We start from the raw sequence: 55,316 nt of genomic DNA, 5'->3' as shown, positions 1-55,316 counted from the left end.
GCGCCTCGACCACCTCCGGCAGCTCGGCCACCCGGCGCTCGAACTCGCTCACCGTGGCCCGGTCCTCGTGCCGCATCACCACCGTCACGAACGGCTGGAACCCCCGGCCCACCGCCGCCGGGTCCAGCCGGGCGCGGTAGCCGCGGATCACGCCCTGCTGCTCCAGGTGCCGCACCCGGCGCAGGCACGGCGACGGCGTCAGGCCGACCCGGTCGGCGAGGTCGGCGTTGCTGATCCGGCCGTCCTGCTGGAGCTCGTGGAGGATTCTGCGGTCGAGGCGGTCCATGGCGCAACATTCTGCCAGAGCACCGCCCTGACCAGCGAAAACCGGACATCGGCTGCCAACGGTGGACCGCTAGCGTCCAGCTGTCGGGATTTTCCGCCGTTCCGCCCGAACCGTCCCCCGAAGGTGTCATGGACCCGCACGCCCTGCTGCTCTTCCTCGGCGTCGACGTGCTGCTGGTCTGCACGCCCGGCCCCGACTGGCTGTACATCGTCGCCCGCGGCCTCGGCCAGGGCCGCCGCACCGCGCTCACCGCCGTCGCCGGCGTCTGCGCGGGCTACGCCGTGCACACCCTGCTCTCCGCCGCCGGCCTGGCCGCCGCGCTGCGCGCCGTCCCCGCCCTGCTGCCCGCGCTGCGCCTGGCCGGCGCCGGCTACCTGGCCCTCCTCGCCGCCGGCATGCTCCTCGCGCTCCGCCGCGGCGCCCCCGCCGACCCGGTCGCCGCCGCCGGTCCGCAGCCCGCCCGGACGGTCCTGCGGCAGTCCCTGCTCACCGCCCTGCTCAACCCGAAGGGCCTGCTGCTCTACCTCTCGCTCGTCCCGCAGTTCGTCACCCCGGACGGCACCCTCCCGGTCGGCGGCCAGGTCGCCGCCCTCGGTGCCGTCAACGTCCTGTGCTGCGCCGCCGTCTACTCGGCGGTCGCCCTCGGCGCGGCCCGCCTCGGCACCCGCCTCGGCGCCACCCCCACCGCGTCCCGCCGCCTCTCCGCCGTCTCGGCGGTCCTGCTGCTCGCGGTCGCGGGCGTCACCGCGGCGGCCTGAGCGTCCCGGGCCGGGGCCTGGGCCCGGGCTCCTGGCCGTTCAGTGCGGCGTGGCCGTGTCGCGGGCGGCCAGCGCGGCGCGCAGGGTGAGCAGGTCGGGGCCGCGGACGGCGTCGAGTCCGGTGAGGGCGGCGGTGCGCCGGAGGCGGTAGTCGACGGTGTTGGGGTGGACCTGGAGGTGCGCGGCGGTCCGGCGGCGGTCGAGGTCGTGGGCGAGGAACGACCGCAGGGTGGCCAGGAGTTCGGGGCGCGGGGCGAGCGGGGCGAGCAGCGCGGCGAGCGCGTCGCGGGCCGGGCCGGGGCGGCTGAGCTGGTACTCGACCAGGACGTCGGCGAGCAGGTGCGGGCCGGGACCGCGGCCGGTGGCCTCGGCGACCCGGCGCACGTCGGCGGCCAGCCGCGCGGCGTCGGCGACCTCCGCCGGGGCGGCCGTCGCGGCACCGGCGGTCAGTTCGGCGCCGCAGGCGCGGGCGAGGCGCTCCAGCAGGGCGGCCAGCGCGGCGCGGTCCGGGGCCGGGGAGGGGGCGGGGGAGTCGTCGGGGAGCAGCACCGGCCCGCCGTCGGCGGTCAGCGCGGCCAGCGGGACGCCGTCCGTGCGACGCTCCAACTCGGTGCGCAGGCGCCGGAGTTTGCGGCGGGCGACGACCGACCGGTTGACGCCGGGGCGGGCCTCGTCCGGGTGCGGGCCGATCGCCAGGGAGAGCACCAGGTAGCGGGCGGGCAGCCGGATGCCGGCCCGGTCGGCGGCGGCGCGCGGGTCGCCGCCCTCCAGCAGCCGGGAGAGCAGGGCCTGGCGGGAGACCTGCTCGTCGCCGAGCGCGGCCTGCCGCTCCTGCACGTACCCGGCGGCGACCGCGCAGCTGACCACCCGCAGGTAGCCGAGCAGCCGGTCCTGCGCGGTGGCGACGTCGGGCAGGTCGGCGGGGGCGGCCTCGGCCAGCACCCGGGCCGCGCACAGCTGGGCGCCCAGGTGGTACGCGCCGACCACCGACTCCAGCGGCACGCCCTCGTCGGCGCGGCGGGCCGAGGACTCGCGGATCCGGGCCAGTTCGGCCTCGCCCGGCAGCTCGCCGGTGCGCATCACCTCGACGAACGCCCGGATGCCGCGCTCGACCTGGCGGGTGATCTCGCCGCGCAACTGCTCGGGCGGCAGCGCGTGGTAGGCCGGGAGCCGGTCCAGCAGCCGGAGCATGACCTCGCCGGCGAGCGCGGGGGCCAGCGCGAGCAGCCGAAGGTGGACCGGGCGGCCGCCGAACCGGGGCCCGTCGGAGGGGAGTTCCGCAAGGGGCTCGGGGGGCCCGGCGTTGGGTGCGGTCACAAGTCACCTCGCGAATCTCTGGGCGGCGGCCCGGCGACGGGGCCGGGCGACGCGTTCATGATGGTTCCCCGGAGGTTACCTACCCGTAGGTAACTCCTGCGATCCCCCACCGTTGTTCAGGTCGCGCACCCCACCCCCACCCAGAGACGGGACCCGCCATGAACCGAGCCGCCCGGCTGATCGCCACCGCCCTCGCCGCCGCGGCGGTCGCCACCGCCGCCCCCGCGGTCACCGCCGGCACCGCCACCGCGGCGACCACCGCCACCGACCCGTTCTACGCGTACGACGGCGCCGCCCCGCTGTCCTCGTACGCGCCCGGCACCGTCCTGAAGACCCGCACCCTCTCGTACCACCTGCTCGGCCTGCCGACCCCCGTGCGCGCCGTCCAGCTGCTCTTCCGCACCACCGACGCGCAGGGGCGGCCCAGCGCGGGCGTCACCACGGTGGTGCGCGGGCTGGGCAGCGACGGCAGCCGGGCCGTCTCGTACCAGTCGTTCTACGACTCGCTGAACCCGGCCGACGGGCCGTCCCGGGCGGTCGCCGGGGACGTCAGCCTGGGCGGGGCGATCGCCAACGCGGAGTCGCTGTTCGTCGTCCCGTTCGTGCTGCAGGGCTACGACGTGGTGATCCCCGACACCGAGGGGCAGAGTGCCGACTTCGCCGCCGGGCCCGAGTACGGCACCACCACGCTCGACTCGATCCGGGCCGCCTCCGCCTCGCCCGCGACCGGGATGGGCGCGGGCACCCGGTTCGGCATGATCGGCTACTCCGGCGGCGCGATCGCCACCAACTGGGCCGCCGCGCTCGCCCCCTCCTACGCCCCCGACGTCAACCGGCGGCTGGTCGGCTTCGCCGAGGGCGGCCTGCTGGTCGCCCCCGCGCACAACCTCAAGTACGTGGCCGGGGGCGTGGTGTGGCCCGGCGTCATCCCGATGGCGATCACCGGCGTGGCCCGCGCCTACGGCTTCGACCTGGAGCCGTACCTGAGCGACTACGGCAAGCAGGTGTTCGCCAAGACCAAGGACGCCTCGATCGTCAACGCGCTCGGCCAGTACCCCGGCCTGACCTGGCAGAAGCTCGCCAAGCCCGCCTACGCCGACCCGAACTCGATCCCCGAGTACCTGGCCGCCGTCAACAAGGTCAACCTCGGCTCGGCCCCCACCCCCACCGTCCCCGGCTACATCGCGCAGGGCGACGGCGGGGTCCTGGAGGGCACGTTCAGCAACGTCCCCGGCATCGGCACCGGCGACGGCGTCATGGTCGCCGGGGACGTCCGCGCGCTGGCCCGGCAGTACTGCGCCACCGGCAACGGCAGCGTCAAGTACCAGCAGTACGACCTGCTCAGCCACCTCGGCGCGGCCGTCCCGTGGGCGCCCACCGCCGTGCTCTACCTGAACGACCGCTTCGCCGGGAAGGCCGCCCCGTCCGACTGCGGCCGGATCCCGGCCGGCAACTCGCTCGCCCCCGAGCGGCCCGCCCCGCTCGCCGGGTGAGCCGCCCGGACGTGACGGCCCGCCCGCCGGGCCGTCACGTCCAGGCGACGGCGACGACCACCTCGGCCGCCGTCAGCGAGGCCACCGCGAAGAACGGCCAGGCCTTCCGGTTGCGCACGCCGACCAGGGCCACCGCCGCCACCAGGACGTCCAGGGCCAGCTTCACGCCCATCTTCGGGTCCGACACCGGCAGGTCCAGGGCGTGCCGGACCGCGATCAGCCCGGCGCCGGTGACCAGCTGCACGACCGCGCTGGTCACCACGTAGCCGCCGGTCACCGGGTCCTTCCCGCGCAGCTGGTAGAAGATCCCGCCCAGGATCGCGGCGAAGCCGAACAGGTGGAAGACGAGGAGGACGTACCGCAGGATCTCCATGCCAGTGATCTCTCTCCAGAACAGGGGGACACGTGTCGGGGACAAGAGCGGACGGGGACCGGAATCCGTGACACGGGAGGCCCGCCCGGCGGGGAGACGTGCGTCACACCGGACGGTGTCACAGGCCCGGGGGCTGTCTCGTCCTGAGGGGTGGAGGCAGCGACCGAGCACGGAGGAACACACCATGGACGCGCGACTGAACTACCTCGCCGACCCGGCCGCGGGCAGGGTCCTCAAGCACGTCATGGCGGCGGGCCGCGAACTGAAGGCCCTGCCGCTGCCCGCGGCCACCCGGGAACTGGTCGCCCTGCGGGTCAGCCAGATCAACGGCTGCGCGGCCTGCATCGACATGCACACCAAGGACGCCGCCGCGGCCGGCGAGAGCCAGGTCCGGCTGCACCTGGTCGCCGCCTGGCGCGAGGCCACCGTCTTCACCGAGGCCGAACGCGCCGCGCTCGAACTCGCCGAGCACGGCACCCGGATCGCGGACGGCGCCACCGGCGTCGACGACCGGGTGTGGGAGGCCGCCGCCCGGCACCACGACCGGGAGCAGCTCGCCGCCCTCGTCATGCTCGTCTCGTTCATGAACCTGGCGAACCGGCTGAACGCCATCGCCCGGCAGCCCGCCGGCGACCACGTGGCGGGCGCGTTCCACTGAACGCCGGGACGGGGAGGGGAGCGGACGCCGTGGACGTGCGCCGGGCCGAGGAGTTCGAGGAGCTGCGACCGCTGCTGTTCTCGATCGCCTACCGCATCCTGGGCAGCGTGACCGAGGCCGAGGACGCGGTGCAGGAGAGCTGGCTGCGCTACGCCGCCTCGCCCGTCCGGCCGGACTCGGCCAGGGCCTACCTGTCGACCACCGTCACCCGGATCGCCATCGACGTGCTGCGCTCCGCCCGGGTCCGGCGCGAGGCCTACGTCGGGCCCTGGCTGCCTGAGCCGCTGCTCGACGACCCGTACCAGGACCCGGCCCGCGCCGCCGAGCTCGCCGACTCGGTGTCGACGGCGGCGCTGCTGCTGCTGGAGCGGCTCAGCCCGCTGGAGCGGTCGGTGTTCGTGCTGCGGGAGGTCTTCGCGTTCGGCTTCGACGAGGTCGCCGCCGCCGTCGGGCGCTCGGAGGCCGCCTGCCGGCAACTGCTCGTCCGGGCCCGCCGCCACATGGACGCGGGCCGCCCCCGGTACGAGGCCGACCGCCGGGAGCGCCGGGAACTCGCCGAACGCTTCTTCGCGGCGCTCACCCGGGGCGACGTCGACGGGCTGCGCGGCCTGCTCGCCGCCGACGTCCAGCTGGTCGGGGACGGCGGCGGCAGGACCCCGCAGCTGGCCCGGGCCGTCGCCGGGGCCGAGAACGTGGCCCGGCTGCTCGCCGCCGTCCTCCCGCTGATGCTCCGCACCGGCGTCAGCTGCGAACCCCGGCAGGTCAACGGGCAGCCCGGCGCGCTGTTCCGCGACCGCGACGGCCGGGTCCTGCACACCCTCGCCCTGGACGTGCTCGACGGGCGGATCCAGACCGTCCGCTCGGTCCTCAACCCCGACAAGCTCCGCCACCTCGGCCCGGTCGCCGACGCCTGGGCCGTCGACCGGGAGGTGCGGGAGGCCCGGCGGCGGGAGCGCGCCCGGTAGCCGCACGCGCGGAGGGGCCCGTCCGACGGCCGGACGGGCCCCTCCGGTCCCCCGGGAGCCGGGGACGGGCGTCAGAGGTCGCGCGGGTACCGCTTGGCGCCGCCGCGGATCCGCAGCGCCGCGACGATCTCGGTGACACCGATCACCAGCAGGCCGCAGGCCGCCAGGATCGCCAGCGCGGTGATCGAGTGCGCGGGCCACACCATCAGCACGATGCCCGCGAGCACGCTCAGGCCGCCCGCGAAACCCTGCCAACCGCGGGCCGGCATCATCGGGTCCGAGGCCACCGCCGCCAGCTGCGTGATGCCGCGGAACAGCCAGCCGATGCCGATCCACAGCGCCAGCAGCAGCACCGACTGCGCGGCCGACCGGAAGCACAGCAACCCCAGCAGCACGCAGAGCGCACCACTGACGAACGCCAGCACCCGCAGCGCCGTCGACGCGTGCGTGCCGAACGCCCCGACCAGCTGCACCACGCCGATCACCAGCAGGTACAGGCCGAACAGCACGCCGACCACCCACAGCGTCTGCTTCGGCCACACCAGCACGACCACCCCCAGCGCCAGCGAGACCAGCCCGCCCGCCAGCACCGCCTGCCAGGCGATCCGGGCCAGCTGCTGGAACGGCCCGGGCAGGTCGTCGCGCGAATCGATCCGGTACGGGGCACTCATGGCTCCTCCGAGGGGACTGGGCGGAACGGACACGTCACGCCTCCAGCCTCCGTGCCCCACCACCCCCGGGGCGCGGCGGGATCCGCCGGACGGACGAACCGGGCCGCCCGGTTCGCACCCGGATCCGCTACCGTCCGTTCACCCACCGGCCCCGGCGGGCGGTCTACCATCTGACGCTATGACGGACCAGGGGCGGGGGAGCCCGGAGGACGGGACGGACGTCGTCGAGCCGGAAGCGGTGGCGGAAGCCGGGCCGGAAGCGGGTGGCGGTGGTGCGGGCGGGGGCGGGGGGCACTACATCGTCTGCGGCGGCGACTCGCTCGCGCACCGGCTGATCCTGGAGCTCACCGAGCAGTACGAGGTGCCGGTGGTCGCCGTCGTCCCCGACCGGTCGCGCGAGCACGGGCCGGCGATCGCCCAGATACCCGGGGTCGGCGCCGTCCTGGAGTACTCGACGGTCACCGGTGAGGCGCTGGCGGCGGCGGACGTCGAGCACGCCCGCGGGATCGCGCTGATGGACGGCACCGACCAGGAGAACATCCACGCCGCGCTCGCCGCCGAGAACCGCAACCCCGGCGTCCGGATCGTGCTGCGGATCTTCAACCAGCGGCTCGGCGAGCACATCGAGAAGCTGCTCCCGAACTGCGCCGCGCTCTCCGGTTCGGCCACCGCCGCGCCCGCGTTCGCCAACGGCGCGCTCGGCCGCCCGCACACCGTCGAGGTCGGCGGCCGGCAGCTGTACGTCGCGTACGACGGGGAGATCCGGCCGAACCAGATCTGCCTGGTCGCCGACCGGATCGACCGGCAGGACCTGACCCGGCTCCGGCTGCTTCCGGAGACCGGCGGCCGGGCCGCCGACTTCATCCGGATCGCCGAACTGCTGGGCGGCGGCGAGGGGTTCGGCCCCGGAGGCCGTTCCGGACCGCTCGGCCGGCCGGACCCGGGGCCGCTCCGGGAGCCCGGCGGGCTGGCCGCGCTGCAGACCCTGGACACCGAGCCGCCGCTGCGCCAGCCCCTGCGCAAGCGGGTCAAGTGGTGGCTGCTGGACAGCCTCAAGCACTTCACCAACACCCGGCTGCGGATGATCCTGATCACCGCGTTCGCCGCGATCCTGCTCGGCGGCCTGGTGCTGGCCCGGCACAGCACCGGCTCGCACGGCTTCGGCTGGACGCTGTACTTCACGCTGCTGGACGCGGCCGGCGCCGTCCAGCCCGACGTGCCGGGCCAGCAGGTGCTGGGCGACTCCTGGGCCCGGGCCGCGCAGGTGCTGATCACCTTCTGCGGCATCACCTTCGTCCCGGTCGCCACCGCGATCGTGGTGGAGGCGCTGGCCAGCGGCCGCCGCGGCCTGCCCCGCCCGCCCGGCGCCCGGACCCGCGACCACGTCATCGTGGTCGGCCTGGGCAACGTCGGCACCCGGGTCGCCACCCTGGTGCACGCCACCGGGCTGCCGGTGGTCTGCCTGGAACGCGACCCGCAGGCCCGCGGCATCGCCGCCGCCCGCGCCCTCGGCATCCCGGTGCTGATCGGCGAGGGCCCGCTGGAGGCCCAGCTCCGGCAGGCCCGGGTCAAGCACGCCCGGGCCGTGGTCGCGGTCACCTCGGACGACGCCGCCAACCTGGAGGCCGCGCTGGAGGCCCGCGCGGTGCGGCCCGAAGTCCGGATCGTGGTGCGGCTGTTCGACGACGACTTCGCCCACCACGTGTACGCCACGCTCGGCAACGTGGCGTCCCGCTCGCTCTCCTACCTGGCCGCGCCCGCCTTCGCCGCCGCCCTGATGGGACGCGAAGTCCTCGGCACCCTCTCGGTGTTCCGGCACGTCCTGCTGGTCGCCGAACTCGCCGTCGAGGAGGGCACGGTGCTGGACGGGCAGAACGTCGGCGACCTGGAACGCCCCGGCGGCGTCCGGATCCTGGCGGTCCGGTTGCAGCGCCGGGGCCACGACTACCAGTGGAACTTCGCCGACCGCTCCCGGCGGCTCGCCCCCGGCGACCGGATCGTGATCGCCGCCACCCGGTCCGGACTTGCGCGCGTCATCCAATGACGGCAGGATCCGGCGGAACGGATCGTTCGGTGGCGGAGCGTCTGCTGACGTGGCGTCAAGTGGCGGGTGAGGGCGGCTGGTTCACCGAGCGGTGGGAAAGCTGCCGGTAGAACTCCCCGACGGAGCCACGATGATCAGCGCCATCCTGCACGGAAGCCCGGGGATGATCCCGGCCTTCGCCGTCCTCGCCCTCCTGCTCGGCGCGGCCGCCGGGTGGGCGGCCCACCGGTACGGGCGGCCCCGGGCGTCCACCGCGCTGCTCGGCGTCGCGCTGGCGGCGGAACTCACCGCCACCTTCTACCCGACCGGGCCGGGCGGCGGCACGGGGACCGTGTGCGCGGTCGGCTCCGACCCGGCCTTCGTGTTCGACACCGTGCAGGGGCGGATGAACGTGCTGATGTTCGTCCCGATCGGCCTGTTCGCGGTGCTGGCGCTCGGTCGCCCGCTGCTGGCGGCGGTCGGCACGGTCGGGCTGAGCGCGCTCACCGAGACCGGGCAGGGCCTGCTCTCCTGGGTCGGCCGGGCCTGCGACTCCAGCGACTTCGCGGCCAACACGGTCGGCGGCCTGGCCGGCGTGCTGGCCGGCTGCGCGGTCCGGCTGGCCCTGCGGCGGCGGGCCGGGGCGGCCGGAGCAGCCGGGGCGGGCGGAGCGGTCCGGGGGCTCGGGCCGGACCGGCGGGAGTGGAAGCTCGGCGGGGCGCTGGCGGCGGGGATCGCCGTGCCGGTCCTGCTGCTGCAGGCCTTCGTGTTCACCCCGACCACGATGACGGGGGCGCTCGAACCGACCGCCGAGCAGCGCGAGTTCGCCCTGCGCGAGGCCGGGGCGCTGTTCCCGCCGGGCGCCGAGGTGATCAAGGTGCAGCGGCTCGCCACCGAGGGCTACCCCGACGTGCTGGCGGTCACGGGCAGGGCCGACTCCTTCGACGTGCGGTGGCCGTCCGGCGAGCTGGTCGCCTACCACTCCGGCCGGGCCGGGGCGGACCCCGGACCGGGCGTGGTGCCGATCGGCCCGGCGGACGCCCGGGCCGCCGCCGACCGGTTCGCCGCGCGGTGGCTGGTCGGCCGCGGCGCGGGAACCGAGCCGCAGGTCTCCCCGCTGGACGGGAGGAACGGCCGCTACCGGTTCGTCTACACGGCCGGCGGGGTCCCGGCGACGGTGGACGTCGGCGACGACGGCACCGTGCTCTGGTTCGCGGGCAACTGACCGGCCGGCGTGTCGGCGCCGGGACGTAGGGTGCCGGTGACCGTGCCGAGGAACGACACCGGAGCGTACGCAGTGCCGCAGCAACCCACCGACCGGCTGGCCGTCGTCCGGCAGCTCGCCGCCGCCGAGGACGTCGGCGGGCTGGCCCGCAGGCTGTACGGGGAGAACGTCTCCTGCCGCGGCGACTGGACGGCGGACGGCGGCGGCCTGCTCCGGCTGCTGCGGGGCCTGCCGGTGGAGCGCCGGGTCCGGCTGCTGGTCCGGCTGAGCGAGGGGCTGGAGGAGGCGGCGGTGCACGCCCCGCCCGAGTGCCGGGGGCTGGCCGCGCTCAACGTGCTGTTGGCGCAAGGCCTTTCGGAGCAGCAGCTGGCACCCTGGCGGGAGCCGCTGCTGGCCGGGGCGGCCGGGCGGATGGCGGTCTGGGAGGGTTGGCGGCTGACCGCCCTGCTGGAGGCCGACCGGGAGGCCGGGCGGACGCCGCCCGTCCCGGTGCTGGCGACCGCCCGCCGCTCCGCGCTGATCGCCACCGTCCCGGCCGAACTCGCCGCCGTCACCGCCGGGTTCGACGGGCCGCCGGTCAACCCCGGTGAGCCGTGGGCCGACCGGGCGCTCGCCGACCTGTCCGAGGTCCGCGACGGCGCCGCCTGGCGGGCGCTGCTCGGCCACGCGCTGACCGCCACCGGCGCCAAGCCGACCGCGAAGTGGCTGCGGGCCGGCCGGCCGCTGCTGGACGAGGCCGGCCCGGCCCGGCTGGCCGGGTTCGCCGCCGACTGGTTCCCGCTGGCCGGGCGGCCGCGCCGGGACGCGGTGGCGTCCTTCCACCGTTCCGGCCCGGCGCTGTACGACCCCGACCCGTTCAACTGGCGCGTCCTACAAGGACTCGCCGCCCTGCTGGCGCTCGCCCCGGCCCGTCCGGAGAGCGCCCGGGCGCTGGGCGCGCTGGCCGAGGCCGCGCTGATCCGGGTCCGCGGCCTGGGCCCGCGCTCCCCGCTGACCGCCGCCGCCGCCGTCCGGGCCCTGACCGCCCTCGGCGGGCCGGACGCCCGGGACGAACTGGAGCGCCTGGCGGGGGTGCTGGCGTACAAGCCGACCCTGAAGGCGGTCGCCTCGGCGCTCGCCGACTGGGACGGCCGAGCGGGCCGAGTGGGCTGAGCGGGTCGAGCGGGCCGAGCGGGTCGGGCCGGTCGGGCCTACTCGTTGCGGAAGGCGGCCGGGCGCTTCTCGGCGAACGCCGCCATGCCCTCCTTCTGGTCGGCGGTGGCGAACGCGGCGTGGAACAGCCGGCGTTCGAACCGGACGCCCTCGGCCAGGGTGGTCTCGAAGGCGCGGTTGACCGACTCCTTCATCATCACGGCGGCGGGCAGCGACATCGCGGCGACGGTCTCGGCGACCGCCAGCGCCTCGGTGAGCAGCTGCTCGGCGGGGACGATCCGGGAGACCAGGCCGGCCCGTTCGGCCTCCTCGGCGCCCATCATCCGGCCGGTCAGGCAGAGGTCCATCGCCTTGGCCTTGCCGACGGCGCGGGTCAGCCGCTGCGAGCCGCCGATGCCGGGGATGACGCCCAGCTTGATCTCGGGCTGGCCGAACTTCGCGGTGTCGGCGGCGATCAGGACGTCGCAGAGCATCGCCAACTCACAGCCGCCGCCGAGCGCGTAGCCCGCGACCGCGGCGACGACCGGCTTGCGCAGCCGGCCCAGCTCGTCCCAGGGGCCGAGCCAGTCGTCCAGGTAGACGGCGGGGAAGCGGTTGTCCTGCATCTCCTTGATGTCGGCGCCCGCCGCGAACGCCTTCGCGGAGCCGGTGATGACCAGGGCGCCGATCTCCGGGTCGCGGTCGAAGGCCTTGGCGGCGGCCACCACCTCGTTCATCAGCCGGGTGTTGAGCGCGTTGAGCGCCTCGGGCCGGTTCAGGGTGATGATGCCGACCCGGTCCTTGCGGTCCACCAGGATCGTCTCGTACTCGGTCATCGCCGTCTCTTCCTCTCCACGCCGAGCGGAATCTCTGCCGCTGGATACGATCTCCGAACCGGGCCCCGGAAACCAGTCTCGACAGGCGAGACGAAGGTCACCAGGCGGTCACCGGGCGGTCATCCGGCCGGGGCCGGGGCCGGGGCCGGGGCCGGGCCGAGATCCAGGTCGCCGTCGGCCGGGGGTTCGAAGAAGCGGGCGACGTCGGCGGCGGATACCCCGGCCAGGGCGGCGGGGGACCAGTGCGGGTCGCGGTCCTTGTCGACGACCTGGGCGCGGATCCCCTCGACCAGGTCGTGGTGGGCCAGCGCGGCGCAGGAGACCCGGTACTCCTGCTCCAGGGTCGCCGCCAGCGAGGGCAGCGCCCGGGCCCGGCGCAGCGCGGCCAGGGTCACCTTCAGCATGGTGGGGGACTTGCCGAGCAGCTGCTCGACGGCGTCCTTCGCGGCGGGCAGGCCGGTGGCGCGCAGCCGCTCGACGATCTCCTCGACGCTGTCGGCGGCGTAGCAGGGGTCGATCCACTCGCGCTGCCCGGCGAGTTCGGACGGCGGGGCGGGCGCGGCGGACGCGGCCACGGCGGCGGCCGGGTCCTGGCCGCCGGCGAGCCGTGCGGTCAGCGCGGGCAGTGCGGCGGAGGGCACGAAGTGGTCGGCGAAGCCGCAGTACAGGGCGTCGCCGGCGGTCATGGTGGCGGCGGCCAGGCCGACGTGGGTGCCGAGTTCGCCGGGGGCGCGGGCGAGCAGGCGGCTGCCGCCGACGTCCGGGACGAGGCCGATCCGGGTCTCCGGCATGGCGACGGCCGAGCGCTCGGTGACGATCCGGACGGCGGCGTGCCCGGCGAGGCCGACGCCGCCGCCCATCGTGATGCCGTCCATCAGCGCGACGTACGGCTTCGGGTAGCGGGAGATCAGCTCGTTCAGCGGGTACTCGACCCGGAAGAACGCCCGCACGCCCGCGCCGCCGAGCCTGGCGTCGTCGTGCACGGCCCGGAGGTCGGCGCCCGCGCACAGGCCGCGTTCGCCCGCGCCGGTCAGCAGGACGGTGCGGACCCGGTCGTCGCCGGCCCAGTCGTCCAGCGCGGCGCGGACGGTCTCCAGCATGGCGCGGGTGAGCGAGTTGAGCGCCCGCGGCCGGTTGAGCACGATCCGGCCGAGCGGGCCGGTCCGCTCGATCAGCACGTCCGGCCCGGTCGCCTCCGAGGTCGCCATGGCTGTCGCTCCCGCCTGTCCTGTCGGTTGGTACGAAGATCCTTCCCCGGCACCGTAGCGGACGGGAGCGCGGCGGCGGTCCCGGCCGGGGACCTCGGGGGAGGACCGCTCAGCAGGGGCGCACCGGGGTCGCGAGCACGACCGGGGCGGCCGGGGCGAGCGGGCGGGGGGCGAAGCCGCAGAGCTGCACGGGGTGGGGGGTGAGCGGGAGGGCCTGGGCCTGCGGAACGGGGATCAGCAGGTTGGCGGCGGCGAGGGCGGCTCCGCAGACCAGGGTGCGCAGCTTCATCATCGGGGGTCCTCCGGGGAAGAGAGTTGTCCGCGAACGGGTGCGGCCGGTCCCCTTCGGCGCCGGGCGTGGGCGGCTCGGCTCGGGGGGTGGCCGCGGTTCTGTCGGGTCAACTTCTAGTGGCGGAGGGGTTCGCGGGTCCGGAACCTCACCCGTTCGGCGGCGTGCTGCGGACGCGCCGTTGACGTCGGGCGGGTGTCGTCCGGCGTGGGGCGGCGCGCCCGCGGCACGGGGCGGTGACCGGTCGGCTGTCAGGTCGGCCGGTCACCGCCCCGGCGGGTCAGCCGACGACCGTGCCGGTGACCTCGCCGAACCCGACCCGCAGGCCCCCCGGCCCGGGGGCGGTCGCGGTGATGGACACCTCGTCGCCGTCCTCCAGGAAGGTGCGGCTGGTGCCGTCGGGGAACGTGAGGGGGTGCTCGCCGTTCCAGGTGAGTTCGATCAGGGCGCCCCGGGTCTCCGGTTCGGGGCCGGAGACGGTGCCGGAGGCGTACAGGTCGCCGGTGCGCAGGCTGGCGCCGTTCGCGGTGAGGTGGGCGAGCTGCTGGGCGGCGGTCCAGTACATGCCGGCGAACGGCGGGCGCGAGATCGTGCGGCCGTTGAGCGACACCTCCAGGGCGAGGTCCAGGCCCCAGGGCTCGGCGTCCCGGTCGTCCAGGTAGGGCAGCGGTTCGACGTCGCGGGCCGGCGGGGCGACCCGGGCGTGCTCCAGCGCGTCCAGCGGCACCACCCAGGGGGAGAGCGAGGTGGCGAAGGACTTGCCGAGGAACGGGCCGAGCGGGACGTACTCCCAGGCCTGGATGTCGCGCGCGGACCAGTCGTTGAGCAGGCAGACGCCGAAGACGTGCTCGGCGAAGTCGGCGAGCGCGACCGGGTGGCCCATCGAGCTGGGCGTGCCGACCACGAAGGCGACCTCGGCCTCGATGTCGAGGCGGCGGGACGGGCCGAAGCCCGGTGCGGCGTCGGCGGGGGCCTTGCGCTGGCCGTGCGGGCGGGTCACCGGGGTGCCGGAGACCACGACGGTGCCGGAGCGGCCGTGGTAACCGATCGGCAGGTGCTTCCAGTTGGGGGTCAGCGGCTCCTGACCCGGCCGGAAGATCCTGCCGAGGTTGGTGGCGTGGTGCTCGGAGGCGTAGAAGTCGACGTAGTCGGCGACCTCGAACGGCAGGTGCAGCCGGACGTCCGCGAGCGGCAGCAGGCAGGGCTCGACGGCCGCCCGGTGGGCCGGGTCGGTCAGCCAGGAGGTGAGCGCGGCGCGCACCGCCCGCCAGGTCGAACGGCCGGAGGCCATCAGCGGGTTGAGGTTCTCCGCGTCCAGCAGCGCGGACGGCGCGCCGACCGCGCGGGCGGCCGCGCCGGCGTCCAGCACCAGGTCGCCGATCCGGACGCCGAGTCGCCGGCGGCCGGGCCGGTCGGCGGCGGTGAAGACGCCGTAGGGCAGGTTGTGGACGCCGAACGGGGAGTCGGCGGGCAGGTCGAGCCAGGTGGCGGTGGTGCTCAAGAGGTCTCCAGGAGGCCGAGGCGGGCGAGGTCTTCCAGCGGCTCGGCGATGCTACAGGTGCCGAAGGAGGTGAACGAGGCCCGGGCGGCAGTGATCTGATGCTCCGTCAGGGAGTCGACGGCGGTGGCCAGTCGGGCGCCGTCCCGCTCGGCGAGCAGCTCGACGGCCTGCGCGCGGTCGGCGGCCCCGGCCGCCAGCAGCACGTTGAGGAAGCCGTGGTGCTCGTAGCCGGTGCCCGGGTCGGTGTGCCGGACCGCGTGGTGCAGCCCCGCCGTGCACTTGTACGGCAGGGCCCGCTCGGCGCAGCCCAGCAGGAAGCCGGCCAGCTCGGTGACGGACGGGAACGCGGCGTGGGCCAGGCCGCCGGTGCGGTACTTGGCGCGGTAGCGGGTGCCGGCCAGCGCGTCCAGGCCGTCCTCCGGCCGCTGCGAGCGCGGCAGTTCGACCGCCGCGCCGACGCCCTCGGGCAGCAGCGCGTCCAGCTCGGCGACCGCCGCCCGGACGTCCTCGCCGGGCGCGTACTCGACGGTGGCGACCCGCAGGCCGTCGGCCGCCTTCAGCGCCTCGGCCAGCCGGCCCGGGCCGACCACCAGGCCGACCTCGAACTCCGGCTCCAGCGCGCGCAGTTCAGCCAGGGCGTCGACGGGTGCGAGCAGCGGGCCGACCGCCTCCGCGTACCAGGCGGCGCGGTGCGCCCGGTGCGCGGGGACGGCCTCGGCCAGCGGCAGGTCGCCGGGCGGGAAGACCGCCGCGTCGTCGAACAGCCCCCGGTACAGCTCGGGTACGTTCATCGCCTCGCCCAGGTCCACGCGTAGTTCGGGTCCTCGCTGGCGGTGGCGGCCTCGCCGAGCTCCAGCGGGCGGAAGGTGTCCACCATGACCGCCAGCTCGTCGAAGAACTCCGCGCCGATCGAGCGCTCGTACGCGCCCGGCTGCGGGCCGTGGGTGTGGCCGCCGGGGTGCAGCGAGATCGACCCCTGTCCGATGCCGGAGCCCTTGCGGGCCTCGTAGTCGCCGCCGCAGTAGAACATCACCTCGTCGCTGTCCACGTTCGCGTGGTAGTACGGGACGGGGATCGACAGCGGGTGGTAGTCCACCTTGCGCGGCACGAAGTTGCAGATCACGAAGTTGTTGCCCTCGAACACCTGGTGGGCCGGCGGCGGCTGGTGCACCCGCCCGGTGATCGGCTCGTAGTCCGCGATGTTGAACGCGTACGGGTACAGGCAGCCGTCCCACCCCACCACGTCGAAGGGGTGGTGGGGGACGGTGTGGCGGGTGCCGACCACGCCGCCCGGGCCGCGGTGCTTGACCAGCACGTCCACCTCGCCGCCGTCGACCAGCAGCGGGCCCTCGGGGCCGCGCAGGTCCCGTTCGCAGAACGGCGCGTGCTCCAGGAGCTGGCCGAACTTCGACAGGTAGCGGCGGGCCGGGGTGATGTGGCTGTTCGCCTCGATGCAGTAGGCGCGCAGCGGCTCGTCCCCGGTCGGCACCCAGCGGTGGGTGGTGGCCCGCGGGATCAGCACGTAGTCGCCCCGCCCGACCGCCAGCGTGCCGAACACCGTCTCCAGCACGGCCGTTCCGGACTCCACGTACACGCACTCGTCGCCGAGCCCGTTGCGGTACAGCTCGCTGGGCGCGCCCGCCGCGACGTAGGAGATCCGGACGTCCGCGTTGCCGAGGACGAGCCGGCGGCCGGTGACCGCGTCTGCCGACTTCCACTCCTCGCCGGGGAACAGCTCGTGCAGCTTCAGGTGGCGGGGGAGCAGCGGGAGGTTGGCGGTGGTGGACTGGTCCGGCAGCTCCCAGACCGAGGCGGCCGTCACCGCCGAGGGGATGTGCCGGTGGTACAGCAGCGAGGAGTCCGAGGAGAAGCCCTCCTCGCCCATCAACTCCTCGTAGTACAGGCCCCCTTCGGGGGTGCGGTGCTGGGTGTGCCGCTTGGGCGGCACCGAGCCCAGCTGCCGGTAGTACGCCATCGCCCTGGTTCTCCCTGTCGTCCGTCTCTCGCCGTCAGAGGTTGCCGCGCCGGTCCTGCTCGCGCTCGATCGCCTCGAACAGGGCCTTGAAGTTGCCCTTGCCGAAGCCCAGCGAACCATGCCGCTCGATGAACTCGTAGAAGACGGTCGGCCGGTCGCCGATCGGCTTGGTGAAGATCTGCAGCAGGTAGCCGTCCTCGTCGCGGTCGACCAGGATGCCGCGCGACTGCAGCTCCTCGATCGGGACGCGGACCTTGCCGATCCGCTCGCGCAGCTCCGGGTCCTCGTAGTACGAGTCCGGGGTGGACAGGAACTCGACGCCGCGCGAGCGCAGCACGTCCACCGTGGTCAGGATGTCGTTGGTGGCCAGCGCCATGTGCTGGCAGCCCGGGCCGGTGTAGAACTCCAGGTACTCGTCGATCTGCGACTTCTTCTTCGCCACGGCCGGCTCGTTCAGCGGGAACTTCACCCGGTGGTTGCCGCTCGCCACGACCTTCGACATCAGCGCCGAGTAGTCGGTGGCGATGTCGTCGCCGACGAACTCCGCCATGTTCACGAAGCCCATCACCCGGTTGTAGAACGACACCCACTCGTCCATCTTGCCGAGCTCGACGTTGCCCACCGCGTGGTCCAGCGCCTGGAACAGCCGCTTCGGCGCGCCCTCGGGGCGGACCACGGTCGACTCGCGGGCGACGTAGCCCGGCAGGTACGGGCCGGTGTAGCGGGAGCGGTCGACCAGGGTGTGCCGGGTCTCGCCGTACGCGGCGATCGCGGCGCGGCGCACCGTGCCGTGCTCGTCGGAGACGTCGTTCGGCTCCTCCAGGATGGTGGCGCCCTGGGCGCGGGCGTGCGCGACGCACTTGTCCACGTCCGGCACCTCCATCGCCAGGTCGACCACGCCGTCGCCGTGCCGGCGGTGGTGGTCGAGCAGCGGGCTGTCCGGCGACACGCCGCCCTTGATCACGAAGCGGCAGGAGCCGGAGCGCAGCACGAACGCCTTGCGGTCGCGGCGGCCGGTCTCCGGGCCCGAGTAGGCGACCAGCTCCATGCCGAACACGGCCTGGTAGAACTGGGCCGTCTGGGTCGCGTTGCCCACCACGAAGACCACCGCGTCCTGGGCGGTGACCGGGAACGGGTCGGTCGAGGCGTCGTACTCGACCAGGCCCACCAGGGTGCGCAACTGCTCGGCGGTCAGACCGGCCTGCAGCTCCTCGGGGGTCAGTTCAACGGCGGCTTCGGCGGTCATGGGGCATTCCTCCACGTCGAGGTCGGTTGCGCAGAGCTTGCTCCTGCTCGGTGGGGTGGGCAACAGGTCCGATATCGGCTGCTCAATGTGTACAAGGTGAGCAGGCGAGGGGGGACCCGGCTGTACGGATTGCTCAGTGCCCGGCCGGTTCGCCCCCCGACCGTCCGGGCAGCCGGCGGGCGAACCAGCCGGCCGCCAGCTCGGCGACCGCCGCCAGCGCGCCCGGCTCCTCGAACAGGTGCCCGGCGCCCGGGACGATCCGCAGCGCGCCCTCCCCGCCCAGCTCGGCGCGGGCCCGCCGGTTCCACTCCACCACCTCGGCGTCCGCCCCGCCCACGATCAGCAGCGTCGGGACGGTCACCAGCGGCAGCCGGGCCGCCGCCAGGTCCGGCCGGCCCCCGCGCGAGACGATCGCCGCCGGGCGGCTCTCCGCGCCCGGCTCGGCCGCCGCCCACAGCGCCGCCGCCGCGCCGGTGCTCGCCCCGAACCAGCCGTACGGCAGGCCCGCCAGCGCCGGGTGCCGCAGCACCGCCCGGGTCGCCGCCGCCAGCCGCCCGCCGAGCAGCCCCGGGTCGAACACCTTCCAGCGCTCCGCCGCCTCCCCGGGCGCCAGCAGGTCGAACCGGACCGTCGCCAGCCGCTCCCGGTGCAGCCGGGCGGCCACCGCGAGGCCGCGCGGACTGTCCCGGCCCGAACCGCTGCCGTGCGCGAACACCACCACCCCGGACGGGACTTCGGGCACGTCCAGGACGGCCGGGCCGGCGGGCAGCGGCACCTCGTACCGGGTGGTGGGCGGCGCCGCCGGGCGCTCCAGCGCGGCCAGCACCTCGGCGTCCGAGGTCTGCCGGAAGTCCCGGTACCACTCGCCGACCGCCCGGAAGCCCGCCGGGACGCGCACCGCGACGTACGCGTCCGCCGCGTCGGCCAGCAGCTCCGCCCAGCCGGGCGGGGCGACCGGCACCGCCAGCACCACCCGGGCCGCGCCCCGGGCCCGGACGATCCGGCAGGCCGCGCGCGCGGACGCGCCCGTCGCCACCCCGTCGTCCACCACCAGCACCGTCCGCCCCGCCAGCGGCACCGGCTCCCGGCCGCCCCGGTAGGCGGCCGCCCGCCGGGCCAGCTCGGCCCGCTCGCGGGCCTCGACGGCGGCGAAGGCCGCCGCCGGCACCGCCGCCGCGTCCACCACCCGCTGGTTCACCACCCGGGCGCCGTCCTCGCCGACCGCGCCCATCGCGACCTCCGACCGCCCCGGGACGCCCAGCTTGCGCACCACGCAGACGTCCAGCTCCGCGTCCAGCGCGGCCGCGACCTCGGCGGCCACCGGGACGCCGCCGCGCGGCAGCGCGACCACGACGGCGCCGCGCAGGTCCGGTCCCCCGGGGGCGGTCAGGACCTCGGCGAGGCGGCGGCCCGCGTCGGCCCGGTCGGTGAAGTGCATGGCGGAACCTCTCCACCCTCCACGGTACGCGCGCGGATAAGAAAAAAATAAGGACAAACCGGTGGGTAGCGTTACATACCGTCCGGGGACGGGTAGCGACCCATTGGCTCGCATGTCCCGACTACGAGGAGGTGGTCCCGGTGTCGACCCACATGTCGTCGGGTATGGAACACCATCCGGACATCCTGGCCCTGCGTGAACACGCGGAGCGCGTCACATCCACCACCGCCGGACAGGGCACGGAGGCGCTCGCCGTCTGCGCCGGCCTCTTCCTGGCGATCTCCCCCTGGGTGGTCGGCTTCTCCGGCTTCGCCGGCCTGACCATCAGCAACCTCGTCCTCGGCATCGCCTACGCCGTCCTGATGGCCGGCTACGGCTCCGCCTTCGGCCGCACCCACGCCCGCGCCTGGGCGTGCGTGGCCATCGGCGCCTGGACGGTCGTCGCCCCCTGGGCGGTCAACGGCGGCGCGCACGTCCGCCGCACCATCCTGACCAACGTCATCACCGGCGGCGTCATGACCTGCCTGGCCCTCGCCGCGGTCGGCATGGCCTTCTCGGGCATGGCCGGACGGCACGGCGGCAGGTAGCGGACCCGAGGAGCGGGACGCCGGGCCCCTGGCGGGCCCGGCGTCCGCACGGTGTCTTCGCGATGTCTTTGCGCCAAAGTGCGGGCGCGGACCGGAAGCGTACGCGGACACCCGCCGGGTGCGTCCGGCAAGTGGTTCGTGGACGCCCGGGAGCAGGAGCGTTGCCCCGTTTCGGTGCTGAAACCTGGCCCCGGCCGGCCCGCCCCGGGCGGACGCCCCGGCGCGCGGGGCGGGTGGGGCGGAAGGGCAGGTCGGGGCGGGCGGGAACGGGGGTGGCCGTGGGCGGGGAGAGGTTGGCCGGGACGGCACTCACCACATCGTGGGAACCCGGGAAAAAGTGGTGCCCCGTCCCGCCCCGAACCACCGTTCGGTACGGGACGCCGCCCGGGCCACCGCTCCGGGCGGACCCACGAGCCCTCAGGAGGGGACATGCGCACCGAGATCACCGTGCAGTCCGACAACGCCGACCTCGACCTGGACCTGCGCATCGCGGACGTCGCGGACCAGAGCGACGAGTTCGGCCGCGGCACCTACACCTCGCCGAGCAGCTACGCCATCGGCACCCGCTGCCCGGTCTGCTGCTGACACCCACCGGCGTACCCCCGCGCGGGGCGGGCTCCGGCCCGCCCCGCGCTCCGTCGCAAGCACCGGGCCCCGCCCGCGACCCCACCCTCCCCCCGCGACCCCGAAGGACCCCACGACGTGCGCGCAGAGCCGGACCCGTTCGAGGTCGCGGAACCGCTGCTGGTGCGGACGGCCGCCGTGCCGCGGACCGGCGCCGACGCCCGGATCGACCCGGCCGACCCCGCCCCCGGCGCCCGCCGCCTCGCCGCCGACCCGCTGCTGCGGCAGGCCGTCGAGGTCGCCAGCGGCAGCCTCGCCCTCAGCCTGCACCGCCTCGGCGAACCCGACGGCGCCGCCGCCCTCGGCCGCAAGCGCACCGTCAGCGCCGCCCGCACCCTGACCCGCTACGCCCGCCGCTCCGGCGGCCGCCCCACCCCGTTCGGGCTGTTCGCCGGCGTCGGCCGGGCCGCCTTCGGCGCCGCCGCCAAGGTGCCGCCCCCCGGCCCCGGACGGGTCAGCGTCCGCCTGGACGGCGGCTGGCTGCACCAGCGGGTGCTGGACTGGCTCGCCGTGCCCGAGGTCCGCCGCCGCGTCGACGTCGTCCTCGACGACCTGTGCGTGCTGCGCGACGGCCGCCTGCTGCGGCACGCCGGCGAACGCGAGGTCTCGGTGCGCGACAACGCCCTGGTCGCCCGGGTCCGCACCGCCGCCGCCCGCCCGGTCGGCTACGCCGACCTGCTGGCCGACCTGGCCGCCCGCTTCCCGCAGGTGCCCGCCGAACGGATCGACGGCCTGCTCGCCGGACTCGTCCGGCACGGCTTCCTGCTCACCTCGATCACCCCGCACCGGATCGACGACGCCCTGCTGGACCGGATCGGGGCCGCCGTCGACGGCGCCGTCCCCGGCGCCGCCGAAGGGCTGCGCGCCGTCCGCGCCGCCGCGAGCGCCCACGAACGCGACCGCCCCGGCGAGGGCCTGGAATCCTGGCGGCACCTGCTGGCCGAGGTCCGCGCCCTCGACCCCGCCGACCGGGCCGACCGGGCCGGCGAACGCCCACCCGTCCAGGTCGACCTGGCCACCGGCACCGACCTGGTGCTGCCCGAGGCGATCGGCACCGAGGTGCGCCGCTACGCCGCCGCGATCTGGGCGATCACCCCCGAGTGGACCACCCTCGCCCACCTGCGCGACTACCGCGACCGGTTCATCGAGCGCTACGGCACCGCGAGCGCCGTCCCGCTCGCCGACCTCGCCGACCCGCACCGCGGCCTCGGCCTGCCCCCCGAGTACGCCGGCGCGCCCGCGCACTCCCGCTCCGGCCCCGGCGACGACGCCGACCGGCCGCGCCGCAACGCCGTCGCCGAACTCGTCCAGCAGGCCGTGCTGGCCGGAACCGACCTGGTCCTCGACGACGCCGACATCGCCCGCCTCGCCGACGCCGCCGGCCACACCCCGGGCGGCACCCGCCCGCCGCGCACCCTGGAACTCTGCTTCCAGCTGCTCGCCGACTCCACCGCCGCCCTCGACCGCGGCGAGTTCCGGCTCCTCGGCAGCGCGCACACCGGCTCCTGGACGGCCGGCGCCACCGCCGGCCGGTTCGCCGAACTCGCCGGACTCACCGACGGCCTGGCCGCCCTCGCCGCCGGACCCGACGACGACGGGGCCCTGCCCGTCCAGGTCGAACTCGCCCCGCGCGACCCGCGCTCGCTCAACATCGTCCAGGTGCCGCCGCTGCTGCCCCACCGCCTGCCGATCGGCGTCGCCGCCGACCGCGGCGACCCGCACTGCCTGGACTGGCGCACCCTGCTGGTCGCCGCCGGCGAGGACGGCCTGCGCCTGCTGCACCCGGAGACCGGCCGCCCGGTCGTCCCCGTCCTCCCGCACATGCTCGCCCTGGACGCGCAGGCCCCGCCCGTCGCCCGCTTCCTGGCCGACCTGGCCGCCGCCCGCCCCCGGGTCTGGTCCGGCTGGGACTGGGCCGGCCTCGACACCCTGCCCTACCTGCCCGCCGTCCGCTACGGCCGGGTCGTCACCACCCCGCGCCGCTGGCTCCCCGGCCGCCGCCTGCGCGACGCCGCCCGCACCGCCGGACCCGCCGCCTGGACGGACGGCCTGCGCGCCTGGCGCGAGCGCTACCGGGTGCCCGACCGGCTGCAGATCGCCAGCAACGACCGGACCTTCCCGATCGACCTGCGGGAGAGCTGGGACGCCGAACTGCTGCGCGCCGAACTCACCGCCCCCGAACCCAGGTTCCAGCTCTTCGAGGACCTCACCGCCGACGGCGCCGGACTCGGCTGGAACCACGGCCGCAGCACCGAGATCGTCGTCCCGCTGCTGCGCGCCCCCCGCCCCGCCCCGGCGGCCGCCCCCGGCCGGGCCCCGCTCGCCAGGTCCGCCGTCCGCACCGCCCCCACCCGGGTCCACCTCCCCGGCGAGGACTGGCTCACCGCCAAGCTGTACGCCGAACCCGGCACCCACGACGCCCTGCTCGCCGACCACCTGCCCGCCCTGCTCGCCGAGGTCGAGGACGACGTCGACCGCTGGTACTTCCTCCGCTACCGCGACCCCGACCCCCACCTGCGGCTGCGCCTGCACGGCGACCCCGCCGCCCTGGCCGGCCGCGTCCTGCCCGCCCTCGCCCGGCACGCCCGCCGGCTCGTCGAGACCGGCGCGCTGCGCACCACCGCCCTCGACGCGTACCGCCCCGAGACCGACCGCTACCTCGGCCCGGACGCGCTGCCGGACGCCGAACGGCTCTTCCGCACCGACAGCCGCTCCGCGCTGCTCCAGCTGCGGGCCCGCCGGGCCGGGGCCGCCGCCGTCCCCGACGAGGTGCTCGCCGCCGTCGGGCACGCCGTGCTGCTCGACTCGCTCGGCGACTGGGACTGGCCCGGCTGGGTGGTCCACCTCTTCGACAAGGGCCCCGACCACCACGTCTACCAGCGCCACCGCGCCCTGGTGGACGGGCTGATCCGGCCCGGCGACGCCGCCCGGCACGCCGCCGAACGGCTCGGCGTGCCCGAACTCGCCCCGCTCTGGGCCGACGCGCCGGAGCCCCGCGCCTTCGGCCGCCGACTGCTCGCCGCCGCCGAGGCCGACCGCGACGAGGCCGCCGCGTCCCTGCTGCACATGCGGCACAACCGGCTGTTCGGCATCGACCCGGCCGCCGAGGCCCGCGGCTACGCCGTCCTGCGCGGCGCCGCCCGCGCCCTGCTCGGCCGCCGGGCCCACGGCGACGGACGCTGACGGCGCACCGCCCGCACCCGTGCCCGAACCGCCCGCGCCCGCCCGAGCCGTCCGAAACGCCCGAACCGCCCGAACCGCCACCGACCGGAGGCAGCGATGACCGACACCGCGACGAGGACCGTCGTCCTCGAGGAGCGCGCCCGGCTGCGGGAGGCGGCCGGGCGGGTCTCCGACCTGATCCTGGACCGGCTCGCCGACCCGGCCGCGACCGCGGCCGCCACCCGGATCCCCGCCGAGGCGGCCGACGACGGGACGGCCGAACCGGTCTGGGCCGAACTCACCCTCGGCAGCGGCAGCCCCGGGCTGTCCCTGGCGTTCAGCGGCGGCGCCCGGCCCGGCACCGACCGCACCGCCCGGGCGCACGGCTACCTCGCGCAGGCGACCCGGGCCGCCGCCACCGGCGACACCGCGCCCAGCGGAACCTTCAAGGGCCCCGGCGCGCTGGCCTTCGCCGTGCTGGCCGCGCACCGCGCCACCGGCGGCTACACCGGCGCGCTGCACCGGCTCGACGCCCACCAGCGGCAGCTGGTGCGCACCGCGCTGCCCGCCGTCCCGGACGGCCCGCTGCCCACCATCGGCCACTACGAGCTGGTGCGCGGCATGACCGGCGTCGGCCGCTACCTGCTGGCCCGCGCCGAGACCTGCGGGGAGGAGCTGGAACGGGTCCTCGGCTACCTGATCGCCCTGGCCGACGGCACCACCGCGCACCGGGGCGCCCGCGTCCCGCGCTGGTGGGCGCTGGACGCGCCCCGGATCGGCTCCGAGCACCTGCTGCCGGACGGGCACCTCAACCTCGGCCTGTCGCACGGCGTCGCCGGCCCGCTGATGCTGCTCGCGCTGGCCTGGCGCGACGGCGTCCGGCTGCCCGGCCACCGGGAGGCGCTGGAGCGCACCGCCGAACTGCTCACCCACTGGGCGGTGCGCGACGAGCACGGCACCTACTGGCCCGGCTACCTCGGTCTCGACGCCTACCTGGCCGGCCCCGACGTGTACCGGACGCCGGCCGGCTGGCCGTCCTGGTGCTACGGCGCGCCCGGCGTCTCGCGCGCCCTCCAGGTGGCCGGGGCCGTGCTGGACCGGCCGGACTGGACGGCCACCGCCCGCGGCTCGGTCGAGCGGCTGCTGCGGCTGCCGCTCGACGCGTGGGGCGTCACCGACCACGCGCTGTGCCACGGCTGGGCCGGGGCGTTGCACCAACTCGGCCGGTTGAACGAGCACTTCGGCGACGAACGGATCGAGCGGCGGCGCGACGAGGTGGCCGCCCGGCTGGTCGACGCCTTCGACCCGGACACCCCGTTCGGCCTGCGCTTCACGATGACCCGCCGCCCGTACGCCAGCGACGTCTCCGGCTACCTGGACGGGGCGGCGGGCGTCGCGCTCGCCCTCGACTCGTACGCGGTCGGCGGCACCCCGCACGACTGGGACATGCCGCTGCTGCTCTCCTGACGGCTCAGTCGGCGTCCCGCGGGCGGGTCATCCGCAGCACGTCCAGGGCCTCGTCGAGCTGGGCCTCGGTGAGCAGGCCGCGCTCGACGTAGCCCCGGTCGAGGACGACCTGGCGGATGGTCCTCCGCTCGGCGAGGGACTGCTTGGCGACCTTCGCCGCCTCCTCGTAGCCGAGGTAGCGGTTGAGCGGGGTGACGACCGAGGGGGAGGACTCGGCGTACTCCCGGGCGCGCTCCGCGTTGGCGGTGACGCCGGCGACGGCGCGGTCGGCCAGCAGGCGGGCCGAGGTAGCGAGCAGGCGGACAGACTCCAGCACGTTGCGCGCGATGACGGGCAGCATCACGTTCAGCTCGAAGTTGCCGCTCGCGCCGGCCACCGTGACGGTGGCGTCGTTGCCGATCACCTGCGCGGCGACCATCAGCACCACCTCCGGCAGCACCGGGTTGACCTTGCCGGGCATGATCGAGGAACCGGGTTGCAGGTCGGGGAGGTTGATCTCGGCGAGGCCGGTGCGCGGGCCGGAGCCCATCCAGCGCAGGTCGTTGGCGATCTTGGTGAAGCCGGTGGCGACCGTGCGCAGCTGGCCGCTCAGCTCGACCAGGCCGTCCCGGGCGCCCTGGGCCTCGAAGTGGTTGCGGGCCTCGGTGAGCGGCAGGCCGGTGGCGCGGGCGACCTCGGCGATGACGGCGGCCGAGAAGCCCGGCGGGGTGTTGATGCCGGTGCCCACCGCCGTTCCGCCGAGCGGCAGTTCGGCGACCCGGGGGAGGGTCGCGCGCAGCCGCTCGACGCCGTACCGGACCTGCGCCGCGTAGCCGCCGAACTCCTGGCCGAGGGTGACCGGGGTGGCGTCCATCAGGTGGGTGCGGCCGGACTTGACCACCGTCGCGAACTCCGCGGACTTGGCCTCCAGGGCACCCGCCAGGTGCTCCAGCGCCGGGACCAGCTCGTGCAGGACGGCGCCCGTCGCGGCGACGTGGATCGAGGACGGGAAGACGTCGTTGGACGACTGCGAGGCGTTCACCTGGTCGTTGGGGTGGACCGGGCGGCCCAGCCGCTCGGCGGCCAGGGTCGCGATCACCTCGTTGGCGTTCATGTTGGACGAGGTGCCCGAACCGGTCTGGAACACGTCCACCGGGAACTGGTCGTCCCAGCGGCCCTCGGCGACCTCCTCGGCCGCCGACCGGATCGCCGCCGCGGTCTCCCCGTCCAGCACGCCCAGCTCGGCGTTGACGGTGGCCGCCGCCGCCTTGATCCGGGCCAGCGCCGCGATGTGGGCGCGCTCCAGGCGCTGCCCGGAGACCGGGAAGTTCTCCACCGCGCGCTGGGTCTGCGCCTGCCACTTGGCCGCCGCCGGGACCCGGACCTCCCCCATCGAGTCGTGCTCGACCCGCCACTGCCGCTCCCGCCGCGCGTCCTCCCGCGCGTCCTGCCGTCCGTCCCGCCGCTCGCCCTGCTGTCCGTCCGCCATGGTCGGTACACCTCCTGGACCGGTCAGCCTTCCACGGGCGCCCGGCATTCCCGGCGCGCCGGGCCGCGTGTCGCGGGCGGCCGCCGCCGTGGCGCCCTTGACCGCGCGGCGTACCGACCGGTAGGGACAGCGGTGGCCCACCCGCTCGCACCCTCCGAGGAGCCCACCCATGGCGACCGCCCCCGACCCGCTCGACCTGCTCGGTGTCGACGACCTGCTCACCGAGGACGAGCGGCTGGTCCGCGACAGCGTCCGCGCGTTCACCGACCGGCACGTCCGGCCGGGACTCGCCGGGTGGTACGAGGCCGGCACCTTCCCGGCGCGCGAACTCGCCCCGGAACTCGGCAAGCTGGGCGTCCTCGGCATGCACCTGGAGGGCTACGGGTGCACCGGGTCGACCGCCACCGAGTACGGGGTGGCGTGCATGGAGCTGGAGGCCGCCGACTCGGGACTGCGCAGCTTCGTCTCGGTGCAGGGCTCGCTGGCGATGCGCTCGATCCACGCGTTCGGCTCCGAGGAGCAGAAGCTGCGCTGGCTCCCCGAGTTGGCCGCCGGACGGGCCGTCGGCTGCTTCGGCCTGACCGAGCCGGAGGCCGGCTCCGACCCGGCGTCGATGCGCACCCGGGCCCGGCGGGACGGCGCCGACTGGATCCTCGACGGCACCAAGACCTGGATCACCAACGGCTCGGTCTCCGACGTCGCGGTGGTCTGGGCGGCCACCGAGGAGGGCGTGCGCGGCTTCCTCGTCCCGCGCGGGACGCCCGGCTTCACCGCCCGCGACATCCCCGGCAAGCTCTCGCTGCGCGCCTCCGTCACCAGCGAACTCGCCTTCGACGGCGTCCGGTTGCCCGCCGAGGCGCAACTGCCGGACGCCCGCGGCCTGCGCGCCCCGCTGTCCTCGCTCGGCGAGGCCCGCTACGGCATCCTGTGGGGCACCGTCGGCGCGGCCCGCGACTGCTACCGGGCCGCCGTCGCCTACGCCCGCGACCGGGTCCAGTTCGGCCGCCCGATCGGCGCCTTCCAACTCACCCAGGCCAAACTCGTCGAGATGGCACTGGAGTTGGAGAAGGCCTACCTGGTCGCGGTGCGGATCGGCCGGCTCAAGGACGAGGGCCGCGCCCAGCCCGCGCACATCTCCTTCGGCAAGCTCAACAACGTCCGCACCGCGCTGGAGATCGCCCGCTCGGCCCGCACGATCCTCGGCGCCAACGGCATCACCACCGCCTACCCGGCCCTCCGGCACGCCAACAACCTGGAGTCGGTCCTCACCTACGAGGGCACCGCGGAGATCCACACCCTGGTCCTCGGCGAGGCGATCACCGGCGAGTCCGCCTACCGCTGACCCCGCCGGCCCCCCCCCGCAGGGCGGGGCCGGGTCCGCCGGAAGTCGGGGATCCGGGCGGCCGGGTCAGACTTCCGGTGGACCCCGGTCGGTACCTGGTGCGCATGGATCCCGGGGGCGGGCGCGCCCACCATGGAAGGGACGGGCAACGGCAGGGAGAAGGGGCGCGGGGCGATGAACGGCGGACGGGTGGCGACGGCGGTGCTGGGGGCGGCGGCCGCGGGGATGCTCGCGGTGATGGTGGCACCGGCGGCCGTCCAGCGGGTGCAGGACCGGATGGACCACACCGCCCGCTACCCCAGCGGCGCGGCGGCCAAGGCCGACCGGACCGAGGTGCCGCGCTGGCTGCCCGACCGGGCGACCGGCGTCGCCTTCCTCGGCTCCGACCGGCAGGGCGACCGGCTGATCCGCGCCACCCTGCCGGAACGCGCGCTGCCCGCCGACTGCACCACCGGCCGCCCGCAGGGCGACGTCCACCTGCGGGCCCCCTGGTTCCCGCGCGACACCCCGCAGCGCGCCACCGCGCACTGCGGCCTGTACGACGTCGCCCTGGTCGGCGACCAGCTGTACGGCTGGCAGGACGGCGCCGTGGTCGCGGCCGGCCGGACGGCCGCGCCGACCGCGACCGCCGCGACCACCGCCCACTAGGGCGGACTCCGGCTTTCGCACAGGTGGGCGGATGGGATAGGACGGTGCGGGTACCCCGCCATCCCAGAGGAGCTCCATTGCCAGGCCCGACCGTCGGACCCGACGGCGACCAGACCGTCCCCCTCCGGCCGCGGGGGGTGGCCGCGGCGACCCCGCAGGACGCCCCCTTCGCCACCGCCACCGTGGTCACCCTGGGCAGCCTCGTCGCGCTCGGGCCGTTCACCACCGACCTGTACCTGCCCGCCCTGCCCGACCTGACCGCCGACCTGCACTCCACCGCACCCGCCGCCCAGCTCACCCTGACCGGCTCGCTGCTCGGCATGGTGCTCGGCCAACTGCTGTTCGGCCCGCTCAGCGACCGCCTCGGCCGCCGCCGCCCGATGCTGGCCGGCCTCGCCGCGTACACCGCCGCCAGCCTGCTGTGCGCGTTCGCCGACTCGATGCCGGTGCTGGTCGCGGGCCGGGTGGTGCAGGGCGCGGCGGGCTCCGCCGCGCTGGTGATCGCCCGGGCGGTGGTCCGGGACCGGCTGGAGGGCACCGCGATGATCCGGTTCCTGGCCACCATGGGCCTGATATCCGGCCTCGCCCCGATCGTCGCCCCGCTGGCCGGCGCCCAACTGCTGCACGTCACCGACTGGCGCGGCACCTTCGTCGCGCTGGCCCTGCTCGGCGCCGTGCTGACCGCCGCCTGCGCGTTCGGCGTCCGCGAGACGCTGCCGCCCGACCGGCGGCACGGCGGCGGCCTCGGCACCACCGTCCGGGCGATCGGCGGGCTGCTGCGCGACCGGGTGTTCCTCGGCTACCTGCTGACCGGCACCTTCGCGTTCGGCGCGCTGTTCGCGTACGTCGGGGGCTCCTCGGTGGTGCTGCAGGACGTGTACCGGATCAGCCCGCAGACCTACAGCCTGGTGTTCGCGGTCAACTCGATCGCGCTGCTGGCCGTCACCCAGGTCAACGGCCGCTTCCTGGTGCAGCGGTACTCCGAGCGGACGCTGCTGGTCTCCGGCCTGGCCGCCGCCGCGCTGGCCGGGGCCGCCGTGGTGCTGTGCACCACCGTGTGGGACACCGGCCTGGCCGGGGTGTGGCCCGCGCTGACCCTGCTGATGGGCGCGATGGGCGTGATCCTGCCCAACGCCAACGGCCGGGCCCTCACCATGGCCCCGCACGCGGCCGGCTCGGCGTCCGCACTGCTCGGCACCGGCACCTACCTGTGCGGCGCGGTGGTCGCCCCGCTCAGCAGCCTGGGCGGCCACCCGTCCGCGACGGTGCTCGGCGCCGTCGTGCTGGGCTGCGCCCTGCTGGCGCTGGCCGCGTTCCTGCCGCTGTGCCGGCCGAAGTGACCGCTCAGCGGGCGCTGCCCCGGGCCAGCAGCCGGTCCCGGACGGTGGCGGCGAAGGACGGCCCGGCCGCGGTGGCGGTGGCGTCGGCCGTGGTGCCGCCCGGGTTCTGGGTGCCGGAGACGGTCAGGTAGACGTAGCGGCCGATCGAGCCGTGGGTGTTCTGGCAGCCGGAACCGGTGCAGAAGGAGGTGTGCCCGCTGGGCACCAGGCCCTGCACCTGGCCCTGGAAGCCGGCCATCACCGCGTCCGCCTGGGCCTTGCTGTCGAGCACCGCGACGCCGACGGTGACGGCGCTGTTGCCCGAGGTGTAGGTGACCCGGAGCATCGACCGGCAGCCCTGGGCCGCCAGCACGTTGCCGAGGCCGCCGGTGGTGGCCTGCCAGCAGGTCGCGGTCTGGGCGTCGGCCAGCCGGGTCCAGGTCCGGCCGCCCACCTGCACCGTCGCGGCGGGCAGCAGCCCGGCGGGGGTGAGCGGTGCGGTGTCGGTGGCCGCCGAGGAGATCACCGTCAGCGGGTCGGGCGGGCCGGCCGGGGTGGGGGAGGCCGACCTGCCCGGACTCCGGCCCGGGCTGCCGCTCGCGCTCCGGGACGGCGGGCCCGACCTGCCCGCCGACGCGGACGCGGACGCGGACGCGGTCGCCGAGGGCGGGGCCGTCTCGCTCGGCGAGACGGTCGGGGACGGGTCGCCGCCGCCGTCGCCGCCGAGCTCCGGCCGTCCGGGCGAGGGGGAGTCGGCCTGGACCACCACGGTCGGGTCGGCCTTCGGCGTGCCGGAGCCGGAGGCGGCGAGGGCCGCGACGGCGGTGATCCCGCCGACCGCGACGACGGCCGCCGCGATGCCGCCGACCGTCCGCAGCCGCTTGCGGCGCGACCGCTCGCGCTGGTGCCGGTCGGCGAGGGCCGCCCAGTCCGGTTCGTCGAACCGCACCGCGCCCGGGAGGGCGGGCTGCTGGGGCGGCAGCCGCCGGTCCTGGTTCGTTCCCCACCCGTTGGTCATGGTCGCTGATCCTAGAACACCTGGAACACCCGTTTGAACGCACCGGGCCCGGACGGTGGCGGAGCGCCACCGTCCGGGCCGGGACGGGCGGTTGAGCGGGTGACGGATGGAGCTCAGGTCACCGTCGGACGGGTGGTCAGGCGATCGAGAAGTCGTCGCCGTAGACCGCGCCCTGGCCGTACCAGCCGTGCAGGTAGACCGTGACGGTGCCGTTCGCACCGGTGGTGAACGGGACGGTCAGCTTGGTCCAGGAGGAGCCGTTCGCCCAGGAGGAGGCGGTGGCGCCGCCGCTGACGCCGAGGTACGAGTACGGGCCCTGGACCCAGGCGGTCAGGGTGTACGCGTGGTTCGGGGCCAGGGTGACGGTCTGCTGGCACTGGCCGGTGGCGCCGGCGCTCGGGGTGACCTGCAGGGCCTTGGAGCCGCCGTGCGCCGGGGAGGAGACGACCGCGCCGCCGCTCTGGCAGGTCCACGGGGCGAGATTGCCGCTCTCCAGGTCACCGTTGGCGAGGCCGGTGGGCGGGGTGGTGCCGGTGACGGTCAGCGCGTAGGTGGCGGTGTGGGTCTTGCCCGCGCCGGTGCCGGTGACGGTCAGGGTGTAGGTGCCCGGGACCGCCGAGGCGGTGGTGGCGACGTTCAGGGTGGCGGAGCCGCCCGCGGTGACGCCGGCGGGGCTCACGGTGGCGGTGACGCCCGCCGGGGCGCCGGAGACGGTCAGGTTGACGGTCGCGGCGGTGCCGGAGGTGACCGCGGTGTTCACGGTGCTGGTGGCGGACGCGCCGGCCTGGACGGAGCCGGAGGCGGGCGACAGGGCGACCGAGAAGTCCGAGGCGGTGGTGCCGCCGGTGACGGTCAGGGTGTACGTCGCCGAGTGGGTGCCGCTCGCGCCGGTGCCGGTCACGGTCAGCGGGTAGCTGCCGTTGGCGACGCCCGAGGTGGTCGACAGGTTCAGGGTGGCGGAGCCGCCCGCGGTGACGGTGGAGGCGCTCAGCGAGGCGGTGACGCCGGCCGGGGCGCCGGTCACCGACAGGTTGACGCTCTGGGCCGAGCCGGAGGTCACCGCGGTGTTGACCGTGGCCGAGGTGGACGCGCCGGCCGCGACCGAGCCGGAGGCCGGGCTCAGCGACACCGAGAAGTCGTTCGCCGGCACCGAGGAGCTGGTGAACGGCGAGAAGATGTGGCTGAACTCCCAGGTGCCCTGGGCGATGCCCGAGCAGTCGTCCCGGGCGCCGCCGCCCGGGCAGCCGCCGTTGTCGCGCTGCAGCGCCCAGAAGGACAGCGTGTTGATGCCCTTGGAGACGGCCCAGTTGTAGACCGCGTTGGCGTTGGCGACGGTGAAGGTCTCGGCCGGGCCGAAGTCGTCGACGCCCGGCATCTCGATGATGCCGATCATGCCCCACAGCTGCGCGGAGGTCTTCGTCGGGTACAGCTTCGCCAGCTGGTTGTACAGGCCCTGCGCGGAGGTCTGGGTGTCCGCGGCCATGTCGTGCGCGGCGTTGTCGTAGTAGTCGAACGTCATCAGGTTGACGACGTCGATCCGCGCGTTGTTGGTGACCGCGTTCTTCAGCACCGCCAGGCCGCTGGAGGCCAGGCCGCTGGTGGTGGTCGGCAGGGTGTAGCTGAACTGGATGCTGCGGCCGTTGGCGGCGGCCCAGTCCTCGACGATCTTGATCGCCTTGTTGCGGCGGTCGATGCCGGCCGTGTTGGTCAGCGAGTTGTCCTCGATGTCCAGGTCGATCCGGGAGACGTCGTAGGTGGTGATGACCTTCTCGAACTGCGCGGCGATCTGGTTGACGTCCGTGCAGGAGTCGGCGATCTCGGTGCCCGTGTTGTCCGCGGTGTAGCCGCCGAAGGACGGGATCACGTCGCCGCCGTTGGCACGGATGGTGGTGATGTCGGCGCCGAAGGTGGAGCTGGACACCGGCATCGAGGTGTCGCCGTTCCACAGCGCGGTGCAGGAGCCCTTGGTGGCGGCCTGCAGGAACGCCATGGTGAGGTGCTTGACGCCGGACTGGGCGGCCAGCGCGGCCGGGCTCTCGCCGGTCCAGGCCTCGAAGTACGGGGCGAAGACGTGCTGCGGCAGCGGCGTGGCGGCCGCGGCGGCGGCCTGCGCGGGGGCGGAGATCAGCCCCAGCGAGGCGGCCGCCATCGCGCCCGCGGCGAGCAGCGCTTGGAGTGGTCGGTGAAGGCGCATCGAGTCTCCATCAGGCATGGAAGGGTGGCCCGCGTGCCGGTGTGCGGGCACGGGGCGGGGATCGGCCTGGTACAGGGAGTGCCGGGGTGGTGCGGGGCAATACCTCGCCCCGGCCGGTGGTCACACCCCCACGATGCGTTCCGGTCGGGAAGTACAGCGGGACTCATGGTTGGTCTGGACCACTGCGTCTGTCAAGACTCTTTACAGTTCACTGCCAAGGGGCCCGGAGAGCTTTACCAACCCTTGGGGACAAGGCCCTTGACGTGCCGTCGGCCCCGCACCCGACTGCTCGGTGCGGGGCCGACGGACGGCTCTCGGGGCGTGCGGGTCAGTTCAGGCCGTTGCTCTTCAGCCAGTCCCCGGCGACCGCCGCCGGGTCCTCCTTGTCCACCGAGACGCGCTTCATCAGCGCGGTCAGCCCGGCGGTGTCCAGCTTCGCGGAGACCGCGTTCAGCGCGGCCGTCCCGGTGGCGTCCAGCCCGGCGGTGTTCACCAGCGGGGTGACGTTCTGCGAACTGAACAGGTTCTTCGGGTCGGCCAGCGACACCAGCTTCAGCTGGACGATCTTCGGGTCGGTGGTGAACACGTTGCCGACCTGGATCCCGCCGTCCTTCAGCGCGTTGGCGGTGGTCTCGCCGGTCGGCTTCCACTCCTTGAAGGTCAGCCCGTAGACGTCCTTGAACTGCTGCTCGCGCCGCGACTTGAACTCCGGCGGGCCGCCCAGCACCAGGTCCTGGGCCTTGCCCGCCAGGTCGGCTATCGACTTGACGCCCAGCTTGTCGGCGGTCTCCTGGGTGACCGTCAGCGAGTCCTTGTCCTCGGCCGGCGCCGAGTCCAGGATCGACAGCCCGGCCGGCAGCTTCGCCTTCAGCTCGGTGTTCACCGCGTCCTTGCCGGTCGCGGTGGACTTCGCGTCCAGGTAGCCCAGCAGGGCGCCGTTGTACTCCGGCAGCACGGTCAGCGCACCGGACTGCACCTGCCCGTACAGCACCTCCCGGCTGCCGATGTTGAACTTCTCGTCGACCTTCACGCCCTTCGCCTTCAGGGCCTGCGAGTAGATCGAGGCGATCAGCACGTTCTCCGGGAAGTTCGCCGAACCGACCACCACGGTCTTCCCGGACGGGGCCGCCCCCGAGGAGCCGGCCGCCGCCGGGGCGGAGGACTTCGCGGCCAGCGGGTCGCCGCCGGAGGAGGAGCAGGCCGCCGCGCCCGTCAGCAGCAGGGCGGCGAGGGCGATTCTGACCGGACGGGTCGTCATGTGGATTCCTTTGCCAGTGCGGGGGAGCCCGCGGGATCGTCAAGTGCCGCGTTCCCCGAGGGTGTCGCGGGTGGTGCGGTCGTTTCGGTACGGTCCGGCCGCCGGCCGGACCGGGTGCCGGGCGGCGCGGTGAGCCGGATGAGCAGGGCGAACAGCAGTTGGACCGCCACCGCCAGCAGCACCACCAGCAGGGCGCCGCCGACCGTGGTCGGGAAGTCCCGGGTGGCCAGCCCGTCGATCACGTACCGGCCCAGGCCGCCGAGGCCCACGTACGCGGCGACCGTCGCGGTCGCGATCACCTGCACCGACGCCGTCCGGACCCCCGCCAGCAGGGTCGGCGCGGCCGCCGGCACGCACACCCGCAGCAGGGTCTGCGGGTGGGTCAGGCCGATGCCCCGGGCCGCGTCCCGGACGTCCGGGTCGGTGCCGCGGACCCCCTCGGCGGCCGCGACCAGCATCGGCGGCGCGGCCAGCGCGGTCAGCGGCAGCAGCACCGCCGCGTCACCGACGCCGACCAGCAGCACCGCCAGCGTGACCAGGCCCAGCGTCGGCAGCGCCCGGGCCACCCCGGCCAGCGCCGTCACCACGAACAGGCCGCGCCCGGAGTAGCCGATCAGCAGCCCCAGCGGCAGGGCCACCAGCGCGGCCAGGCCGAGCGCCTCGGCGGAGAACGCCAGGTGCTCCAGCACCCGGTTGGAGATCGAGTCCGGGCCCGAGTGGTGCGCCGGATCGGCGAAGAAGTCCTGCAGCCAGCCCAGCCAGTTCACCGCGCCACCCCCCGGGCCCACGGCGCCAGCACTCGGCGGGCCGCCAGCAGCAGCAGGTCGGTGGCCAGCGCCAGCAGCGCCACCAGGGCGATCCCGGCCAGGATCGGGGTCGGGAAGGTCCGCTGGAAGCCGTCCAGGAACAGGTAGCCCAGACCGCCCCGGCCGACCAGCGCGCCGACCGCCGCCAACGAGATCGAGGACACCGCGGCGACCCGCAGCCCTCCGATCAAGTACGGCACGGACGCCGGGAGTTCGACCGCCGCCAGCCGCCGCCACGGCCCGTACCCCATCGCGGTGGCCGCCTGCCGCACCGGCTCCGGCACCGCCCGCAGCCCGTCCACCGCGGTCGGCAGCAGCACCGCCAGCGCGTAGCAGGTCAGCGGCACCATCACGGTCTGCCGGGTGGCCAGCCCCGTGTACGGGATCAGCACCACGAACACCGCCAGCGAGGGCAGCGCGTACACCACGTTGAACACCGCCGCCAGCGGCTGGTACAGCCGCGGGAAGCGCGCGCAGGCCAGGCCGAGCGGCACCGCGAGCAGCAGCGCCAGCAGCACCGGGACCAGCGCGATCACCGCGTGGTCCGCCGTCAGGTCGGCCAGGTAGCCGAGGTGGTCGCCGAGCCAGTGCCAGCGGACCAGCGGCTCACCGTCCAGCATGCGGCACCCGCTCGGAGGGGTCGGCGGCGGTGGTCCCGGTGGCGGTGGTCTCCGCGGCGGGCTCGGCGGCGGCCTCGGTGGTGCCCAGCGCCTCGACCACGGCGGCCCGGCTCGCGGTGCCGACCGCCCGGCCGGCGGCGTCCACCGCGACGGCGTGGCCGGAGGCGGCGAGCAGGGCCGCGTCCAGCGCCGCCCGCAGCGAGTCCCGGGCCGGGGCGAAGACCGGGACCGGGTGCCGCTCGGCGCCGCGCGCCCAGTGCTCCGGGCGGCCGTCCGGATCGAGCAGCAACTCCCAGCCCTGGTACGAGGGCTGGAGCTCGGCGAGCGGAACGGCGGCGGCGCCGCGCAGGCCCAGGCCGCGCAGGCCGCGGTCACGGCCCAGGAAGGCCGCCACGCCGGCGTCCGCCGGGGCGGTCAACAGGGTTTGCGGATCCGCGAGTTGGGCGATCTCGCCGTGCTCGCGGAGCACCACCACCCGGTCGCCGAGCCGGACCGCCTCCTCGATGTCGTGCGTCACGAACAGCACCGTCTTGCCCAACTCGGCCTGTAGCCGCAGCAGTTCCTCCTGCAGCCCGGAGCGCACCAGCGGGTCGACCGCGCTGAACGGCTCGTCCATCAGCAGCACCGGCGGGTCGGCGGCCAACGCCCTCGCCACGCCCACGCGTTGCTGCTGGCCGCCGGAGAGCTGCGCCGGGTAGCGGCGGGCCGTCTCCGGCGGCAGGCCGACCAGCTCCAGCAGCTCGGCGGCCCGGGCCCGGGCCCGCTTGCGGTCCCAGCCGAGCAGGCGGGGCACCGTCGCCACGTTGTCGATCACCCGGCGGTGCGGGAACAGCCCGGCCTGCTGGATCACGTAGCCGATGCCGCGCCGCAGTTGGGCCGCGGGCAGGCCCGCGACGTCCGTCCCGTCCAGCAGGACCCGGCCGGCGGTCGGCACCACCATCCGGTTGACCATCCGCAGGATGGTCGTCTTGCCGCAGCCGGACGGCCCGACCAGGACGGTGGTCCGGCCGGCCGGCACCTCAAGGTCCAGGCCGCGGACGGCGACCGTGCCGTCGGGGTGGCGCTTGGCGGCGCCCTCGAATCTGATCAACGGAAGGTCCTCGGGCGGCCGGCCGGAACCGACGCGGATATCGAATGAAAGTAGGGATGCATCGCCTGTCCGGCTTCCCGCCGTTTCCTCACCGCAAACCTTGATCCACCGAACGCGTCGGCAGCCCGGCCGCCGCCCACGCCACGAAACCGCCGTCCAGGTCGGTCGCCCGGTGCAGCCCCAGCTCCCGCAGCGACGCCGCCGCCAGCGAGGACGCGTACCCCTCCGAGCACACCACGATCCAGCGCACCCCGTGGTCCACCGCCTCCGGGATCCGGTGGCTGCCCGTCGGGTCCAGCCGCCACTCCAGCACGTTCCGCTCGATCACCAGCGCCCCCGGGATCTCCCCCTCGCGCGCCCGCTGCGCCGCCGGACGGATGTCCACCAGCCGCGCCCCGTCGGTCACCTCGGCCCAGGCCCGGGCCGGATCCGGCCGGTCCAGGCCTATCCGGGCCTTCGCCAGCAGCTCGTCCACCGTCGTCACCACTGCTCCGCACCTTCCGTGGAGGTCTTCACCAGGCCGTCGACCCGGAGTTCGTAGTGCGCCATCTCGTTCAGCGGCGGCGAGTACGCGTGCAGCGTCACCGCCGGCCCCTGCGTCGTGTTGCGCACGTCGTGCAGGTACTGCGGGCCGAACGCCCGCTCGCTGCCCGCCGGCAGCCGACGCACCGTCAACCCGTGCTCCGGCCCGGCCAGCGCCAGCTCCTCCAACTCTCCCAGCGCCACCGTGAACGCGCCGCGCGAACCACCGTGGTCGTGGAACCCGGTCGACTGCCCCGGCAGCCAGCTGATCAGCCACACCTCGTAGTCCTCCGCCAGCTCCAGCCGCTCGTACCAGCGGTCCTCGGCGGACAGCCGCACCCGGTGCAGCCAGCGCTCGGGCCGCTCGGCCAGGTCGCGGACGATCCGGCGCAGCGCGTTCGGGGAGAGCGGCGGGCGGGTGGCGGACGCGTACGCGGGGGCGGTGCCGCGCTCGGTGCCCCGTTCGGCGGTGCCCCGTTCGGCGGTGCCGGGCTCGGGGGTGCCGCGTCCGGGGGTGCTGCGTTCGGGGGCGAGGTCGATGCTCATGAGGTCCTCCGGGGTGTGCCGGCGCGGCCGCCGCCGGACGCGCGTGCGGGGCACGGCACGGCGGGAGGCGCGGACGGCGGGGAAGGGGGTGCTCGGGGTGACTGGCGGGGCGCGCGGGACCCCGGGGACGTCACAGGGCTCGTGCGGAGGCTACGCGGAGAGCGTCAACAACAGCGGGCACACATGTCGCTCGCCTGGCGTCGCAGGTCGACGTGCAGGCGGCAGACCAGGAAGGTGCCGGAGTTCATGTCGCCGATGGTTCACGACCCGGCGGCGGCCCGTCAAGTTCCGCCACGCGGACGGCCGCATCGTGGACTCCCGGATCTCGGATCGCGGACACGCCGACGGCCCGCGCTCCGGGGAGGGCGCGGGCCGTCGGGGTTCGGGGGCGCGGCCGGGCTACCGGTCGTCCTGGGCGGCGTTGCTGTCGGCCTGCGCGGCCGCGCTCTCCGCCGCGTCCACCTTCTGCTGCATCTGCCGCACCTGCGCGTCGTTCGGGGCGGCGCCGCCACCACCGGACGGGCCGCCCGAGGCCGGACCGCACGCCGCCAGCAGGGCGGCGGCGGCCAGCGCCACCGCCGCGAGGGCCGCTCGCGCGGCGGGCCGACGGCTCACTTCCCGGCCGCCGGGGCGTTCTTCGCGCACCACTGCGCGACCTGGACGAGGTCCGCCTTGCGGGTCTGCAGCGTCGGCAGCAGGCCGCGGCGGAAGGCCAACCGGTCGTTCAGGTCCTTCTCGACCTCGGCGTGCCCCGCCTTGTGGGCGTTGTCCACCCGCTGCTGCAGCCGTGCCACCGATCCCACCACGGTGGCGTCGCCGTTCAGCCGCTCCAGCGCCTTGTCCACCCGCTCCTGCGCCTTCGGCAGCCGCTTGCACACCGCCTTCGCCCCGTCCCCCTTCGGCACGCCGGCCGCCTGCGCGGGCCCCGTGGCCAGCAACGCGCCCGCCAACGCCAACACCCCGACAGCGGCTGCCGCCCGGTCGATGCGCATGGCATCCCCTTCCCTCGACTCCCGGCCGGACCCCCCGGCCGGGCCCGACGGTAGGGGGCGTTCTTGTGGAAACCCTGTGGGACGGCGGGGCGGGCGAGCAGGACGGGGGCCGTCAGTGCCCCGGGCCCGGGACGTAGGCCAGGCCGTGGGCGCCGGGTTCGGTGAGCTTGGGGACGGGGATGCGGGCGAGCAGGGCGAAGGTGGTGAGGTCGACGACGTCGACGGTGGAGGAGACGACGGCGGCCAGGTAGGCGAGGCGGCCGTCGGGGGAGGAGGTGAGGGTGAGGGGGAAGCGGCCGGTCTCCAGGGAGGCCAGGCGGCGGTGGGTGGCGGCGTCGAAGACCGTGAGGCGGCCGGGGAGTTGGGCGCCGAGGCCGCCGGTGTCCGGGGCGCCGGTGCGGACCTCGCCGGCCAGCAGCAGGCCGCCGGCGGTGAGGTGGACCGGCAGGGCCGGGTCCTCGGTGGGGAGCACGGCGGTCACCTCGCGGGTGGCGGTGTCGATCACCCGGACGCCGAACTGCGGTCGCGGGCCCGGCCGGTGGGCGAAGCCCAGGTAGGGGCCGGCCGCGTAGACGTGCGCGCCGTCCGCGGCGACGGCCAGGCCCTCGCTGCCGGGGACCTCCACCCGGTCGACCAGGACGCCGCGTTCGAGGTCGACGACCGAGACGAACGGGGCCTCCTTGTTGGTCGCGTAGCCGGTCCGGCCGTCCGGGGCGAGGGCGAACCAGTGCGGGCCCGGCGCCCCGGTGTCGATCCGGCCGACGGTCCCGCGGGTGGCCGCGTCGACCACCACCACCCCGCCCGACCGGCCCGGGCCGCCCTCCACGCTGACGTACAGCAGCCCACGCCGGGCGTCCAACGCGAGGCCGTGCGGGGCGTGTTCGGGCGCCAGGTCGATGACGTCCACCACCCGGCGGGTGTCCGGGTCGATCGCGGTCAGCTCGGAGGCCCGCCCGCCGTTCGCGTGGTAGTAGCCCGAGCGGTACGCGGTGCTGCACCAGAGCAGCCGGCGGTCCGCGTCGAAGCACAACTCGTGCGGCTCGGACGGGACTTCCACCGCGCCCAGCGGCGCGTCCGTGGCGGCGTCGAAGAACGACACCGTGCCGCCGCTCTGGCTCACCACGGCGAGCACGTCCCCGGCCCGTCCGGCCCGGCTCTCCTCCTGCTGCTGGTCCTGCTCCTGCTGCTGCTCCTGTGACGGCAACGCTGCTCCTCGGGGAGGTCGACGCCCCGCCGGGAGGGGTTCCCGGTGGGCCGCCTCCAGCCTCCGCCGACGCGGATTGCGCGACAATGCAGGAATCGGCAAGCGATCCTTGCCGCAGGCGTAAACTCCCTGCCGATGGACCTCAACCTGCTGCGCGTGCTGGACGTCCTGCTCCAGGAACACAGCGTCACCCGGGCCGCCGAGCGGCTCGGCACCTCCCCGGCCGCCGTCAGCCGCAGCCTGGCCCGGCTCCGCCGGGCCGTCGGCGACCCGCTGCTGGTGCGGGCCGGCCAGCGGCTGGTCCCCACCGGGCGGGCGGTCGAACTACGGGACGAAGTCGCCGAGTTGATCCGCGGCTGCGAACGGGTACTGCGTCCGGGGGCCGGCTTCGACGCCGTCCACCTGCACCGGACGTTCACCGTCCAGGCCGGCGAACTCTTCACCGCCGCGCTGGCCGGCCCGCTCACCGAACGGCTGGGCCGGGAGGCGCCCGGCGTCGACACCGTCTTCCTCCCCGAGGCGTACGAGGACGGGCCCGCGCTGCGCCAGGGGCTGGTCGACGTCGAGGTCGGCGTGCTCGGCCGGCTCGACCCGGAGATCCGCACCCGGCAGCTCACCACCCGCACCATGGTGGCCGTCGCCCGCGCCGGGCACCCCCTGCTGACCGGCCCCCTCGACGCCGAACGCTTCGCCGCCGCCGACCACATCGGCGTCTCCCGGCAGGGCCGGCGGCACGGCCCGATCGACCGCGCGCTCGCCGAACTCGGGCTGCGCCGCCGGGTCGCCGTGGTCGTCCCGAGCCACCTCGCGGCCATGCTGCTGGCCCGTGACACCGACCTGCTCGCGCTGGCCCCGGCCGACTGGCTCCCCGCCGTCGTCGCCGACCTCGGCCTGCGCACCCTCCCGATCCCGCTGCCGCTCCCGCCCCTGGAGCTCGGCATGGCCTGGCACCCGCGCAACGACGGCGACCCGGCCCACCGCTGGTTCCGCGACCACCTGGCCGCCACCGTCCGCGGCCTGGCCGACGGCGCGGTCACGGGTGCGGAGTCGGTCACGGATACGGAGTCGGTCACGGGCGGCTGAGTCCGGGCGCGCGGGAAGGCGGCCGACCGCGCGGGCGCCAACCTCAGGGCCGGGCGGCGGCGGTGGCGCGGAACGCCGGGTAGCGCGGGAGCGGTTCGGCCGCCCAGGGGCCGGCGACCTCGTCCAGGAGGCGGGCGAAGACCCCGGCGAGGGCCGGGCGGCCGGTCAGCCGGGCGGCGGACCGCCACCGGTGGCACAGGAGTTGGCGGTTGCTCGGGACGGGACGGCGGGTGCGGTGCATGGGGCGCTCCTCGGCGGTGGCGCGGGCCAGCAGGTGGACGGTGGCGTCGACCGTCCAGACGGCGGTGGCGTCGCGCAGGCCGGACTCCCAGCGGGCGTCGTCGGCGAGCTCCGGGTACACGGGGACGACCTCGGCCCGGTAGGCGGCCTCGACCCGTCCGGCCAGGCCGGGCGGGAGGGCGAAGACGCACCAGCAGGAGGAGAACGGCATCCGGCAGTAGGCGGCGGTGAGGAACACCGACTGGAAGCAGGCGGACTCGAAGTCGAGCAGCCGCAGGCCGTCCGGGGTGATCAGGTTGTTGTCCGGGCAGGTGTCGCCGGGCGTGAACGCCGGGTACGCGGTGCCGCCGGCCGCGGCGACCCCGGCCAGCTCGGCGGGCAGCCCCGCCGGGACGGGGATCCCGGCCGCGGCGAGCAGGTCGGGGAAGCGGGCGGCGTCGTCCGTGATCCACGGCCGCTCCGCCCAGGTTGGCGCCCCGACGTCGAACCTCCTGGAGAGCGCGGCGAGTTCGTCCTCGCGGCCGACCGAGCCCGCGGCCAGTCGGCCCAGGCCGCGGGCCCAGGCCAGCAGGCCCGCCTCGGCGGCGCGCGGGTCGGCGCCGAGCAGCAGGTCGGCCAGGGTGGGCGCGGTCCCGAGGTCGCCCAGCACCAGCAGCGGCACCCCGGTGTCGACCGCCAGCACCGGCGGCCCGGCCAGGCCGAGGGCGAGCCCGGCCGCCTCGGCGGTGAAGCCGCGCAGCGCGTCCGGCCCGCCGGTGTACGCCTTGACGACGACCGAGCGGCCGTCGTCGGTGCGGTGGCGCAGCACCTTGGTGCGGGGGCTGCCGCCCAGGTCGACGGGGTCGGACAGGCCGGTGCCCAGGGCGCGGGCGGCGGCCTCGGTGATCTGCTCCATCCGGGCCATCCTGCCAGAGCTCCCGGGGGCGGCACCGGCGGTTTCAGGACCGTCGGCGGCCGCTCAACCAGTCCCGGGGGGAGGGGAGTCGCACGGTCGGCGCGTCGGGCAGCAGCAGCGGCAGCCGGACCTCCAGGCGGCAGCCCGGGCGGTCCGGCCGTTCGGTGAGCCGGACGGATCCCCGGTGCAGGGCGGCCTGTTGGGCGACCAGGGTCAGGCCGAGGCCGGAGCCCGGGCTGTCCGGGCGGCGGTGGAAGCGGTGGAACACCTCGGCGCGTTCGGCGGGCGGGACGCCCGGGCCGGTGTCGTCGACGGTGAGGCGGGCGGCGGCGCCCTCCACGCGCAGCCGGACGTCCACCTCGGCCGGGAGGCAGCCCGGGCGGCCGTCGGGGCGGCCGCCGGTGGGGTCGTCGGGGCGGCCGTGCACGGCCGCGTTGCCCAGCAGGTTGGCGAGCAGGATGCGCAGGCCCGCGTCCCAGCCGAACACCCTCGCCTCGGAGGGGAGTTCGGTGCGGAAGACGGTGTCCGGATGGCGGCGGGCGGCCTCGGCGACGGCGGTGTCCACCAGTTCGGCGAGGTCGACCGGGCCGAACGCCGAGACCTCCACCAGGTCGCCCCGGGCCAGGGCGGACAGCGCGCTCAGCAGGTCCAGCATCCGGGCGTGGTCCTGCTGCAACTCGGCGACCACCTCGGCGCGTTCGCCCGCCGGCAGGTCCGGGTGGCCGGCCAGCACGTCCAGGTTGGTGCGCAGGCTCATCAGCGGGGTGCGCAGCTCGTGCGAGGCCGCCGAGGAGAACGACCGCGCGGTGTCCAGCGCCTGCGCCGTCCGGGCCGCCTGCTCGTCGTAGCGCGACAGCAACAGCGCGATCGCGCCCGACAGTTCGTCCACCTCGGTGGTGCCCGTCCGGGCGTGCGCGAACGCGGCGTGCCCGGCCCGGGGGTCCAGCGCCGCCGCCCGGCGGCCCAGCCGCCGCAGCGGCCGGGTGGCCCGCTCGGCGAGCCCGAACGCGACCAGCCCCGAGAGCGGCGCCGCGACCAGCGCCACCAGCAGCACCCGCCGCCGCACCGCCCGCAGCTCCTCGGCCGGTTCCCCCGCCGGGGCCAGCACCCAGAGCGTCCCGGCCGTGCCGCCGCCGTTCACCCGGACGGTCAGCACCCGCCAGGACGTGCCGCCCTGGACGACCGTGACGACCTTCCCGCCCGGCCCGTCCGGCCCGTCCGGCAGCAGCCCCGGGTCGTCCGGCTGCGAGCCCGCCGTGAGCAGCACCGTGCCGTCCGCGGCGGTGAGCCGGATGCCCGCGTCCAGTGCCGCGTCCGTCAGCTTGCGCTGCTGGTTCTGCTCGGCCTTCGGACGGCCCCGGCTGTCCGCCGCCAGCAGGGCCCGGGCGTTGGGCAGGACGGCTGCCGCGCGGCTGTTCAACCGGGCGTCCTGGCGCCGGTGCAGGTCCGCGTCGACCAGCGGCAGCAGCAGCAGCCCCGCCGCCGCCACCAACAGCGGCACCAGCACCGCCGCGCCGATCGCGATCCGGGTCGACAGCTTCACCGGCCCGTCCCGTCGTCGCCGTCCGGTGCGCGCAGCACGAACCCCACGCCGCGCACCGTGTGCACCGTCCGGGGGCGGCCGTCCGCCTCCAACTTCCTCCGCAGGTAGGAGACGAAGGTGTCCACGGCGTCGCTGCGCACCTCGAAGTCGTAGCCCCAGACCCGGTCCAGCAGCACCTCCCGGGAGAGCACCAGCCCGGCGTTCCGGGCGAGTTGGGCGAGCAGTTCGAACTCGCGCCTGGTCAGCCGGAGTTCGGTCTCCGCCCAGAAGGCCTGCCGGGTCTCCGGGTGGATCCGCAGCGGGCCGACCCGGATCAGGTCGGAGGGCTGCGGCGGGCGGCGGCGCAGCAGCGCGTGCAGCCGCAGCACCAACTCCTCCAGGGCGAACGGCTTCACCAGGTAGTCGTCCGCGCCCGCCTGCAACCCGGCGACCCGGTCGGCGAGTTCGTCCAGTGCGGAGAGCATCAGGACCGGGGTGTCGTCCGCCCGGGCCCGCAGCGTCCGGCACACCTCCGTCCCCGAGAGGCCCGGCATCCCGACGTCCAGCACCAGCACGTCCGGCGGGTCCGCGGCCAGCCGGGACAGCGCCTGCGCGCCGTCCGCCGCGACCTCGACCCGGAAGCCGCTCAGGCGCAGCCCGCGCTCCAGACTCCGCCGGATCGCCGCGTCGTCGTCCACCACCAGCACCCGCCCGGCCACCCGCCGCACCTCCGCTCAGCCCGCGCTCCCGCGGCCACGACTGTCGCACGGAGGGATGCGCGGCGGTCCGGTGGGGGTTCCGGCGGGCAGGGGGCCGGCGGTGGGGGCCTACGGTTCGTCGTGCCAGGAGAAGGCGGTGATGCGCCAGCCGTCCGGGGTGTGGGCGAACTGGAAGGTCTTGGTGCCGCCGCCCTCGTAGGGTTCGCCGTCGAGCAGGCCGGACTTGCGGTAGCGGCCGGTCCGGGAGGCTACCCGGCCGGCGATGTCGGTGCGCTCGTCGACCTCCCACTCGTGGAAGTCGGTCAACCGCCCGTCGGAGAGCAGCAGTTCGCGCGGCGCGATGAACTCCTCCACGGTGTACGCGGCGTACGAGGGGCCGGCGACCACGATGATCCCGCCGGGCAGCATCAGCCGCCGCAGCCGTCCGACATCGGCCGGGCCGCCGTGCCGGTTGTCGAACGCGTCGTAGAACTCGGTGGTGAGCCGGTCCAGTTCGGCCTTGGCGGAGGAGGTGCTCACTGACATGACCCGCACAGTAACATTGCACGCCCCCGAGGGGGAGACCTGCGGTGACAGCAGAGAACCCGGTTGCCGGTCCTTACCCGGACGGTCGAGAATCCCCGGCATGACTTCTGTGATTCGCCACGTGACCATCGACAGCCTCGACCCCTACCGCCTCGCCTCGTTCTGGTCGGACGTGCTCGGCCAGCCGCTGCACGAGGAGGACTTCCCCGGTGACCCGCAGGCGCTGATCGAGGCGGCGGGCCTGCTGTTCGTCACCGTCCCGGAGGGCAAGGAGCGCAAGAACCGGATCCACTTCGACCTCCAGCCCGAGGACCGGACCCGGGACGAGGAGGTCGAGCGGCTGCTGGCGCTGGGCGCGACGCGGGTCGCCGACCAGCGGCGGCCGGACGGCACCGGCTGGGTGGTGCTCGCGGACATCGAGGGCAACGAGTTCTGCGTGGAGCGCAGCAAGGGCGAGCGCGGGCTCTGACCACGGGCTCCGGCCGCGGGTTCCGACCGCGGTCCCCGGGCCGGGTCGGGCGGGCCGTCGGCGGGCGGGGCCGACGGCTTTTCCGTGCCCGCGTTTGACCACGTACTGTCACTATCTATGATCTCAGCGTGTTCACCTGCCCATCGTGGGGCAGGGAATCGGAATCGTGGGGGAACACATGGGGACGTCTGAGACGTACGACAGTGCCGAACAGCCAAGCCTGCGCGCGCTGTTGAAGGCGGTGACCGGTCTGGTCGGGCCGCTGCTCGAACGGACGGGCGAGATCTTCGCCGCGCACAAGGTGCCGTTCTCGCAGGCGGGCCTGCTCGCCGAACTGCACGAGCGCGGCGGGCCGCAGCGGATGGTCACGCTCGCCCAGCTGCACGGCGTGGCACCGCGGACGATGACCTCGCTGGTGGACGGCCTGGAGAAGCGCGGACTGGTCGAACGGACCACCGACCCGGCCGACCGCCGGGTCACCCTGGTCACCGTCAGCAACCGGGGCCAGGCGCTGATGCGGCGGATCGACGAGGCCAGGGACGCGTTCGCCGCCGAGGTCTTCACCCCGCTGTCGGCCGCGGACCGCTCCGCGCTGCTGGCGCTGCTCGGGAAGGCGGGGCCGGTGGTGCGCGGGGCGTGAGCGGGCCCGGGGGCGGCGCGACCGCGACCGCGCCGCCCCCGGCCGCCCGGGCGGCCCCGGGCGGCCGTCCGGAAACGGGGTGAATCCTTTCCGGCGGCCCGGCCCTCTCATGGGTACGACGCCGGACGGTCACGGACACCGCCCGGCACGGACAACCCGGAGGACACCATGGTGGTCGCGGTTCTGGTCGGTGCGGGCGCGGTGCTGCTCTGCACCTGCATGCTGGTGCTCAAGCGGAAGCGGGGGAGCCGTGGTTGAGACCCGCTGGCCCGGCGAGGAGGTGATCGCCGCCGCGCGCGGCGGCGACCGCGACTCGCTCGCCGTCCTGGTCGAGGGGGCGCACCCGAACGTCCGCCGCTTCGCGCACTCGCTGTGCGCCAGCCCCGAGGACGCGGAGGACGCCGCCCAGGAGGCGCTGATCATCCTCTACCGGCGGATCGGCATGCTGCGGGCCACCGGCGCGCTCGCCTCCTGGCTGTTCCGGATCGTCCGCAACGAGTGCCTGCGCCGGGCCCGGACGCTCCGCCCGGCCGTCGACACCGCCGGACCCGACGAGGCGCCCGGCGCGCTGGCCGACTCGGCGGAGGAGGAGGCCCTGCGACGGCTCGACGTCCGGCGGGTCACCGCCGCGATCGCCGCACTCCCCGCCGACCAGCGCCGGGTGCTGATCATGCGCGACCTGCAGGGCCTCGACGGCCGGGCCGTCGCCGACGCGCTCGGACTCAGCACCGCCGCGATGAAATCCCGGCTGCACCGGGCCCGGACCGCCGTCCGGGCCGAACTCGGCGGCCCCCCGGAGGAGGAACGGTGAACGGACGCACCGACTACGCCAGCGCCACCCTCCCCCGCCACCTGCTGCGCGGCGCCACCGGCTTCGGCGCGATCGCCGCCGGACTCGCCCTGCTGCCGGTCCTCGGCCCGCTCGCGCTGCTCCTCCTCCCCGTCGGCCTGTTCGCCCTGCGCGGCTGCCCGATGTGCTGGACGATCGGCCTGCTCCAGACCCTCTCCCGGGGCCGCCTGCAACGCGACTGCCAGGACGGCGTCTGCCGCCTGACGCCCCGGACGAAGGGAGGATGACGCCCGGCGGCCGGGCGCGGGACACCACCGCGCCGTGCCGCGCCGCGCGTTGGCGGGGGTGGTGGGCCGGGAGCCGGCGGGCGGATTGTCGGATGAGCGGGGGGATCCGCCGGGTGGGGGAACGGCCGACGGTTCTGCGTCGTCCGGACCGGGTGGTCCAGCAGACTCGTGTTGACGGGCGGCCCCCGTCCCGCCGGGTGGCCGGAGTGCGCCCGGCGATGGCACCCGAGCGGCCGGAGGACCCGCCATGAGCCCAGCCCCCGCGTACCGTCTCCCGGTCGAAGCCCCGCAGGCCCCGCAGGTCGTTCCGGCCGTCCCCGCCGGACCGTTGGACGCGTTGACCGCGCGGATCCCGGTGCCGGAGCCGCACCCGCATGCCGGGGCGCTCCGGGACGAGGCCGCGCACTGGCTGGCGGGGACTGGCCTGTTGGACCGGGAGGGGGTCGAACGGCTCCTGGAGCAGGGGCACTTGGAGCTGGCGTCGCGCTGCTGGGGTGACGTGCCGCTCGGGCCGGCGTTGCGGGCCGGGGTGCAGTGGCTGCTGCTCGGCTGGATCCTGGACGACCACTTCGACCGGCAGTGGATCGGCGACCCGTCCGACGAACCCGACCGCACCGTCCGCGAGTTGACCGCGCTGCTGGCCCCGGAGCTGGCCCCCGGGGCGGTCGCGACCGCGCCGACGACCGCGCTGGCCCGGGCGTTCCGCACCCTGTGGCAGGACAGCATCGCGCTCGCCGGTCCGGCCTGGCGGGCCCGGCAGACCGCCGACTTCCGCTGCTACCTGGAGGGTTCGCTCGACTTCCGGCGGCTGCGCGGGGCCACGCCGACCGTCCCGCAGTACCTCTCGCACCGGGAGCGGGACGGCGCGGTCCGCTGCGCCGCCGGGACGGTCGAGCTGGCGCACCGCCTCGACCTGTCCGCGCTGTTCCACGACCACCCCCAACTGGTCGACCTGCGCAACCGGTTGGACCACCTGGTCGGCTGGGCGAACGACCTCTGCTCGTACCGGGTGGAGGCCGCCGTCGGCCACGGCAACAACCTGCTGAGCGCGCTGGAGGTGCACGAGCGGCTGCCCCGGGGCGCCGCCGCCACGAAGGTCGCCGCGCTCTGCGCGGCCGAGCTCGACACCTTCGAGTTCCTGGCCGACGGCATCGCCCGCGGCTCGCACTGGCCGCCCCAGGTGCGCTGCTACGTCCGGGCGCTGGTCCGTTTCGCGCACGCCCTGCTGCACTGGACGGCGAGCACCGTCCGCTACCGCCCCGAGGCGGTCCCGCCGCCCCGCAGCGCCTGACCCGGACCGTCCGGACCCCCGCTGGCCGGAACCGGGCGGGTCGGGGCGGGCGTCCTCCGGGGCGGGCGGGCGCACGGGGTTGTCCCGCCGGACCGCCGGGCAGGAGAACGCCATGGGAATCGTCAGCTGGATCGTCCTCGGGCTCCTCGCCGGGGCCCTCGCCAAGCTCCTGCTGCCCGGGAAGGACCCGGGCGGCCTGATCGTCACCACCCTGATCGGCATCGCCGGCTCGTTCATCGGCGGCTGGCTGTCCTCGAAGATCCTGCACCGGTCGGTGGACGTGCACTTCTTCGACCTGCCGACCTGGATCTCCGCGATCGCCGGCGCCCTCGTCCTGCTCATCGCCTACCGACTGGTCTTCGGCAGGTCCCGCGACTGACTACGCCGTTGACCGGGAGCCCCGGCCGGTCCGCCCGTTCAGAGCGGCGGCAGGGGCTCCTGCGCGTCCAGCCAGCGCGCCGGGGCGGCGTCGAGGCCGGTGCGGGCCGCGACCACGCCGCCCGCGATCGCGCAGGTGGTGTCCATGTCGCCCCAGCCGGCCAGGGTCTCCCACAGCGCCTCGACCGGGTCGTCCAGGTGCCCGGCGGCCGACCAGAGCGCGAACGGGACGGTGTCCTGCGCCGAGACCAGGAACCCGGAGCCCAGTACCGTCGCGGCGTGCCGCACGCTCGTCCCCGCCGGGAAGCGGGCCGCGATCCGCAGCCCCGAGCGGACGTCGCTCTCCGGCAGCAGCTCGGCGACCCCGGCCACGAAGGCGGACCGGTCGGGCGCGGCCGCGCCCCGCGAGCGGACGGCCAGCGCGGCGGCCAGCGCCACCGCCACCGCGCCCGCCACCGCCTCCGGGTGCGCGTGGGTGGCCCCGGCGGAGCGCGCGGCCTGCTCGGCGACGACCGCCAGGTCGTCCGCGAACCAGGCGCCGAGCGGGGCGACCCGCATCGCCGCCCCGTTGCCGTGCGACCCCTGCCCGCCGAACAGCGCCGAGGTCACCGCGACGTGGTCCGCCCCGTCCTGCACCGCCCGCAGCACCCGGTGCATCGACGGCCCGTACTTCCGGTGCGGGAACGCCGTGTACTCGGCCGCGAACTCCCGGGCCAGCGCGGCCGGTTCGACCTCGCCGCGGTCCCGCAGGTGCCGGAACAGGACGAGCGCCATCGCGGTGTCGTCCGTCCAGTGCCAGGGCGCCGGGCGGACGATCCGGGCCGCGACCTCCGCCGAGGCCCGGTCGACCGGCGGGTGGAACCACCGGTCACCGAACGCGTCGCCCAGGGCCAGCCCGCGGAGGCTGTCGACGGCGGGCGGCGGGACGGGACGGACGGCGGACACCGGGGACTCCAGGGGCGGGTGGCGGCAGGTGGGAGGAGCCTCCCACTCCGGAACGGACGTCCGCCAACGGGTTTCCCGCGCGCCGACGGCCCGCCGGGGCCGGCGACGGCCGCCACCCGGAGTCGTCGCGCCGGCGTCGGGCGCCACCGGACTGGTACCAAAGGCTGATGCGCGGACACCCGATGTGACGGGGTTCGCTCGATCGTGGGCGGTTCGTGCTGCCGAAGCGCCCCCGTGGGTCCAAGGTGGGGGCAGGACGCACTCGGAAGACCGCGTCCCGCTCGCCGTGCCAGGTCCGGGCCCGTGCGCGCGCCCCGCCGGACACCGTCCGCCGGGTGCGCGCCCCCGGTCCGTCGCGACGCGCTGAGCGGCAGGCCACCTCGCAGGGAGACGAACCGATCTTCTAGGCTCGCTCATCGGTCCCCTGCCACGGTGCCCGTCCGCGCCGAGGAACGGAGACCGATGTCCCCGGGCCCCGGGCCGAGCCGGAGCCGCGGACCGAGCGAGGAGGACGCAGTGTTGCCCAGCCCGAGGTCGCACCGTACGCCGCGACCCAGCCCGACGCCGCGCAGGACCCCCCGGCCGCTCACCCCGCCGATACCGTCGAGCGTCCCACCGACCGCGCGAACCGCCCGAACCGCCGGGGGTGAACGGTGAGTCCCCATACCGTGGCCCCGGACCCGCACCCCGCCGGGGCACCCGACCCGACGACCGGCACCGCGCCCGCCAGGGCCACCACCGCGCCCGCCAGGGCCACCACCGCCTCCGCCCGGGCCACCGCCCCGCCCGCCGCGGACCCCGCCGACCCGGCGGGCGGCACCGAACCGCCCGGCACCGAACCGCCCGGCGCCGCAACGGCCCTGAACGCCACCGCCGCCCTGCCCGGCCTGCCACGCACCCTCACCACGCGGGCCCGGACCCTCGCCGCGGCCGTCCGCAAGCGCTGCGCCGACCTCGCCGGGATCGAGTCCCCGTCCGGCGACGCGGCCCGGCTCGACGCCCTCGCCGAAGAACTCGCCGCCGGCTACGCCGCCACCGGAGCCACCGCCGTCCGCCAGCACTGCGACCACGGGGACCACCTCGTCCTCGACTGGCCCGGACAGCAGGAGGACCTCCCGCACCTGCTGGTGGTCGGCCACCACGACACCGTCTGGCCCGTCGGCACCCTCGCCGACTGGCCGGTCGAGGAGCGCGACGGACGCCTCACCGGCCCCGGCGTCCTCGACATGAAGGGCGGACTCGCCCTGCTCGAAGGCGCGTTCGCGCTCCTCGCCGACCTCGGCCAGCGCCCGCACCGGCCGGTCCGGATGGTGATCGTCTCGGACGAGGAGATCGGCAGCCCCGACGGCCGCCGCCAGGTCGAACGGCACCTGCGCGGCGCCGCCGCCGTCCTCGGCCTCGAACCCGGGCACCCCGACGGCCGGCTCAAGACCGCCCGCCGCGGCTCCACCCGGGTCCGGCTCACCGTCACCGGGCGCGAGGCCCACGCCGGCAACGACGCCGCCGACGGCGTCTCCGCGATCGACGAACTCGTCGACCAGCTGATCACCGTCCGCGGCCTCACCCGCCAACCCGGCACCGAACTCAACACCGGACGCATCGACGGCGGCACCCGCGCCAACGTCATCGCCGGACACGCCGAAGCCGAACTCGGCCTGCGCTTCTCCACCACCGAGGCCCAGCGCCGCACCCTCGACACCCTCGCCCACCTGACCGCGAACCGGCCGGGCGCGGACGTCCGCACCGAAGTCCTCTCCAGCCGCCCCGCCTGGCCCGAGCGCACCGGCAACCCGCTGCTGCGCCACGTCCGCTCGCTCGCCGCCGCCCTCGGCCAGCACCTCGACGGCGCGCCCGCCGGCGGGGCCGGGGACACCAACCTGGCCGGTGCGCGGGGCCTGCCCACCCTGGACGGCCTCGGCGCGGTCGGCGCCGGACCGCACGCCCGCCACGAACACCTCCGGGTCGACCAGCTGGGCCCGCGCATCGCGCTGCTCGCCGCGCTGCTGGCCGTGCCGCTGCCGAGGCTGCGCGAGCGCTGAGGACCCGAGGGCCTGAGAGCGCGCCGAGGGCGCGCCGAGAGCTCAGGGAGGGCTCGCCGGGGGCCGGAAGCGTTCCGCCGCTTCCGGCCCCCGGCGCTCCGCCCGCCGCCCGCCGCCGCCCGGCCGTGGTTCGTTCCGCCCCCTTGCTTGTCACGGTGCTGCCGCTGTGTACAGAATGGAACCGACCGAACGGTCAGTCGGGAGGTGGGTCGTGGAGGCGCAGTTCGAAGCGGTGATCGCCGCTGACGCGCGAGTGGAGCCGCGGGACTGGATGCCGGAGGCGTACCGGGCGACGCTGGTGCGGCAGATCGCGCAGCACGCCCACTCGGAGATCATCGGCATGCAGCCGGAGGGCAACTGGCTGACCCGGGCGCCCTCGCTGCGGCGCAAGGCGATCCTGCTGGCCAAGGCGCAGGACGAGGCCGGGCACGGGCTGTACCTGTACGCGGCGGCGGAGACCCTCGGGGTCGACCGGGCCGAGCTGACCGAGAAGCTGATCGACGGCCGGCAGAAGTACTCCTCGATCTTCAACTACCCGACGCTGACCTTCGCCGACGTCGGCGTGATCGGCTGGCTGGTGGACGGCGCCGCGATCTGCAACCAGGTGCCGCTGTGCCGGTGCAGCTACGGGCCGTACGCCCGGGCGATGGTCCGCATCTGCAAGGAGGAGTCCTTCCACCAGCGGCAGGGCTACGAGCTGCTGATGACCCTGATGGCCGGGACGGACGCCCAGCGCGCGATGGTGCAGGACGCGGTGGACCGCTGGTGGTGGCCCTCGCTGATGATGTTCGGCCCGCCGGACGGGGCCTCGCCGAACAGCGAGCGGTCGATGGCCTGGCGGATCAAGCGGCACAGCAACGACGAACTGCGCCGGCGCTTCGTCGACATGACCGTCCCGCAGGCGCGGCACCTCGGCGTGACGCTGCCCGACCCGGACCTGGCCTGGAACGAGGAGCGCGGCGGCTGGGACTTCGGCGAGCCCGACTGGTCGGAGCTCCAGCAGGTGATCAAGGGCAACGGCCCGTGCAACGCGCAGCGGATCGCCCGGCGGCGGGCGGCCCACGAGGACGGCGCCTGGGTGCGCGCGGCGGCCACCGCTCACGCGGCCAAGCGGGCCGAGCGGGCTGAGCAGGTTGAGGGATCTGTGGGAGAAGGGAGTTCGGGATGAGCGGGGAGCGGGCCTCCTGGCCGCTGTACGAGGTGTTCGTGCGGCCCCGGCGCGGGCTGAACCACGTGCACGTGGGGTCGCTGCACGCGGCGGACGACAAGATGGCGCTGCTCGCGGCGCGCGACCTGTACACCCGGCGCAACGAGGGGGTGAGCCTGTGGGTGGTCCGCTCGGACGCGATCACCGCGTCCAGCCCGGACGAGCAGGACCCGTTCTTCGCGCCGAGCGGTGACAAGGTCTACCGGCACCCGACGTTCTACCCGATCCCCGAGGACGTCCCGCACATCTGACACCACGTCAGGAACCGAGCAGGGAAGGCGACATGAGCGACGACCACGTGTACCTCTCGCTGGCCGAGACCGGGCACGAGCCGGACGGCGAGGCCCGCTGGGCGTACGGCACGGGGTTCACCGATCCGCTGCTCGGCGTGGACGCCGCGCCGCCCGCCGGGGTCGACCCGGCCGACCTCGCCGCGTACTGCCTGATGCTGGGCGACGACGCGCTGGTGCTCTCCCAGCGGCTGATCCAGTGGATCACCCGGGCACCGGAGTTGGAGGAGGAGGTGGCGCTCGCCAACCTCGGACTCGACCTGCTCGGCCAGGCCCGCCGACTGCTCACCCGGGCCGGGCAGCTCGACGGCAGCGGCCGCGACGAGGACGAACTCGCCTACTGGCGCGAGGAGTCCGACTACCGCAACGTGCGACTGGTCGAACTGGAGAACGGCGACTTCGCGCAGTGCGTGGTGCGGCTGCTGCTGTTCGCCACCGCCCGCGAGGAGCTGTACCGGCGGCTGGTCGGCCACGCCGACCCGGTGCTGTCGGCCGTCGCGGCCCTCGGCGTCAAGGAGTTGGCCTACCACCGGGAGTACGCCGGCTCCTGGACGGTCCGGCTCGGCGACGGCACCGAGGAGTCGCACCGCCGGACGCGGGACGCGCTGGACGCGCTCTGGCCGTGGCTGGACGAGCTGTTCACCCCGCACGAGGTCGAACTCCGGCTCGGCGTCGACCCGTCGGAGCTGCGCGAACCCGTGCACGCCGCGCTGGCGGCGGTGTTGACCGAGGCCACGCTGCCCGTCCCCGACCTCCCCGGCCGGGCGTACGTGGACGGGCGGGCCGGCCGGCACGGCGTGCACACCGAGGCGCTGGGGCCGCTGCTCGCCGAGCTGCAGGTGCTGGCCCGGGCGCACCCGGGGGCGACGTGGTGAGCGGCGTCCTGGAGCGGGCCCGGGAGGTCGCCGCCGCCGTGCCCGACCCCGAACTCCCCATGCTCACGCTGGCGGACCTCGGCGTGCTGGTCGGCGTCGAGGAGTCGGACGGGACGGTCACCGCCTGGCTGACGCCCACCTACTCCGGCTGCCCGGCCGTCGCCGAGATGGCCGCCGACGTGGCCCGCCGGCTGCGCGCCGCCGGCTTCGCCGACGTCGAGGTGCGGCTGCGGATCGACCCGCCGTGGTCCAGCGACCGGATCAGCGCCGAGGGCCGCCGCAAGCTCGCCGAGGCGGGCATCGCGCCGCCCGCCCCCGGCGGGCTCCTCCGGCTCGGCCCGACCAGGCGGGTGGTGGCCTGCCCGCAGTGCGGCTCCGAGGACACCGAGGAACTCTCCCGGTTCGGCTCCACCGCCTGCAAGTCGCTGTGGCGGTGCCGCAGTTGCCGCGAACCCTTCGACCGGATCAAGGAGATCTGATGGCCGTCCACCGCCCGCGGTTCCATCCGCTGCCGATCGGCGCCCTGGAACGGCTCTGCGAGGACGCCGTCGCCGTCACCTTCGACGTCCCCGCCGACCTGGCCGCCGATTTCGCCTTCCGCCCCGGCCAGAGCCTCACCCTGCGCCGGATCGTCGACGGCGCCGACGAACGCCGCTCCTACTCGCTCTGCTCCCCGGTCGGCGGCCCGCTGCGGATCGCCGTCCGCGAGGTGCCCGGCGGGCTGTTCTCGCACTGGCTGGTCAGTGAGGCGGAGGCCGGCGAGAGCGTCGAAGTCCTGCCCCCGGCGGGCGCGTTCGCCGCCGACCCGGCCGAACCCGGCGAGCACGTGCTGATCGCGGCCGGCTCCGGCATCACCCCGAT

The 55,316-nt window shown here is 75.6% G+C and carries 56 protein-coding genes (2 of these 56 only partly in view); 27 read left to right on the top strand and 29 right to left on the bottom strand.

Translation table 11 applies throughout. The features are described from left to right. A protein-coding gene (locus ACZ3J7_RS00995; RefSeq protein ID WP_465615468.1) for an Lrp/AsnC family transcriptional regulator crosses the window boundary here: on the bottom strand, positions 1-286 show its 5' portion. Its footprint begins 185 nt before the window's first position; the window shows 286 of its 471 coding nt (coding positions 1-286); its start codon is at positions 284-286; its stop codon lies off the left edge, out of view. 128 nt (positions 287-414) lie between these two features. Here ACZ3J7_RS00995 and ACZ3J7_RS00990 point away from each other — a divergent pair, with 128 nt between their 5' ends. Further along, complete coding sequence (locus tag ACZ3J7_RS00990; RefSeq protein WP_465615466.1) at positions 415-1,044, top strand: LysE family translocator; 630 nt, start codon at positions 415-417, stop codon at positions 1,042-1,044. Between the two features lie 39 nt (positions 1,045-1,083). Here the strand turns inward: ACZ3J7_RS00990 and ACZ3J7_RS00985 are convergent, their stop codons facing one another. Further along, on the bottom strand, positions 1,084-2,361 hold the full coding sequence (locus ACZ3J7_RS00985) for an RsbRD N-terminal domain-containing protein (protein WP_465615465.1): 1,278 nt from the start codon (positions 2,359-2,361) through the stop codon (positions 1,084-1,086). Between the two features lie 158 nt (positions 2,362-2,519). Here ACZ3J7_RS00985 and ACZ3J7_RS00980 point away from each other — a divergent pair, with 158 nt between their 5' ends. Beyond that, on the top strand, positions 2,520-3,854 hold the full coding sequence (locus ACZ3J7_RS00980; RefSeq protein ID WP_465615463.1) for a lipase family protein: 1,335 nt from the start codon (positions 2,520-2,522) through the stop codon (positions 3,852-3,854). A 34-nt stretch (positions 3,855-3,888) separates the two neighbouring features. Here the strand turns inward: ACZ3J7_RS00980 and ACZ3J7_RS00975 are convergent, their stop codons facing one another. Beyond that, positions 3,889-4,227 (bottom strand): hypothetical protein, encoded by a 339-nt coding sequence (locus ACZ3J7_RS00975; RefSeq protein WP_465615461.1) that lies wholly within the window; start codon positions 4,225-4,227, stop codon positions 3,889-3,891. 184 nt (positions 4,228-4,411) lie between these two features. On the opposite strand from ACZ3J7_RS00975, the gene ACZ3J7_RS00970 reads away from it, so the two are divergent. Both ACZ3J7_RS00970 and ACZ3J7_RS00965 read left to right on the top strand, forming a co-directional pair. Further along, the gene (locus ACZ3J7_RS00970; RefSeq protein WP_465615460.1) at positions 4,412-4,885 is read left to right on the top strand and encodes a carboxymuconolactone decarboxylase family protein; all 474 of its coding nucleotides are present in this window, start codon (positions 4,412-4,414) and stop codon (positions 4,883-4,885) included. 35 nt (positions 4,886-4,920) lie between these two features. Beyond that, positions 4,921-5,850, top strand: coding sequence for an RNA polymerase sigma-70 factor (locus tag ACZ3J7_RS00965; RefSeq protein WP_465615828.1), 930 nt, complete (start codon positions 4,921-4,923; stop codon positions 5,848-5,850). A 71-nt stretch (positions 5,851-5,921) separates the two neighbouring features. Here ACZ3J7_RS00965 and ACZ3J7_RS00960 read toward each other — a convergent pair whose 3' ends face one another. Continuing rightward, entirely contained in the window at positions 5,922-6,521 is a 600-nt protein-coding gene (locus ACZ3J7_RS00960) for an HdeD family acid-resistance protein (RefSeq protein ID WP_465615458.1), read from the bottom strand. Positions 6,522-6,699: 178 nt separating this feature from the next. Between ACZ3J7_RS00960 and ACZ3J7_RS00955 the strand changes: the two genes are divergently transcribed. The 3 genes from ACZ3J7_RS00955 to ACZ3J7_RS00945 all read left to right on the top strand — a co-directional run bounded on the left by ACZ3J7_RS00955 (position 6,700) and on the right by ACZ3J7_RS00945 (position 10,921). Next, positions 6,700-8,565 carry an NAD-binding protein gene (locus ACZ3J7_RS00955; protein WP_465615456.1) on the top strand — a complete coding sequence of 622 codons (1,866 nt, stop codon included), beginning with the start codon at positions 6,700-6,702 and terminating at the stop codon, positions 8,563-8,565. A 130-nt stretch (positions 8,566-8,695) separates the two neighbouring features. Further along, positions 8,696-9,769 (top strand): VanZ family protein, encoded by a 1,074-nt coding sequence (locus ACZ3J7_RS00950; protein WP_465615455.1) that lies wholly within the window; start codon positions 8,696-8,698, stop codon positions 9,767-9,769. Positions 9,770-9,841: 72 nt separating this feature from the next. After that, complete coding sequence (locus ACZ3J7_RS00945) at positions 9,842-10,921, top strand: hypothetical protein (RefSeq protein ID WP_465615454.1); 1,080 nt, start codon at positions 9,842-9,844, stop codon at positions 10,919-10,921. A 38-nt stretch (positions 10,922-10,959) separates the two neighbouring features. Here ACZ3J7_RS00945 and ACZ3J7_RS00940 read toward each other — a convergent pair whose 3' ends face one another. From ACZ3J7_RS00940 to ACZ3J7_RS00905, 8 genes are all read right to left on the bottom strand, one after another. Continuing rightward, positions 10,960-11,736, bottom strand: a complete 777-nt coding sequence (locus ACZ3J7_RS00940; RefSeq protein WP_465615452.1) for an enoyl-CoA hydratase — start codon at positions 11,734-11,736, stop codon at positions 10,960-10,962. Positions 11,737-11,855: 119 nt separating this feature from the next. Next, a complete protein-coding gene (locus ACZ3J7_RS00935; RefSeq protein ID WP_465615450.1) occupies positions 11,856-12,944 on the bottom strand; it encodes an enoyl-CoA hydratase/isomerase family protein in 1,089 nt (362 codons plus the stop codon). 109 nt (positions 12,945-13,053) lie between these two features. Continuing rightward, entirely contained in the window at positions 13,054-13,236 is a 183-nt protein-coding gene (locus ACZ3J7_RS00930) for a hypothetical protein (RefSeq protein WP_465615448.1), read from the bottom strand. A 277-nt stretch (positions 13,237-13,513) separates the two neighbouring features. Continuing rightward, positions 13,514-14,734 (bottom strand): fumarylacetoacetase, encoded by a 1,221-nt coding sequence (fahA, locus tag ACZ3J7_RS00925; RefSeq protein ID WP_465615447.1) that lies wholly within the window; start codon positions 14,732-14,734, stop codon positions 13,514-13,516. Continuing rightward, positions 14,731-15,543 (bottom strand): hypothetical protein, encoded by an 813-nt coding sequence (locus ACZ3J7_RS00920; RefSeq protein ID WP_465615446.1) that lies wholly within the window; start codon positions 15,541-15,543, stop codon positions 14,731-14,733. Before ACZ3J7_RS00920 ends, fahA begins: the two co-directional genes overlap by 4 nt. Beyond that, entirely contained in the window at positions 15,522-16,709 is a 1,188-nt protein-coding gene (locus ACZ3J7_RS00915) for a cupin domain-containing protein (protein WP_465615444.1), read from the bottom strand. The genes ACZ3J7_RS00920 and ACZ3J7_RS00915 overlap by 22 nt, the downstream gene beginning before the upstream one ends. 34 nt (positions 16,710-16,743) lie before the next feature. Further along, the gene (gene hppD / locus ACZ3J7_RS00910; RefSeq protein WP_465615443.1) at positions 16,744-17,955 is read right to left on the bottom strand and encodes a 4-hydroxyphenylpyruvate dioxygenase; all 1,212 of its coding nucleotides are present in this window, start codon (positions 17,953-17,955) and stop codon (positions 16,744-16,746) included. Between the two features lie 133 nt (positions 17,956-18,088). After that, positions 18,089-19,393 (bottom strand): phosphoribosyltransferase family protein, encoded by a 1,305-nt coding sequence (locus ACZ3J7_RS00905; protein WP_465615441.1) that lies wholly within the window; start codon positions 19,391-19,393, stop codon positions 18,089-18,091. Positions 19,394-19,557: 164 nt separating this feature from the next. On the opposite strand from ACZ3J7_RS00905, the gene ACZ3J7_RS00900 reads away from it, so the two are divergent. The 4 genes from ACZ3J7_RS00900 to ACZ3J7_RS00885 all read left to right on the top strand — a co-directional run bounded on the left by ACZ3J7_RS00900 (position 19,558) and on the right by ACZ3J7_RS00885 (position 25,233). Next, positions 19,558-19,980 carry an SPW repeat protein gene (locus ACZ3J7_RS00900; RefSeq protein WP_465615440.1) on the top strand — a complete coding sequence of 141 codons (423 nt, stop codon included), beginning with the start codon at positions 19,558-19,560 and terminating at the stop codon, positions 19,978-19,980. 429 nt (positions 19,981-20,409) lie between these two features. Then, positions 20,410-20,565, top strand: a complete 156-nt coding sequence (gene lanA / locus ACZ3J7_RS00895) for an SCO0268 family class II lanthipeptide (protein WP_465615438.1) — start codon at positions 20,410-20,412, stop codon at positions 20,563-20,565. Positions 20,566-20,682: 117 nt separating this feature from the next. Continuing rightward, entirely contained in the window at positions 20,683-23,787 is a 3,105-nt protein-coding gene (locus ACZ3J7_RS00890) for a lantibiotic dehydratase (RefSeq protein WP_465615436.1), read from the top strand. Between the two features lie 96 nt (positions 23,788-23,883). After that, entirely contained in the window at positions 23,884-25,233 is a 1,350-nt protein-coding gene (locus ACZ3J7_RS00885; RefSeq protein ID WP_465615435.1) for a lanthionine synthetase C family protein, read from the top strand. A gap of 4 nt (positions 25,234-25,237) precedes the next feature. Here ACZ3J7_RS00885 and ACZ3J7_RS00880 read toward each other — a convergent pair whose 3' ends face one another. After that, positions 25,238-26,605, bottom strand: coding sequence for a class II fumarate hydratase (locus ACZ3J7_RS00880; protein WP_465615826.1), 1,368 nt, complete (start codon positions 26,603-26,605; stop codon positions 25,238-25,240). 265 nt (positions 26,606-26,870) lie between these two features. On the opposite strand from ACZ3J7_RS00880, the gene ACZ3J7_RS00875 reads away from it, so the two are divergent. From ACZ3J7_RS00875 to ACZ3J7_RS00865, 3 genes are all read left to right on the top strand, one after another. Continuing rightward, positions 26,871-28,043, top strand: a complete 1,173-nt coding sequence (locus ACZ3J7_RS00875) for an acyl-CoA dehydrogenase family protein (protein ID WP_465615433.1) — start codon at positions 26,871-26,873, stop codon at positions 28,041-28,043. 174 nt (positions 28,044-28,217) lie between these two features. Further along, on the top strand, positions 28,218-28,691 hold the full coding sequence (locus ACZ3J7_RS00870) for a hypothetical protein (protein WP_465615431.1): 474 nt from the start codon (positions 28,218-28,220) through the stop codon (positions 28,689-28,691). A 77-nt stretch (positions 28,692-28,768) separates the two neighbouring features. After that, complete coding sequence (locus ACZ3J7_RS00865; RefSeq protein ID WP_465615429.1) at positions 28,769-30,031, top strand: multidrug effflux MFS transporter; 1,263 nt, start codon at positions 28,769-28,771, stop codon at positions 30,029-30,031. 4 nt (positions 30,032-30,035) lie between these two features. Here ACZ3J7_RS00865 and ACZ3J7_RS00860 read toward each other — a convergent pair whose 3' ends face one another. The 11 genes from ACZ3J7_RS00860 to ACZ3J7_RS00810 all read right to left on the bottom strand — a co-directional run bounded on the left by ACZ3J7_RS00860 (position 30,036) and on the right by ACZ3J7_RS00810 (position 40,260). Beyond that, positions 30,036-31,028, bottom strand: coding sequence for a hypothetical protein (locus tag ACZ3J7_RS00860; protein ID WP_465615428.1), 993 nt, complete (start codon positions 31,026-31,028; stop codon positions 30,036-30,038). Between the two features lie 136 nt (positions 31,029-31,164). Next, positions 31,165-33,222 (bottom strand): glycosyl hydrolase family 18 protein, encoded by a 2,058-nt coding sequence (locus ACZ3J7_RS00855; RefSeq protein WP_465615426.1) that lies wholly within the window; start codon positions 33,220-33,222, stop codon positions 31,165-31,167. A gap of 328 nt (positions 33,223-33,550) precedes the next feature. Further along, the gene (locus ACZ3J7_RS00850; protein ID WP_465615424.1) at positions 33,551-34,480 is read right to left on the bottom strand and encodes an ABC transporter substrate-binding protein; all 930 of its coding nucleotides are present in this window, start codon (positions 34,478-34,480) and stop codon (positions 33,551-33,553) included. Next, complete coding sequence (locus ACZ3J7_RS00845) at positions 34,477-35,247, bottom strand: ABC transporter permease (RefSeq protein WP_465615422.1); 771 nt, start codon at positions 35,245-35,247, stop codon at positions 34,477-34,479. The genes ACZ3J7_RS00850 and ACZ3J7_RS00845 overlap by 4 nt, the downstream gene beginning before the upstream one ends. After that, positions 35,244-35,906, bottom strand: a complete 663-nt coding sequence (locus ACZ3J7_RS00840; RefSeq protein ID WP_465615420.1) for an ABC transporter permease — start codon at positions 35,904-35,906, stop codon at positions 35,244-35,246. The genes ACZ3J7_RS00845 and ACZ3J7_RS00840 overlap by 4 nt, the downstream gene beginning before the upstream one ends. Then, entirely contained in the window at positions 35,893-36,996 is a 1,104-nt protein-coding gene (locus tag ACZ3J7_RS00835; protein WP_465615419.1) for an ABC transporter ATP-binding protein, read from the bottom strand. The genes ACZ3J7_RS00840 and ACZ3J7_RS00835 overlap by 14 nt, the downstream gene beginning before the upstream one ends. A gap of 88 nt (positions 36,997-37,084) precedes the next feature. Beyond that, positions 37,085-37,483: a rhodanese-like domain-containing protein gene (locus ACZ3J7_RS00830; RefSeq protein WP_465615417.1), complete on the bottom strand. Its 399-nt coding sequence runs from the start codon at positions 37,481-37,483 to the stop codon at positions 37,085-37,087. After that, positions 37,477-38,064, bottom strand: a complete 588-nt coding sequence (locus ACZ3J7_RS00825; protein ID WP_465615415.1) for a cysteine dioxygenase — start codon at positions 38,062-38,064, stop codon at positions 37,477-37,479. Before ACZ3J7_RS00825 ends, ACZ3J7_RS00830 begins: the two co-directional genes overlap by 7 nt. Positions 38,065-38,463: 399 nt before the next feature. Further along, positions 38,464-38,679, bottom strand: a complete 216-nt coding sequence (locus tag ACZ3J7_RS00820; RefSeq protein WP_465615414.1) for a hypothetical protein — start codon at positions 38,677-38,679, stop codon at positions 38,464-38,466. After that, positions 38,676-39,056 carry a hypothetical protein gene (locus ACZ3J7_RS00815; RefSeq protein ID WP_465615413.1) on the bottom strand — a complete coding sequence of 127 codons (381 nt, stop codon included), beginning with the start codon at positions 39,054-39,056 and terminating at the stop codon, positions 38,676-38,678. The genes ACZ3J7_RS00820 and ACZ3J7_RS00815 overlap by 4 nt, the downstream gene beginning before the upstream one ends. Before the next feature lie 112 nt (positions 39,057-39,168). Beyond that, complete coding sequence (locus tag ACZ3J7_RS00810; protein WP_465615411.1) at positions 39,169-40,260, bottom strand: YncE family protein; 1,092 nt, start codon at positions 40,258-40,260, stop codon at positions 39,169-39,171. 135 nt (positions 40,261-40,395) lie between these two features. On the opposite strand from ACZ3J7_RS00810, the gene ACZ3J7_RS00805 reads away from it, so the two are divergent. Further along, positions 40,396-41,343, top strand: coding sequence for a LysR family transcriptional regulator (locus tag ACZ3J7_RS00805; protein ID WP_465615409.1), 948 nt, complete (start codon positions 40,396-40,398; stop codon positions 41,341-41,343). A 43-nt stretch (positions 41,344-41,386) separates the two neighbouring features. Here the strand turns inward: ACZ3J7_RS00805 and ACZ3J7_RS00800 are convergent, their stop codons facing one another. The 4 genes from ACZ3J7_RS00800 to ACZ3J7_RS00785 all read right to left on the bottom strand — a co-directional run bounded on the left by ACZ3J7_RS00800 (position 41,387) and on the right by ACZ3J7_RS00785 (position 45,244). Then, complete coding sequence (locus ACZ3J7_RS00800) at positions 41,387-42,478, bottom strand: hypothetical protein (protein ID WP_465615407.1); 1,092 nt, start codon at positions 42,476-42,478, stop codon at positions 41,387-41,389. A gap of 43 nt (positions 42,479-42,521) precedes the next feature. Further along, positions 42,522-44,021 (bottom strand): sensor histidine kinase, encoded by a 1,500-nt coding sequence (locus ACZ3J7_RS00795; protein WP_465615405.1) that lies wholly within the window; start codon positions 44,019-44,021, stop codon positions 42,522-42,524. Then, positions 44,018-44,719 (bottom strand): response regulator transcription factor, encoded by a 702-nt coding sequence (locus ACZ3J7_RS00790; protein WP_465615403.1) that lies wholly within the window; start codon positions 44,717-44,719, stop codon positions 44,018-44,020. The genes ACZ3J7_RS00795 and ACZ3J7_RS00790 overlap by 4 nt, the downstream gene beginning before the upstream one ends. 108 nt (positions 44,720-44,827) lie before the next feature. Continuing rightward, entirely contained in the window at positions 44,828-45,244 is a 417-nt protein-coding gene (locus ACZ3J7_RS00785) for a Cif family virulence factor (RefSeq protein WP_465615401.1), read from the bottom strand. A 100-nt stretch (positions 45,245-45,344) separates the two neighbouring features. Between ACZ3J7_RS00785 and ACZ3J7_RS00780 the strand changes: the two genes are divergently transcribed. The 6 genes from ACZ3J7_RS00780 to ACZ3J7_RS00755 all read left to right on the top strand — a co-directional run bounded on the left by ACZ3J7_RS00780 (position 45,345) and on the right by ACZ3J7_RS00755 (position 49,100). After that, complete coding sequence (locus ACZ3J7_RS00780; protein WP_465615399.1) at positions 45,345-45,713, top strand: VOC family protein; 369 nt, start codon at positions 45,345-45,347, stop codon at positions 45,711-45,713. Between the two features lie 178 nt (positions 45,714-45,891). Continuing rightward, the gene (locus ACZ3J7_RS00775; protein ID WP_465615397.1) at positions 45,892-46,353 is read left to right on the top strand and encodes a MarR family winged helix-turn-helix transcriptional regulator; all 462 of its coding nucleotides are present in this window, start codon (positions 45,892-45,894) and stop codon (positions 46,351-46,353) included. A gap of 250 nt (positions 46,354-46,603) precedes the next feature. Continuing rightward, on the top strand, positions 46,604-47,164 hold the full coding sequence (locus ACZ3J7_RS00770; protein WP_465615395.1) for an RNA polymerase sigma factor: 561 nt from the start codon (positions 46,604-46,606) through the stop codon (positions 47,162-47,164). Beyond that, positions 47,161-47,430 (top strand): hypothetical protein, encoded by a 270-nt coding sequence (locus tag ACZ3J7_RS00765; protein ID WP_465615393.1) that lies wholly within the window; start codon positions 47,161-47,163, stop codon positions 47,428-47,430. The genes ACZ3J7_RS00770 and ACZ3J7_RS00765 overlap by 4 nt, the downstream gene beginning before the upstream one ends. Before the next feature lie 247 nt (positions 47,431-47,677). Further along, on the top strand, positions 47,678-48,721 hold the full coding sequence (locus ACZ3J7_RS00760) for a terpene synthase family protein (protein ID WP_465615391.1): 1,044 nt from the start codon (positions 47,678-47,680) through the stop codon (positions 48,719-48,721). A 112-nt stretch (positions 48,722-48,833) separates the two neighbouring features. Then, on the top strand, positions 48,834-49,100 hold the full coding sequence (locus tag ACZ3J7_RS00755) for a GlsB/YeaQ/YmgE family stress response membrane protein (RefSeq protein ID WP_465615389.1): 267 nt from the start codon (positions 48,834-48,836) through the stop codon (positions 49,098-49,100). Between the two features lie 38 nt (positions 49,101-49,138). Here ACZ3J7_RS00755 and ACZ3J7_RS00750 read toward each other — a convergent pair whose 3' ends face one another. Then, positions 49,139-50,044 carry an ADP-ribosylglycohydrolase family protein gene (locus ACZ3J7_RS00750; protein ID WP_465615388.1) on the bottom strand — a complete coding sequence of 302 codons (906 nt, stop codon included), beginning with the start codon at positions 50,042-50,044 and terminating at the stop codon, positions 49,139-49,141. Between the two features lie 653 nt (positions 50,045-50,697). On the opposite strand from ACZ3J7_RS00750, the gene ACZ3J7_RS00745 reads away from it, so the two are divergent. From ACZ3J7_RS00745 to paaE, 6 genes are all read left to right on the top strand, one after another. After that, on the top strand, positions 50,698-52,083 hold the full coding sequence (locus ACZ3J7_RS00745) for a M20 family metallopeptidase (protein WP_465615386.1): 1,386 nt from the start codon (positions 50,698-50,700) through the stop codon (positions 52,081-52,083). A 175-nt stretch (positions 52,084-52,258) separates the two neighbouring features. After that, positions 52,259-53,251 carry a 1,2-phenylacetyl-CoA epoxidase subunit PaaA gene (gene paaA / locus ACZ3J7_RS00740; RefSeq protein ID WP_465615384.1) on the top strand — a complete coding sequence of 331 codons (993 nt, stop codon included), beginning with the start codon at positions 52,259-52,261 and terminating at the stop codon, positions 53,249-53,251. Then, positions 53,248-53,541, top strand: coding sequence for a 1,2-phenylacetyl-CoA epoxidase subunit PaaB (paaB, locus tag ACZ3J7_RS00735; protein ID WP_030913761.1), 294 nt, complete (start codon positions 53,248-53,250; stop codon positions 53,539-53,541). The genes paaA and paaB overlap by 4 nt, the downstream gene beginning before the upstream one ends. A gap of 32 nt (positions 53,542-53,573) precedes the next feature. Next, positions 53,574-54,455: a 1,2-phenylacetyl-CoA epoxidase subunit PaaC gene (gene paaC / locus ACZ3J7_RS00730; protein ID WP_465615381.1), complete on the top strand. Its 882-nt coding sequence runs from the start codon at positions 53,574-53,576 to the stop codon at positions 54,453-54,455. Further along, the gene (gene paaD / locus ACZ3J7_RS00725; RefSeq protein WP_465615379.1) at positions 54,449-54,934 is read left to right on the top strand and encodes a 1,2-phenylacetyl-CoA epoxidase subunit PaaD; all 486 of its coding nucleotides are present in this window, start codon (positions 54,449-54,451) and stop codon (positions 54,932-54,934) included. Before paaC ends, paaD begins: the two co-directional genes overlap by 7 nt. Beyond that, positions 54,934-55,316 carry the beginning of a 1,2-phenylacetyl-CoA epoxidase subunit PaaE gene (paaE, locus tag ACZ3J7_RS00720; protein WP_465615377.1) on the top strand. It continues 685 nt past the right edge of the window, so only the first 383 of its 1,068 coding nucleotides appear in the window; the start codon lies at positions 54,934-54,936; its stop codon lies beyond the right edge, outside the window. Before paaD ends, paaE begins: the two co-directional genes overlap by 1 nt.

The organism is Kitasatospora sp. NPDC015121, from assembly GCF_055562955.1.
Note: the sequence above shows the minus strand (reverse complement) of the source record. Positions and strands in the feature narration are given on the sequence as shown.

Bases quoted from the DNA above. Each gene is read 5' to 3' on its own strand.
- ACZ3J7_RS00990 (WP_465615466.1), top strand. From the start codon at position 415: ATGGACCCGCACGCCCTGCTGCTCTTCCTCGGCGTCGACGTGCTGCTG.
- ACZ3J7_RS00980 (WP_465615463.1), top strand. From the start codon at position 2,520: ATGAACCGAGCCGCCCGGCTGATCGCCACCGCCCTCGCCGCCGCGGCG.
- ACZ3J7_RS00975 (WP_465615461.1), bottom strand. From the start codon at position 4,227: ATGGAGATCCTGCGGTACGTCCTCCTCGTCTTCCACCTGTTCGGCTTC.
- ACZ3J7_RS00970 (WP_465615460.1), top strand. From the start codon at position 4,412: ATGGACGCGCGACTGAACTACCTCGCCGACCCGGCCGCGGGCAGGGTC.
- ACZ3J7_RS00960 (WP_465615458.1), bottom strand. From the start codon at position 6,521: ATGAGTGCCCCGTACCGGATCGATTCGCGCGACGACCTGCCCGGGCCG.
- ACZ3J7_RS00955 (WP_465615456.1), top strand. From the start codon at position 6,700: ATGACGGACCAGGGGCGGGGGAGCCCGGAGGACGGGACGGACGTCGTC.
- ACZ3J7_RS00950 (WP_465615455.1), top strand. From the start codon at position 8,696: ATGATCAGCGCCATCCTGCACGGAAGCCCGGGGATGATCCCGGCCTTC.
- ACZ3J7_RS00940 (WP_465615452.1), bottom strand. From the start codon at position 11,736: ATGACCGAGTACGAGACGATCCTGGTGGACCGCAAGGACCGGGTCGGC.
- ACZ3J7_RS00935 (WP_465615450.1), bottom strand. From the start codon at position 12,944: ATGGCGACCTCGGAGGCGACCGGGCCGGACGTGCTGATCGAGCGGACC.
- ACZ3J7_RS00930 (WP_465615448.1), bottom strand. From the start codon at position 13,236: ATGATGAAGCTGCGCACCCTGGTCTGCGGAGCCGCCCTCGCCGCCGCC.
- ACZ3J7_RS00915 (WP_465615444.1), bottom strand. From the start codon at position 16,709: ATGGCGTACTACCGGCAGCTGGGCTCGGTGCCGCCCAAGCGGCACACC.
- hppD (WP_465615443.1), bottom strand. From the start codon at position 17,955: ATGACCGCCGAAGCCGCCGTTGAACTGACCCCCGAGGAGCTGCAGGCC.
- ACZ3J7_RS00905 (WP_465615441.1), bottom strand. From the start codon at position 19,393: ATGCACTTCACCGACCGGGCCGACGCGGGCCGCCGCCTCGCCGAGGTC.
- ACZ3J7_RS00900 (WP_465615440.1), top strand. From the start codon at position 19,558: ATGGAACACCATCCGGACATCCTGGCCCTGCGTGAACACGCGGAGCGC.
- lanA (WP_465615438.1), top strand. From the start codon at position 20,410: ATGCGCACCGAGATCACCGTGCAGTCCGACAACGCCGACCTCGACCTG.
- ACZ3J7_RS00885 (WP_465615435.1), top strand. From the start codon at position 23,884: ATGACCGACACCGCGACGAGGACCGTCGTCCTCGAGGAGCGCGCCCGG.
- ACZ3J7_RS00880 (WP_465615826.1), bottom strand. From the start codon at position 26,605: ATGGGGGAGGTCCGGGTCCCGGCGGCGGCCAAGTGGCAGGCGCAGACC.
- ACZ3J7_RS00875 (WP_465615433.1), top strand. From the start codon at position 26,871: ATGGCGACCGCCCCCGACCCGCTCGACCTGCTCGGTGTCGACGACCTG.
- ACZ3J7_RS00870 (WP_465615431.1), top strand. From the start codon at position 28,218: ATGAACGGCGGACGGGTGGCGACGGCGGTGCTGGGGGCGGCGGCCGCG.
- ACZ3J7_RS00860 (WP_465615428.1), bottom strand. From the start codon at position 31,028: ATGACCAACGGGTGGGGAACGAACCAGGACCGGCGGCTGCCGCCCCAG.
- ACZ3J7_RS00855 (WP_465615426.1), bottom strand. From the start codon at position 33,222: ATGCGCCTTCACCGACCACTCCAAGCGCTGCTCGCCGCGGGCGCGATG.
- ACZ3J7_RS00850 (WP_465615424.1), bottom strand. From the start codon at position 34,480: ATGACGACCCGTCCGGTCAGAATCGCCCTCGCCGCCCTGCTGCTGACG.
- ACZ3J7_RS00840 (WP_465615420.1), bottom strand. From the start codon at position 35,906: ATGCTGGACGGTGAGCCGCTGGTCCGCTGGCACTGGCTCGGCGACCAC.
- ACZ3J7_RS00825 (WP_465615415.1), bottom strand. From the start codon at position 38,064: ATGAGCATCGACCTCGCCCCCGAACGCAGCACCCCCGGACGCGGCACC.
- ACZ3J7_RS00815 (WP_465615413.1), bottom strand. From the start codon at position 39,056: ATGCGCATCGACCGGGCGGCAGCCGCTGTCGGGGTGTTGGCGTTGGCG.
- ACZ3J7_RS00805 (WP_465615409.1), top strand. From the start codon at position 40,396: ATGGACCTCAACCTGCTGCGCGTGCTGGACGTCCTGCTCCAGGAACAC.
- ACZ3J7_RS00800 (WP_465615407.1), bottom strand. From the start codon at position 42,478: ATGGAGCAGATCACCGAGGCCGCCGCCCGCGCCCTGGGCACCGGCCTG.
- ACZ3J7_RS00785 (WP_465615401.1), bottom strand. From the start codon at position 45,244: ATGTCAGTGAGCACCTCCTCCGCCAAGGCCGAACTGGACCGGCTCACC.
- ACZ3J7_RS00780 (WP_465615399.1), top strand. From the start codon at position 45,345: ATGACTTCTGTGATTCGCCACGTGACCATCGACAGCCTCGACCCCTAC.
- ACZ3J7_RS00775 (WP_465615397.1), top strand. From the start codon at position 45,892: ATGGGGACGTCTGAGACGTACGACAGTGCCGAACAGCCAAGCCTGCGC.
- ACZ3J7_RS00760 (WP_465615391.1), top strand. From the start codon at position 47,678: ATGAGCCCAGCCCCCGCGTACCGTCTCCCGGTCGAAGCCCCGCAGGCC.
- ACZ3J7_RS00755 (WP_465615389.1), top strand. From the start codon at position 48,834: ATGGGAATCGTCAGCTGGATCGTCCTCGGGCTCCTCGCCGGGGCCCTC.
- paaA (WP_465615384.1), top strand. From the start codon at position 52,259: ATGGAACCGACCGAACGGTCAGTCGGGAGGTGGGTCGTGGAGGCGCAG.
- paaB (WP_030913761.1), top strand. From the start codon at position 53,248: ATGAGCGGGGAGCGGGCCTCCTGGCCGCTGTACGAGGTGTTCGTGCGG.
- paaC (WP_465615381.1), top strand. From the start codon at position 53,574: ATGAGCGACGACCACGTGTACCTCTCGCTGGCCGAGACCGGGCACGAG.